A 57671-nucleotide genomic window follows, 5' to 3' on the forward strand; every position below is an offset into this window, starting at 1 on the left:
AGATTCGACGGCGCCGGCTCGACCCGAAGGCGCAAAGCAGCACTGCTCGCTTCCTCCGCGCCGGCTTGACGGATGAGGAAAAGCGGACGGCGGGCGGCACGCGCCCTGAGGCTAAGCCGACGGCTTTCGGTCAGACCGAAATGCAGAGGATTGCCACGCACCTCCATGACGACGGCACAGAAGGCTGCGCTTTCAACGGCAGCTTCCGCAAGCCAGAGCGCATCCTCCAGCTTGCGCGGTGCGGCATGGAAAAATCGCTCCGGCTTCAATCCGAAATCCTTAAGCCCCGGGGCATAAGGCCGGCCTGCTTCCAGCACGCCAACCGCATCGCCGATCCAGAGCAGCGGCAGAAACCTCCCGGCATCTTCCTCTTGTTTCTGCATCCACGTCACAACAGCCAGAGCCAGGCCGCTTGCCGCCCCAGCATCGCGGGAACTTGCAGCGCGAAATTCAATGATCGCGTCGAGCGGCAGGCCGCCTTCCATTGCCTCGTCGAGCGGTGACACGCCAATTGGCAGGCGAAGCCCGAGGTCGTTCCGTTCCTGAATCTCTCCGGTCTTTTCCGAAGCCATGGCTTCCCGCTCCGCTGCCGCAAGCGCCGGCGCAGGCTTTCCTTCTAGCTTGGCGATGGTTTCGCGGAGCGCAAAAAGCCGCTCGCGCGCCAGGGCGTTCTGCGCCATGGCGTTCACTCCGTCCGTCTTGTTCCTGTTATGTTCTTATGGATTCCAGAGAGCTGAAGAAGAGTCAACAATCATTTTTTATGAATTTATTCCTGCCTTTGATTCCGCACTCGAAAATCGGCGACAAAGGTTCTATATGGGCCCGCAAAGGAAGGAATATTCATGGCCCGCGTAGACCAGAGCGATGATTGGCAGGACCGCCATGCGCCGACGATCAGCACCTTCGAGTCGCTGGCCATGGAGGCTTACAGCCATCTACCGGATGAATTCCGCCAGCTGACGACCAATCTCACCATCGAGATCGAGGATTTCCCCGATGACGACGTTTTCGAGGATATGGCGCTGGAAACGCCTTTCGACCTGCTCGGCCTTTTCGAAGGCAGGGGAATTTCGGAGCGTTTCACCGTGGAAACCGGCGAAATGCCGAACCGCATTCGCCTCTACCGTCGCCCCATCCTCGACTATTGGGCCGAGAACGACGAGACGCTCGGCGATATCATCACTCACGTCCTGATCCACGAGATCGGCCACCATTTCGGGCTGAGCGATGAGGATATGGAGCGGATCGAGGCCAGCGCCGAGGAAGCCGCCGAGCGCTGAAACCGTGCGTTCGGCAGAACGCGCTATTGCTCGGAGAGCTTCATCTCCGGATCGTAATCCTTGCCTTCGACAGTCTTGACGACGGCCTGGCCGCATTGCATCGCGCCGGTTGCGGCATTGAAGGCATAGGTCGGCGAGCCCTCCAGAGACCAGCCCTTGTTGAGGGCGGCGGTGACCTTGTGGCAGAAGGAAGCGTCGTCGGGACCGGTCAGGAAGCGGTAGAGTTTCATCAGGCGGGCTTTCTTGCAGAAATCAGGCGGGCTTTATGAACCAGAGCTTCGGCCTGGACAAGATGCAGCCGCTCAATCATCCGGCCGTTCGCATTGATGACGTTGAGGCCTTGGGCGGCCGGATCGGCAAAGGCTGATATGATTGCCTGCGCTTCGGCAATCTCTTCCGCGCTCGGACCGAAATGCCGGTTGGCGGCCGCAATCTGCGCGGGATGGATCAGCATCTTGCCGGAAAAACCCATAGCGCGACCCTGCCCGCATTCGACGTCGAAACCTTCGCCATCCCGGAAATCGTTGAAAACGCTGTCGAGCGCATCAAGCCCATAAGCCTTGACCGCGAGAATGACCTGCATCAGCCAGGGCACGAGAAAGCTTCGCCCCGGCTGCGGCAGGACGCCGATTTCCTTGCGCAGGTCATTGAGGCCGACGACGAGGCAATCGAGCCGCGCCCCGAGCATGTGGCCGGTTTCGGCGATCGCCCCGACGTTCAGCACGCCGCGCGGCGTTTCGATCATTGCCCAGATGCGCAGCTCCTCTGGCACCTGTGCATCGGCCAGCAGATCGCCAATATCGATGACATCCTGGGGTCCATCCACTTTCGGCAGGAGAACGGCGTCGGGCAAAAGCGCCTTGACCAGATCGAGATCCGCCGCCCCGAATCCGGATGACAAAGAATTAATACGAATGATCCTTTCCTTGCCCTCGAGCGGCGGTCCGGCAAAAAAAGCATGCAGATTTTCCCGCGCCTGGCCCTTGCTCTCGGGCGCGACGGAGTCTTCCAGGTCGAAAATAACCGCATCACAATCAAGGGAACGGCTCTTTTCGAGCGCCCGCAGATTGATGGCCGGCACGCTCAGCACCGAGCGGCGCAGACTTGAGGAACGCAGAGGTGTGGTTTGCTTCATCAGCCATTAGTGCCAAGCTTCGCAAAGCCCGGCAAGACAACAAAAAGCCATGCTTGCCTTGCAGAGAGGAAAAGGAAGGACCACATTCCTTTCTGTAGAAAGGTTTCAAACCCATGCAGAACATTCGCTCCATCTTCTTCATGCTGGCCGGCGCCACCTTCTTTGTCGCCATGCTGCTTCTCACCTTCTCGGTGACGCTTGCCGTCGGCGGCATCCTGACCGTGTTCATGGTCGGGCGCGCGCTTTCGATGAAGATGAAGCCCGCTCCGGTGCGCGTCAAGGCAAACAACGGCAAGCCGGAGATGCGCGTCTGGAACGACGGCCGCGGCACGATCATCGATCTCTGAGGTCCTGCTTTCAAAAATATTGGCCGCCACTGTCGGATCATGCTTCCATGATACGTCTTTGAAGCAGCCGGGCATTCAGCCGGCGCTCAAAAACGATGGAGGACGAGCATGGATACGATGGAAGACAAACCGGCCAAGCTGCCGCCGGTGAAGAATGGCCTGCTGCCCTACCTGACCGTCGATGGTGCGGTGAAGGCCGCGGAATTCTACAAGAAGGCCTTCGGCGCCGAAGAGGCCCACAGGGTGCCGGTCGATGAAAGCGGCCGGACGATGCATATTCATCTCTATATCAATGGCAGCTCCCTCATGCTGGCGGATGCCTATCCCGAATACGGCCATCCCTTCAAAGGCCATGAAGGTTTTGCCATCCAGCTTGTTATCGATGATATCGATTTCTGGTGGGATCGTGCCGTGGCCGCCGGCGCCGAAGTCGTCATGCCGGTCGAACTGATGTTCTGGGGTGACCGCTACGGCCAGCTTCGCGATCCGTTCGGCGTCCTCTGGGGCTTGAACGCGCCTGCCAAGTAACAGGCCTCGCACCGCCCCCAGGCCACGCGAACGTCGCGTGGCCGCCATTTTAGAAAGATTCTCCTTCATTTCGGCGAAAAACTGGACTAGATGCACATTCAGGAAAGTACGTTTTGCTGAAATGGAGCATAGGTCATGGATAAATTCGTGAAGCTCACGGGCGTTGCAGCGCCCCTGCCGGTCGTCAACATCGACACCGACATGATCATCCCGAAGGACTATCTGAAGACCATTAAGCGCACCGGTCTCGGCAAGGGCCTTTTCGCCGAAGCCCGCTACAATGAAGACGGCTCCGAAAATCCCGATTTCGTGCTGAACAAGCCGGCCTATCGCGATGCCAAGATCCTAGTCGCCGGCGACAATTTCGGCTGCGGTTCCTCGCGCGAGCACGCTCCCTGGGCACTGCTCGATTTCGGCATTCGCTGCGTGATCTCCACCAGCTTTGCCGATATTTTCTACAACAACTGCTTCAAGAACGGCATCCTGCCGATCAAAGTCAGCCAGGAAGACCTCGACAAGCTGATGGACGACGCCTCGCGCGGCTCCAACGCCATCCTGACAGTCGACCTCGAAAACCTCGAGATCACCGGACCCGATGGCGGCTCCATCAAGTTCGATCTCGACGAGTTCAAGCGCCATTGCCTGCTGAACGGCCTCGACGATATCGGTCTGACCCTGGAAAAGGGCAAGGCGATTGACGAATTCGAAAAGAAGAACGCCGCGTCGCATCCCTGGGCGGCTTGACCCCTGACGGGTTGTCTGCCGATCAGGCCGGGTTTTCGCGCGGCTTAGCTTGCTGACAAACTCGCTACTTCGTCTCGACCCGGACTCCGCTCGCGGCAAGAGGGCTCGCAATGCCGAGAGCGGGCGAGGAACGGAGATGGCGCGGCATTTCCTCTTCTCCCCAGCGGGGAGAAGGTGCCGGCAGGCGGATGAGGGGGCCACACGGCATCACCCCTCCCGTCAGAACATATCTGCCACGTCTGACGGCAGCGCCTTGCCTCTAGATATTGCCGAGATAGGCCAATACGGCCGAAACCGGCATGAGCGCTATGGAAAGGCCGGTTCCGCCGGCCCCCTCATCCGCCCTACGGGCACCTGCTCCCCGAGGGGAGAAGAGGGAATCGAGAGGCCACAGCTCAGAGAAACTTCTCCTTCCAAAGCCTCAGCTTTTCGAGCGACACGCCGATGCCACCGCAGACTTCGATCAGCGGATTGTCAAAGCGCTGAAGCAGCCCGGCATGCACATCGGCAATGGCAAGGGCGGCACCGCAGGCCGGCTCCACGAGGATGCGATGCGCATCGGCAAATTTCAGGCAGGCGGCGACGGCATCGGCGTCGCTGACGACAACGCTTTCGATCGGATGCTGCTTCGGTAGATCGAAGACATGCTGCGCCACCTGCCTTGCACCGAGCGACGTGGCAATCGAGGTGATGGCGGGAAGGGTAACGCGCTCGTTTGCCTTGAGGCTTGCGTGAAGTGACGCCGCCCCTTCGGTTTCAACTGCGATGACGGGGACACCGGAAAGGCCGTTCCGCTTCAGCCCTTCGACAATGCCGGCCAGCAGCCCGCCGCCGCCGACGCTGGTGACGACGCAATCGAATGTCGCACCCTTCGCAACGACCTCATCGATCAGCGTGGCATGACCATCCCACAGAAGCGGATGGTCAAAAGGGTGCACATAGGTCGCCTTGCGGCTGCGGGCGAGTTCGACCGCGTGGGCATTGGCTTCGTCGAAAACGCCTCCGTGGACGAGGACACTCGCGCCGATTGCGGCAATCGACTGCCGAACATCGGCCGCCGTCGTCTCCGGCACGACGATCGTGACCGGCACGCCGAGCGCCCGGCCGGCATAGGCCGCGGCAATGCCGGCATTGCCGCCGGAGGCGCAGAAGATCTCGCGCGCACCATCTTTCACCTCCTGCTGGCACAGCCGGCCGACGCCGCGCAGCTTGAAGCTGCCGGAAGGCTGCAGCGCATCGAGCTTCAGCCAGAGCGGTTTGCCGCTGGCGCTATAGCCGGGGGATGTCCCAACCAGGGGCGTGTCGAGATGGAGGGGTGCTGAAGCCATGCAAACATCCAAGAAATAAGTGAGACGACGGTTCTAATCCGTTTGCCGGCACAGGAGCAACCTTCCTGACCTACAGGCCCGCGCTTTCAGACGCGCAAGGGACGCTGTTATACTTTCAATCTCTGAACCGGCCGAAAAATCGGGCCGACGCAGAGATTGAAGCGTACCGATTCAACCCTTCTCTCGCTTGAAATGCCTATTTCCGGGGTCTAAGAAGCCGCAACTTGTTTTTCCAGGAGGGTTTCATGACTGCGCGCAATCTTTTCCTGCTGCCGGGTGACGGCATCGGTCCCGAGGCGATGGGCGAGGTCCGCAAGATTATCGCCTATATGAACGAGGCGATGAATGCCGGTTTCGTCACCGACGAAGGCCTTGTCGGCGGTTGCGCTTACGATGCCCATGGCGCGGCGATCTCGGAAGCCGACATGCAGAAGGCGCTTGCCGCCGACGCCGTTCTCTTCGGCGCGGTCGGTGGTCCCAAATGGGATAGCGTACCTTACGAAGTGCGCCCGGAAGCCGGCCTGCTCCGCCTGCGCAAGGACCTGCAGCTCTTCGCCAACCTGCGTCCCGCCATCTGCTATCCGGCGCTTGCCTCGGCCTCGTCGCTGAAGCCGGAACTGGTCGAAGGCCTCGACATCCTGATCATCCGCGAGCTGACGGGCGGCGTCTATTTCGGCGAACCGAAGGAGATCATTGACCTCGGCAACGGCCAGAAGCGTGGCATCGACACGCAGGTCTACGATACCTACGAGATCGAGCGCATCGCCGGCGTCGCCTTCGAAATGGCCCGCACAAGGCAGAACCGCGTCTGCTCCATGGAAAAGCGCAACGTCATGAAGTCGGGCGTGCTCTGGAACCAGGTGGTGACCGAAACGCATAAGGCGAAATATTCCGACGTCGAGCTCGAACATATGCTGGCCGATGCCGGCGGCATGCAGCTGGTGCGTCAGCCCAAGCAGTTCGACGTCATCGTCACCGACAATCTCTTCGGCGACATGCTTTCAGACGTCGCCGCCATGCTGACCGGTTCCCTCGGCATGCTGCCCTCGGCCTCGCTCGGCGCGCCGGACGGTAAGACCGGCAAGCGCAAGGCGCTCTATGAACCGGTGCACGGCTCGGCCCCCGACATCGCCGGCAAGGGCATTGCCAACCCGATTGCCATGATCGCCTCCTTCGCCATGTGCCTGCGTTATTCCTTCAATATGGTCAAGGAAGCCGATGACCTGGAAAAGGCGATCGCCAACGTGCTCGACAAGGGCATCCGCACCGGCGACATCATGGCCGACGGCTGCCAGCAGGTCGGCACGGTCGAGATGGGCGATGCAATCCTCGCCGAATTCAAGGCGCTTTCGGCCTGATATATTTCACGTGAAACAGTTCCCGCCCTTCGCATCACGCATGCGGGGGGCTTTTCAGAGATAGACAAAACCCGCCGGACTCGATTGAATTAACCGAAACGGACTATCCTCGGCCACAATCTCGTGTATTTTTGCGCCGGATTTCACCTCCGCATATTTTGGAAGTTGGAAACGATTTCCGGTCTATGCGCCAGTTCAAAGTGAAAGAGCGCCTGCCGCACGCGCGGCGCTCGAAGGCTAATTCGAACGGACGACGGCATGCGGGCATTTTGGGCTTCCCTGGACAGGCGCTGGCGCCGGAGCGACGCTGCGATGCCGCCTTTGCGCTGGCAGGCTTGTCTCTTCATCACGATCAACGCCGTCATCCTTTCCATGCTGCTCTTCGACGCGCCGATCGGCGCCAGCGAGCCTCCTGCAGCTGTAAAGCACCTCGGCGAACTGCTGACGGGCTTCGGCGATTCCGCCTGGCTGATCTACACCAGCGTCCTTCTGTTCTTCCAGGGCAGGGCGGGATACAAGCTCCTGAAATCGGCGCGCTCCAGGGCACAGGCGCTTTATGTCAGCTGGATCGGCGCCTACCTTTTCACTACGGTCGTCTGCTCCGGGCTTCTCGCCAACCTCCTGAAACGGGCGATTGGAAGGGCGCGTCCCGACCACTTCCACGATTACGGCATGTTTTCTTTCACGCCTTTTTCAGGTCATGCCGCTTTCGAAAGTTTTCCCTCCGGCCATTCCACCACGGTCGGCGCCTTCTTTGCCGCTTTTGCGCTTCTGTTTCCGCGTTACCGCATTCTCTTCATCGCCTTCGCCATCTGGCTTGCCATGACGCGCGTCATGGTCGGTGCGCACTATCCGAGCGACGTTATCGCCGGTCTTGCTTTCGGCGGCTGGTTCTCACTGCTGACGGCGATCGTCTATGCCCGTTGTGGCCTGCTCTTCAAACTGGCGCCGGACGGCTGGCCGCTCGCCAAGCGCCTGTTCCCCGACGCGAAAAAGCCCGGCGCCTTGTGAGCGCCGGGCTGTTTTTCGAGCATGTCAGACGCGGACGCGTCATCAATCCATGGCGTGGATATCCCTGTTCTTCGTTTCCGGCAGGAAGATCAGGCCGATCACCAGCGTGATCGCCGCAAAGACGATCGGGTACCAGAGACCGTAATAGATATCACCCGCGGCAGCGCTCATCGCGAAGGCCGTCGCTGGCAGCAGGCCGCCGAACCAGCCGTTGCCGATATGATAGGGCAGCGACATGCCGGTGTAGCGGATGCGGGTCGGGAAGAGTTCGACCAGAAGGGCCGCGATCGGGCCATAGACCATCGTCACATAGATGACGAGGACGAAGAGGATGGCGATCGTGCCGACCCAGTTGACGCGGGTCGGATCGGCAACCATGGCATAGCTGCCGCCATTGGCGATGTTGTAGACCGCCATGTCGGTGACGCCATTGGCCTCGTCCGCCGTCAGCAGCTTGCCTTCGACCAGCTTGGCTGCCGGCATGGTTTCCTTGTCGCCGGCGCGCACCGCATCGGCAGTGAGCGCCAGTTCAGGATTGGCGGCGATGAAGGCGTCGAGCTTGCTATCCGGCACCTTGGCGGCGGCCCGCTTCAGCGGATAGCCGGCATCATGGAGCGCAATGTTGACGCCTTTTTCGAAGGCGGCGGTCATGCCCTTCGCCTTGTCGCCGGCAGCAACGACGTCGAAGCTGGTAATCGTACCGTTACCGACCTTCACCGTCGCCGGTTGTCCGGCGGGACCCGGCACGACGTCATATGGCACCGAGTTCTTCGTCAGAAATGCTGTCGCCACGTCGCATGAGCTGGTGAATTTCGACGTACCCGTCGGGTTGAACTGGAATTTGCAATCCGCCGGATCGGCCGTGACCGTTGCGCGGATCGACGCCTGCGCTTCGGCCAGCGCGGGATTCGCCATCCAGGTCATTGCCTTGAACAGCGGCTGATAGGTCACTGCTGCAAGTAGGAGGCCTGCCATGATGATCGGCTTGCGGCCGATCTTGTCGGAAAGACCGCCGAAAATGACGAAGAATGGCGTGCCGAGGAAGAGCGCAATAGCGACCATGACATTGGCCGAAAACAGATCGACCTTCAGCACGTTCTGCAAGAAGAACAGCGCATAGAACTGGCCACCGTACCAGACGACTGCCTGGCCCATGGTGGCGCCGAGAAGGGCGATGAGCGCGATCTTGGCATTCTTCCATTGCCCGAAGGCTTCGGTCAGCGGCGCTTTGGAGCCCTTGCCTTCTGCCTTCATGCGCTGGAACGCCGGCGATTCATTCATCTTCAGACGGATCCAGACGGAAATGCCGAGCAGCACGACCGAGACCAGGAACGGGATGCGCCAGCCCCAGGCTGCGAATTGAACCGGACCCATCAGCGACTGGACCAGGATGATGACGATCAGCGACAGGAACAGGCCGAGCGTCGCCGTCGTCTGGATCCATGAGGTGAAGTAGCCGCGCCGTCCGTTCGGCGCATGTTCGGCGACATAGGTTGCAGCACCACCATATTCACCGCCGAGCGCCAAACCCTGGAGCAGGCGAAGACCGATCAGAATGATCGGGGCTGCGATGCCGATGCTGGCCGCACCCGGCAGGATACCGACGAGGAAGGTCGACATGCCCATGATCAGGATCGTCACCAGGAAGGTGTATTTTCGGCCGACGAGATCACCGAGACGGCCGAAAACCAGCGCGCCGAACGGACGTACCAGGAAGCCGGCGGCAAAGGCGAGCAGCGTAAAGATATTGCGCGTCGCCTCGGGATATTGGGTGAAGTAGGTCGCACCGATATAGGTAGCGAGCGAACCGTAAAGATAGAAATCATACCATTCGAAAACGGTGCCGAGCGAAGAAGCGAAGATGACCTTCTTCTCCTCGCCCGTCATCGGACCGGCCTTCGCGCCGTCGATGCTTGTGACATTTGCCATTGTCTGTCCTCCACAGAGTGATGAGCAACGGGCGCGGCCGACTCTCCTCAAAGCATACCCCGGGCCGCGACACGCCTGACGAGAGTGTGCCAGAAAAGACAGGCCGCAAAGAGAGATGCTTTGGGATTATGACTTTAGTCTAACGAAGTCGCGTTCCGTCACTCGCATCGGAGCGTTGCTCCGCACCGGCGATGACATTGGCGGCGGGACGGTTCAGCCGGTTTGCGAAGGGACCTGCTACGCCCTCAGCGCCTGCGCCGGCGATTGCCGGTAGGCAAGCACCGCCGGCAATGCGGCGAGAATACCGGCAAAGGCGAGCAACACCCCCGTAAGCTCGGCATCTTCCCGGGCGAAGCCAACCGGCATGGCGATGCCGCTGGTCTGCGAGAGCATGCCGGACAAGGTCAGCGCCGCGGCGAAACCGAGCGCAAATCCAAGTGCTATGCCGACTGCCACCAGAAAGAAGAATTCCAGGAAGACGATGCCGAAGATCGCGCCGCGCGGGGCGCCGAAGGCTCTGAGCGCGCCGATCTGGCGGCGGCGCTGGCCGATATGAATGACCGTGACCAGGACCAGTGAGGCCGCGACAAGAGCCTGTGCGCCGGAAGCGATCACAACAAGGATCTGCTTGGCGTCGCCCAGCGTTGCGTAAAGATTTGTCAGCACCTCGCCGGGGAAGACGGCGATGGTATTGCCGTTGCGATAATCCCGTCGAAGCTTATAGGCATCGGCGATCGTTTTCGGCTTGACGAGGATGGCCGGAAGGCCTGGAGCATCTGTGGCCCAGGTCTCCTTCAGCACGGCTTCCGGATCGAGCTTTCCATGATGATCGTGCGCGTCACGATCGGCGCCTGCATGATCATGATCGTGTCCGTCCTCTTCGGCGTCTCCCGCATGCTCCTCCGCCTCCAGCCCGTGAATGTGCCAGACCGCCTGAATAGGAACGAGAATCGCCCGGTCCCAGGCAGTATCCGTCGGCCGCAGGCGACCGACGACATGATAAGCGAGTTCGGTGTGGGTCTCGCCCCCTTCTTCCGCCGAACCGTGCATCGGCTTGATTTCATCGCCGAGCGAAAGCCTGACCGCGGAGCCGATCACTGCCTCTCCTTCGTGGGTGAAAGCCTTGCCTTCGGCGAGATCGCCGGACAGCTTGTTCGACATCTTTGTTGTCGTACCGACGATCGGGTAGCTGGAGAAGAAATCGCCGAAGCCGATCGGCGCCGCCCAGTCGACCCGGGGGTCGGCGGCAAGTTTTGCCAGCACCTCGCCCGGCATCAGCGGCAGGGGCGAGAGCTGCAGGAAGACGGAGGAGAGCACGAGTTGTGTCTCGCTGCCGCCGGCGCCGATGACGAGGTCGAACTTGTCGGCGGCGCGCGCGCTGCCGAGGCGAAGCGCCCGCTCCTGCAGCACCACGGAGACGCCGAGCGCGGTCGCAAGCGCCACCAGGAGCACGACAACCAGTGATCCCGCCCACAGGCGGCGAAGATCGGCACAAATGAAGCGGATCATGCAGCCTCCCCCGCAGCGGCAATGGAATCCTCGCTGATCCGGCCGGAACTGAGCGTGATACGCCGGTCGAGACGGCCGGCGAGCCGCTGGTCGTGGGAAACGACGATCAGCGTGCTGCCTTCGGCATTGGCAAGATCGAGGAGGAGATCGCCGACGGCCTCACCGCTTTCTGCGTCAAGACTCGCGGTCGGCTCATCGGCAATGATGACACCGGGCTTGCGCAACAGCGCGCGGGCGATCGCCACGCGCTGCATCTCGCCGCGCGACATGCTCTCGATCTTCTGGCCGGGCCGGGACAGGTTGACCGTGCTCAAAAGTACATGCGCCCGCTCGATGACGGCGGCCGTCGCGGCGCCGGCAAGCCGGGCAGGCAGAAGCACGTTTTCGAGTGCCGACAGGCCGGGGAAAAGGTGGAATTCCTGCATGACCAAGCCGATATTGACGGCGCGGAACCGGTCTCGCCGGCTTTCCGAAAAAGCGGCGATATCCTCACCGTTCCAGCGGATATGGCCCTGCCGCGACCGCTCAAGGCCGGTGACGACATTGACGAAGGTGCTCTTGCCGGAGCCTGATGCCCCCGTGATGGCGACCCTGCTGCCGGCCTCGATCGACAGGCGGCCGATTGCCAGCGCCGGCGAACTGAGGCCCGGAAAGGTGACATCAAGGTTTTCGATATCGAGTGCGAGCATGTCGGTTTAAACAGCAAAATATTCGGCTTGGCGGATCCGCAATAGGCTGACGAAGCCGGTTTCCGGATCGGTCCAGGAGCCGTATTCCAGCGTGCCGCGCACTTCGATTGTCTGGCGCGGCTGCACGAAGGTCTGCTTTTCCGAGAGATAAACCACGACGATATTGTCGGGCCAGTCCGCATCCGAAGAGCAGAAGGGGCAGAGCGACATCGGCACTTCGGTGAGTACGAAGAACTGCGCCTCTGCCTTCAGTGGCGGCGCCATGAAACCCTTCATGTTGATTTCCTGCCCGGCAAGGCGCTTCACCTTGTCCGAGAATTCGAGACCGAGCACGCCGAACTTGCCATAGAGCTCGTCGAACGAAAGCGAAGCGCCGGCCGCGCGCGCAGCACAAGCAGCAAAGGGAAACGCAATGGCAGCGCCGATCAGCCGGCGGCGGCTGAGATGCAGCGAAGAGAATATGTCCATGGCGACCTCCAAGAAGTAGATCCCGGCCTCTGGCATCGGCCCGAAATCGAAACGATTTTCGGAAAGCACGATGCCAGCTTCAAAGTGTTACAGCGTCCTTTTGCGCGTCCGGAAGACGCGCGGCGCTGTAATCGGCCGGGACCATGATCGACAAAAGAGGCAAGGCCGGCAAGCGGCCCTGCAAGATCGACTTTCGATCAATTCGTCTGCTTGGCGCCGAGAGCGAAGGTGTCGGCGAGCACGCGATAGACGTCGCTCTGTTCCATGTAACCATGGAAGCCTTCGGCACCAGGACCGGCCGACTGCAGCACGACATCGTCGACGGCGTGAACGCCGCTCTCGCTGCTCTTCGGAAGATTGCCCTGTACGAAGACGGCGCCGGGAACATCCTTATACTGTTCGTTGGCGACATATTCCTTCTTCTCGTTCTGGACGGCCGGAACGAAAGGACCATCGAGCTTCGGACGAAAGGTCTCATAATGATCGGGGCCGTTGTTGGCACTGAGGAACAGGCGGCGGCTGACGTCGACCTGGTCGGGATAACCGTCGCCATTTTCGTCCTTGTAGTTCGGGAAGCCGGCTTCGGCGTAGGTGCCGACCTTTTCGCGCATTTCCGTGCCGGGCTTCTCGTCGTCGACTGTGCCGATGATCGATACGCCATGCGTGTGGTCGCCGGTGACGACGATCAGAGTGTCCGGATGGGCCTTCTGGAATTCGCGGGCAACGCCGATCGCCTTGTCGAATTCGATAGTGTCGATAACCGCACGATCCCAATCCAGCGGATGGGACATCTTGTCGATCGAGGAGCCTTCGACCATCAGGAAGAAGCCGTCAGCATTCTTCGAGAGGCGGTCGAGCGCAACCTTGGTCATCTCGACGAGACCCGGCTGGTTCGGGAACTTGTCGACGGTGCCCTTCTTCAGGAACTCGCGATCGAGCGTCACGTCCATATTGCCGGTGTGGAAGAGGCCGAGCAGCTTGCCGTCAGCCGATGCATTGGCGGCGAGCTCGTTCTTGTCGATTGCGAGCTTGTAGCCGGCGTCCTGGAACAGCTTGATGTAATCCTGATTGTCCTTGCGCTTGGAACCGGCGACTTCCTTGCCGAGGAAATAGGCCGAGCCGCCGCCAAGGATGACTTCCGGCTTCACTTCGAGCAGCATGCCGACGATGTCGGCCTTTTCGCTGCGGCTGCGGGTATGGGAAACGACCGCAGCTGGCGTCGCATCCTCGATTTCGGACGTCGCGACAATGCCGATCGACTTCTTCGTCGTGCGGCGAACAGCCTCGCCAAAGGTTTCGACGCGCGGGTCGTCGAGCGGAGCCGGCGTCCGGTCCGCATAGACGCCGAGCGCGTTGACGGCCGTCTTGTGCCCCGTCATGAAGGCCGACATGGTGTTGGCCGAATCCGTGGCGACGGCATTCGTCGCTGACGTACCGATGAAGGCCATATGATCGAGATCGTCCATGTTCAGGCGGCCGTTCGCTTTGCCCTCGGTCATGCCCTTGGACATGATACGGGCGGCGGTGCGATGCGCAACGGAAAGGCCGTCGCCGAGCAGGAAGATGATGTTCTTGGCCTTCGGCTGAGCGGCTGTTTCATAAACGTCCCAGGTGACCGACTTCGTCTCATCGCCGGCGGAGACCTCGATCTTGTAGGCGCCGGGTGCGGAGATCTTCAGGCCGCGGAGCAGAAGAGCGGAACCGAGTGCCTTGTCTTCCTTGCCTTTTTCCAGCTCGATGAACTGCGCTTCGCCCCCGAGAACGGTCTTGTAATCCTGACCGTTGACCGTGATCTTCACATCTTCCGGCTTGACCTGCTTGTTGATCTCGACCTTGAAATCGAACGGCGAACCGGCAAGAATCGTGGCGCGATCGAGCGGATAGACCGTGGTCGCCTGGGCGGCGCCCGCAAGGATGGTGGTGGCCGTAAAGGCGGCAAGAAGCGTACGCATGGAAAACCCCCGTTTTCGTTGCAGACATTGACAACCGGGCCGGGATACCTCCCGAGGATGACAGCGGCATGACAACGTCGCACCATGATGGCTGCCGCTTTCGCCCTCCGCCTCCGAGCGCAAAAACCTTGACTCCTGTGGAAAACCTTCTAAGAGCAACAGCGGAAAAGGAATCTCCATGGTTCGCGACGAACACGCCATTGCCGCATGCAATGACCGGGCACGGGTTGCCGGGGTGGATATTGCCGTTCCGGTTTCTTCCAAAACCAAGGCCAAAACGACGACGAAAACCGTCTGACGTCTCTGGCCTGCCGCTCTCTCCCCGGCTCGGCTGGGGACAGGAAGACGCGATTATTCGCGCCTTTCCCCTCACCGGACAGAGGAGAGAAGAGAAAGAGAGCTTGAGAAATGGGTTTCAAAGTAGCAGTTGCGGGAGCGACCGGAAATGTCGGCCGGGAGATGCTCAACATCCTCTCCGAACGCGGCTTCCCCGCCGATGAGGTCGTGGCGCTCGCCTCGGCGCGTTCGCAGGGCACCGAAGTGTCCTACGGCGACCGGACGCTGAAGGTTTCCAATCTGGAGAATTACGATTTCTCCGATACCGACATCTGCCTGATGTCGGCCGGCGGCGAGGTCTCCAAGAAGTTCTCCCCCAAGATCGGCCAGCAGGGTTGCGTGGTCATCGACAATTCCTCGGCCTGGCGCTATGACGCCGACGTGCCGCTGATCGTGCCGGAAGTGAACCCGGACGCCGTCACGCAGTTCACCAAGCGCAACATCATTGCCAATCCGAACTGCTCGACTGCGCAGCTGGTGGTGGCGCTGAAGCCGCTGCACGACTTCGCCAAGATCAAGCGCGTCGTCGTCTCCACTTATCAGTCGGTCTCCGGCGCCGGCAAGGACGGCATGGACGAGCTGTTCAATCAGACGCGCGCCGTCTTCGTTGCCGATCCGATCGAGAACAAAAAGTTCACCAAGCGCATCGCCTTCAACGTCATTCCCCACATCGATAGCTTCATGGAAGACGGCTACACCAAGGAAGAATGGAAGGTGCTGGCCGAGACGAAGAAGATGCTCGATCCAAAGATCAAGGTGACCTGCACGGCAGTGCGTGTGCCCGTCTTCATCGGCCATTCGGAATCGGTAAACATCGAGTTCGAGAACGAGATCACCGCCGACCAGGCCCGCGATATCCTGCGCGATGCCCCGGGCTGCCTCGTCATCGACAAGCGCGAGAACGGCGGCTACATCACGCCTTATGAATCCGCCGGCGAGGATGCAACCTATATCTCACGCATCCGCGAGGACGCGACTGTTGAAAACGGCCTCAATATGTGGGTGGTCTCCGACAACCTGCGCAAGGGCGCGGCGCTGAACGCCATCCAAATCGCCGAGCTGCTCGTCAATCGCGGCCTGGTCAAGCCGCGGAAGCAGGCAGCCTGATACCATTTGTAAACCATAAGATGTTAAAGCCCTGCTCGTTCAGCGGGGCTTTTTCCGGGGCAAATACGACTGTATAAGCGCTCGCCAAACGATGATCGTGACAAAATCGCGAGTGGCTGGCATTCTCTTGCCCGCTTAAAAACTATGCAGATCGAGAGCGGGGTTTCTCAATGCGCATGACAAAGTTGTTTCTGGCGGCCGCTGCGGCACTGGGCGTCCTCAACGCGGTACCGGCGTTCGCGCAAGGACTTCAATGTGGCAATACCAGCGCCGGCTTCGACGCCTGGGTCGCCGATTTCAAGCAGACGGCAGCGGCTAATGGCGTCAGCCAATCCGTGCTCAGCCGTGCCTTCGCTAACGTCAACTACAACAAGCCGACGATCGCCGCCGATCGCGGCCAGAAAAGCTTCAAACTCTCCTTCGACGCCTTCATGCAGAAGCGCGGCGGTGCCGCCGTCATTTCCCGCGGCCGTTCGATGAAAGCGGCTAACCAGGCCCTTTTTGCCTCGATCGAACGCCGCTTCGGCGTTCCCGCCGGTCCGCTGATCGCAATCTGGGGCATGGAGACCGGTTTTGGCAGCTATATGGGCAACCAGCATACGCTATCGGCTGTGTCGACCCTTGCTTATGACTGCCGTCGTTCGGAATATTTCACCGACCAGCTCTATGCGGCACTCCAGCTCGTCTCCGAGGGTTATCTGAGCCCGCAGGCCAAGGGTGCCGCCCATGGTGAAATCGGCCAGACGCAGTTCCTGCCGCGCAACGTCGTGCGCTTTGGCGCCGACGGCGACGGCGACGGCCGGGTCGACATGGTTGGTTCTCGCGCCGATGCGCTGGCCTCGACCGCAAATTTCCTCAAGGGCCACGGCTGGCGTGCCGGCGCCGGCTATCAGCCGGGAGAGCCGAATTTCGCTGCCATCCAGGGCTGGAACGCCGCCAGCGTCTATCAGCAGGCGATCGCCTATATCGGCCAGCAGATCGACGGCGGCAGATAAGCGTTCATCGACAATGGATCTGAAAAATGCCGCTGTGAATGCGGCGTTTTTCATATGCGGGAAGCAAAACCGCCGCTCGATGCCGTCTTGCGTCGCTCCTCTTGCGGAGGAGTCGGCACAACTGGCCCCGACACCACGCAATTGCGGCCCGAAGCCTTGGCGGCGTAAAGCGCCAGATCGGCGCGTTTGACCAGATCCTCGAAGTTCCGGTTGGCGGCGGCATTTGCCCGGCCGGCGCATCCGAAGCTCGCCGTGACTCTGAGCAGTTCGCCGCTCTGCAAAGGAACCTCAGCCGCCTCGATCGCCATGCGCACACGCTCGGCGACGATTGCGGCGTCATCAGGTGTCGAATCCGGCAAAAGTGCCAGGAATTCCTCGCCGCCATGGCGCACCAGAAGATCGAATGAACGGAAATTCTGACGCGCGACGCTCGCGACGTGCCGAAGGACGGCATCGCCGGCATCATGGCCGTGAACATCGTTGACCTTCTTGAAATGATCGAGATCGAAGAGAACGACGGAAACCCAGCGTGACCCGTGCTCGGCCTGGGTGAGGAGCGCCGAGGCGGCGACCTCGAAGCCACGCCGGTTGTACAGTCCCGTCAGAAGGTCGGTTTGAGCAGCGTTGCGCAACTCGCCCACCAGCGTCTCGCGGTCGCCGATCAGCCGGTCTATCAGCCGAAGGCCTCTTGCCGCCAGCAACATCACCAGCGTTGCGAGAATCAATAGGCCCGCACATAGCGCCAGTATCCGCGTCAGGTGTATGTGCGAGAGCGTCGAAAACTGTTCACCGGTCTCGTGAATATCGCTCGCGGCCTCCACCATCTTCTGCTGGAGGAAAACCATGCGTTCGCGCTGTGTGGCCGCCCAGGCGTCGCCCATTGCGCGAGATGGCCGCGACCGGGCGAGAATGGCATCGGTGATCGCATCCGCCCTCACCTGATCGCTGCGACCGAGATAGGCAACGATGTCACGCACGATCGGCGCGGTGGAATGGAAGACCATGTGATCCATGCCGGCACCGAGCATGGTCTTGCCCTGAATGAAGAGTTCAATCGGAAATCTGGCGGAAAGGTCTTGATTGAGGTAACGGGTGCCGATCCCGGTGATCAGCCTTTCGCCGTAGTAGGTCAGCAGGATGCCCATCAGCTGGTTGGATTTCTCAAGCAGCACCGGGTCGCTGATCAGTGGTGAAAGTGCGTCGACGACCGCAAGCTGCTTCAGAGCCGCATACCAGTAGACGGAGCCGGGATTGCTGCCCGAATAACGGCCCTGGTCGACAGCGCTCCGCGCCGCGACGATGCGGCTGTAGGCAAGGCTGAGAGCCGACAATTCACCTGCAAGTCCCTGATCGAGCGTATCTCGGGGCGGCAGGCTGGCCTGGAAGGCGCGGCGTTCGCGATCGAGCGTCAGTCGGCTTCGCTGCATGTCGACTGCAGTCTCGCTGCTGGGATGCGCGAGATAGCGGCGAGTGGCATCGATTTCACTGAGGATTTCAGTCGCCGCGATCGACCCGCCACGCGCCAGCACATCGGCGAACTGCCGGTCTTTCTCAAGATCCCTGTAATGCTGGATGGAAGTTCGGAGAACGAAGGCGCCTTCAATCAGCATGAAGGCGAAGGGCAGCAGAATGGCGGCCAGCATAACCTTTTTTATGGTTTCGAACTTCATCGCCAATCGCCACGTGATCAAATGCCGGTCGCGCAACCAATTGATGCAAGTTTAACAGCAATCCTTAAAAAACTGATAAACCCGCTAGTCCCTAGATCTCGGGACGAATGAAGTCACGCGTGTCCGCGTCCATCACCCAGAGCTCACCTGTCGAGATGTCGAACCAAGCGCCGTGAAGATGAAGATTCCCGGCATCTTCCAGCGCCTTGATATTGGGAAAGCTTCTGAGATTGTCGATCGAGTTGCGGATGGAGACACGCTCGAGCGCAGTTTGCCGCTCGGCCGCGGTCATCACGTCATTGCTCTGGATCTGCTCGGCTGCGGGTCTGACCAGCGACATCCACCGGCCGATGAAATCGCCGGGCGATAGTGGCTCGGCATTCGGATCGAGTGCCGCCCGAATCCCGCCGCAGCGGCCATGGCCCATCACGACGATGTCCGAAACCTTCAGCGCCTGCACGGCAAATTCAAGAGCGGCCGATGTCGAATGGAAATGGCCGTCCGGCTCGTAGGGCGGCACCATGTTGGCAACGTTGCGGATGACGAAAAGCTCGCCCGGGCCGGCATCGAAGATCAGCTCGGGAGCCGCACGCGAGTCCGAACAGGCAATGACAAGCGTACTCGGACTCTGGCCGTTTTCGGCAAGTTGCCGATACCTGTCGCGGGCGTCGGCATAACGCCCGTTCATAAAGTTGCGATAACCGTTCAGAAGGGTGTTTGGAAAACGCTGCATGCCTCTGGATTAGCGCGCGCGGAGGACAAGATCAACTGCTGCACCGCAAAATGCGCACATTGGCAAATGCGTCATTTTTTCCGACGCTGCGCCGGGTGTACGAGCCGGCGCATCTGCACCATCGCCATCGGCGTCGAAAGGCTGGACGCATCGCTGGCCAGCATCAGCTCGTTGCTGCCGCGCTTGACCGCACGCGCAAGCACTTCGAACACGCTGGCGGTGGCAAGCTGCAACGCCTTTTCGTCCTCGAGGCCGGACAGCAGGCGCGACAGGAAAACGGCGGCGAGCAGGTCGCCGAGACCATTCGGCGGGTTCTCGACGACGCGGTGCTCGGCAAGGAGCGCGTGACGGCCGGAAAGGTAGAGATTGCCGGTACCGCCCGCCATCATCGGCACCGCCGAGGTGACGAGCATGCGTGACGGCCCGAGCGCCAGCGCCGCCTCCATGATTGCTCCGTTGTCGTCGAGCGCTGCTCCCGACAGCCAGGCGAGCTCGTACCGGTTCGGCGTGGCGACCGAGGCGAGCGGAATGAGATGGTCACGAATGGCCTCGGCCGTCGCTTCCAGCACGTAGAGGCCGCCGAGATCGCCCATTACCGGATCGCAGACATAAAGTAGTTCGGGATTGTTTTGCCGGAGCGCAGCGATCAGCCGGGCCACCGAGCGTGCCTGGGCGGCATTGCCGAAATAGCCCGAAAGCACAGCCCTGACTTCACCGATCCAGGGCGCGCAAATCAGATCGTCGATCGCCGCGTCGAAATCCGCTTCGGCAAATGTCAGCCGCGTCGAACGGCCATGGCCGGGATGCCAGGGCAGAACGATGGTCGGCAGCGCCCAGACCGGATGGCCGAGCGTCTCCAGCGCAAACACCGCCGCCCGATTGCCAACCGAGCCACGCACGACGTGGCTGGAAATAACGATGACTGTGCCCGCTGCATTTTCCGACATGAAACCGAGGTCCGAATGATGATGGCGTTTGATGATCTTTTTGACGGCGAGCTGTCAACCATTCTTCACGTGAGCATGGAAATGTGCCGCGAAAGCAAACCAGGAAGAGAGGCCTTACCAACGCGTTTCGGTCTCAAAAGCAAAAAAACTCTGCCAATTTCTCATTTCCGCCGGCAAAAAAGCATCAAAACGGTCCCCGACAGCGCTATTTTAGGGATTCTTTCGACAAATCTTCTGCTAGCTTGCGAAAAAATCAGTCCAATGCGGGGAGGCGTTCCATGGCTGCCAGAAACAATCCGAAACGGGAGAAGCAGATCGAGACTGCGCGCAAGATCGCCAAGGCGATGAGCGAGGCGCATCTCGATCCGGAAATTCTCTTTGGCCGGGCCAGCAATGACGATCTGGAACTCTATACGCCCGACATGCTGGCGCGGTCTGCCGTGCATTCGGCGAAGGAACTTGCCGCCTGGAACGGCAAGACGCCCCGCGTCAGCATCGACACACTTGCCGAGGTGACACCCGGCGGCACCGTCGTCTCGGTGCTGTCGGTGACCGACCGGAACATGCCTTTCCTCTATGAATCGGTCATGGGTGAAGTGACGAGCACCTACCGCGATCTGTTCATGGCCGTGCATCCAATCCTCGTCATGGAAAAGGGCAGAGCTCCCACGCTCTATTCCGCCGACCACCCGAGCGATCCCGCGGCACGCGTCAGTCATATCCAGCTTCATATCGCCCCATTGAATTCCACCCAGGCTGCCGACCTCGTCAAACGCGTCCAGACCGTGCTCGAACAGGTCCGTCTGTCGGTCTCGGACTGGAAGCCGATGCTTGCCAAGCTCGATGGCGTAATCGCCGAGCTGTCGGCCAACGGTGCTGGCCGCAGGAAGGCCGAACATGCCGAGGCGGTGGCCTTTCTGACCTGGCTGCGCGACGAGAATTTCACTTTCCTCGGCATGCGTGAGTATATTTATTCCGGCAAGGGCGCCGACGCCAAGGTCGAGCGCGACAAGGGCGCCGGCCTCGGCATCCTCTCCAACCCGGACGTTCTCGTACTGCGTACCGGCAAGGACGCCGTGACCACCACGCCGGAGATCCTCGCCTTCCTCGACGGCCCCGACTTCCTCATCGTCACCAAGGCGAATGTGAAATCGATCGTCCATCGCCGCGCCTATATGGATTATGTCGGCGTCAAACGTTTCGATGCCGAGGGCAACGTCACCGGGGAACTCCGCATCGTCGGCCTCTTCACCTCGACGGCCTATACCTCGCTCGCCTCCGAAATCCCGCTGCTGCGGTCGAAGATCGAAAAGGTGAAGGAGCATTTCGGCTTCGACCCGATGAGCCATTCCGGCCGCATGCTCGACAACACGCTGGAATCCTATCCGCGCGACGACCTTTTCCAGATTGACACGACGCTGCTTGCGAGCTTTGCCGAGCAGATCAACGATCTCGCCGACCGGCCGCGCGTGCGCGTCCTGCCGCGCATCGACCATTTCGACCGCTTCGTCTCGGTCATCGTCTATGTGCCGCGTGAGGAATATGATTCGATCGTGCGCGAGCGCATCGGCACCTATCTGAAGACCGTCTATGACGGCCGTGTCTCCGCCTATTATCCGGCTTTTCCCGAAGGCGGCGTCGCCCGGGTGCATTTCATCATCGGCCGTTCCGGCGGCAAGACGCCGCGCATACCGCAGGCAAGGCTCGAGCAGACGATCCGCGAAATCACTGCCCGCTGGGACGACCGTTTCGAAGCGCTTGCCGGACCAAAGTCGCCGAAACTATCGGTCGATCAAGCTTTCCAGGATTCCTTTACCCCTGAAGAAACCGTCGCCGACCTTGCCGATATCGGCGCCTGCGCCGCCGGCGAGCCGCTGCGAATCCAGTTTTATCACCGCCAGGAAGAACAGGGCCGCATCCTCTCGCTGAAGATCTTCCACGCCGGCGGCCAGCTGGCCTTGTCACGCCGCGTGCCGCTCCTCGAGAACCTCGGCTTCAATGTCGTCAGCGAACGCACCTTCGACATCGGGGTACAGGTCGGCGATGGCGCAACCCAACTCGTCGTGCTGCACGATATGGAGCTCGAGACCCGCAACGGCAGCGACATCGACCTCCATCGGTATGGCGCTGCGCTCGAGGAAGCCTTCGTCGCCGCCTTTGCCGGCACGATCGACAATGACAGTTTCAACCGGCTGATCCTTTCGGCCGGGCTCTCAGCCCGCGAAACCAATGTATTGCGCGCCTATGCCCGATACCTCCGCCAGGCCGGCATCGCCTATTCGCAGGATTACATCGCAACGACGCTCGATAAATATCCTGGTGTAGCCGCCGCCATCTTCCGCCTGTTCCACGACACGCTCGACCCCAAGCTTTCCGACAAAGCCCGCCTCAAGAAGATCGCCGACCTGCACCAGGCGATCGAGGCCGATCTTGCCGACGTGCCGAACCTGGATGACGATCGCATTCTGCGCCGCTACGTCAACATCGTCGACGCGACTCTGCGCACCAATTATTTCCAGAAGAACCCCGATGGATCGCCGAAAGCCATGCTGGCCTTCAAGCTCGATCCGCACCTGGTCGATGGGCTGCCGCAACCGAAACCCTTCCGCGAGATGTTCGTCTACGGCGTCGAAGTCGAAGGCGTCCACCTGCGCTTCGGCAAGGTGGCGCGCGGCGGCCTGCGCTGGTCTGATCGTGCCGAGGATTACCGCACCGAGGTGCTCGGCCTCGTCAAAGCGCAGCAGGTGAAGAACGCCGTCATCGTGCCGGTCGGCGCCAAAGGCGGCTTTTACCCGAAGAAGCTGCCGGTGGGCGGCAGCCGCGACGAAATCTTCAATGCCGGCCGCGAGGCGTACAAGACCTATATCCGCACGCTGCTCTCGATCACCGACAATATTTCCGGCGCCGAGGTCGTGCCGCCGGCCGATACGATCAGGCTTGACGGCGACGATCCCTACTTCGTCGTCGCCGCCGACAAGGGCACAGCAACCTTCTCCGACACCGCCAATGCCTTGGCGCAGGAGGCTGGCTTCTGGCTGGACGACGCCTTTGCCTCCGGCGGCTCGGCCGGTTACGATCACAAGAAGATGGGCATCACCGCCCGCGGCGCATGGGAAACCGTAAAACGCCATTTTCGCGAGATGGACATCGACATTCAGACCACGCCCTTCACCGTCGCCGGCGTCGGCGACATGTCGGGCGACGTCTTCGGCAACGGCATGCTGCTCTCTCCCAAGATCAGGCTCATTGCCGCCTTCGATCACCGCGACATCATCATCGATCCCGATCCTAACATGGAAAAAACGCTGGCCGAGCGCCAACGGCTCTTCAACCTGCCGCGCTCGAGCTGGCAGGACTTCGATAAGACCGTGCTTTCGAAAGGCGCGATGATCATTTCACGTTCGGCGAAATCTGTGACGCTGACGCCGGAAGCGGTTGCCGCGATTGGCATCGACAAAGGGGTGGCGACCCCATTCGAGATCATGACGGCGATCCTGAAGAGTCCGGTCGACCTGCTGTGGTTCGGCGGCATCGGCACTTATGTGAAGGCTCCCTCCGAAACCGATACCGAAGTCGGCGATCGCGCCAACGATCCGATCCGCGTCACCGCGACTGAGGTGCGCGCCAAGGTGATCGGCGAGGGCGCCAACCTCGGCGTCACCCAGAAGGGCCGCATCGCTTACTGCCTTAGCGGCGGGCGCTGCAATTCCGACGCCATCGACAACTCGGCCGGCGTCAACACCTCGGACGTCGAGGTCAACATCAAGATCGCGCTGGCGGCCGCTATGCATGACGGGCGGCTGACGCGGCCAAAACGCGACCAGCTTCTTTCGTCGATGACCGGTGAGGTGGCGGCGCTGGTCCTGCGCAATAATTACCTCCAGTCGTTGGCGATCTCGCTCGTCGAACGCAAGGGCACGGCAAACGGCCTCGAACTCGCCCGCTTCATGAGCGTGCTCGAGACCACCGGCCAGCTGAACCGCAAGGTCGAGACCTTGCCGGATGACCAGACGCTGGCCGAACGTTACACGGCCGGCAAGCCGCTGACGCGGCCGGAAATCGGCGTGCTGCTGTCCTATGCCAAGATCGTGCTCTTCGATGCGCTCGCCGCGAGCGACCTGCCCGACGACCCCTATTTTGCCGCGACACTGTCGAATTACTTCCCCGTCAAAATGCAGAAGTCGAACGCCGGCGACATATCAAGCCATCGCCTACGGCGCGAAATCATCGCGACCGTGTTGGCCAATGAAGCGATCAACCGCGGCGGGCCGAGCTTCGTCGTCGGAATGATGGACGCGACGGCGGCTTCGGCGCCGGAGGTGGTGCGTGCCGCAATCGTCGCCCGCGACGGTTTCGACCTCAACCGGCTCTGGGCCGAGACGGATGCGCTCGACGGCAAGATATCGGGCGGGGTGCAGAACCGCATTTACGAGGAAATCAGCCACAGCTTTATCGTGCTCACGCGCCTGCTGTTGAAAACCGCAATGACCAAAGCCGATATGGCCGAGGTAATTAGCCGGCTGCAGGCTGCCCTGAAGAAGTTGAGGCCTGCTTTCGCCGAACAGGCCGCCGGCGATGCTGCCGCACGCCAGGTGGAATATGCCGAAGCCGGCGTGCCCGAAAAGCTGGCGGCCGAAATCGCCAATCTCCAGAGCTTCGCGCTTGTGCCGGAGATCATGCAGATCGCTGAGCGTACCGGCGAGCCGCTGCTGCGCGCCGCCGAAAATTATTTTGCCGTGTCAAAGACTTTCCGGATCGCGCGGTTGCTGGCGGCCGGCGGCCGGATTCTCACCTCCGATCATTACGAAAATCTGGCGCTTGCCCGCAGCATCGATCAGATCGCCAGCGCCCGGCGCGACATCGTCATCTCGGCGCTTTCCGATCACGGCAAGGAGAAGCTGCCCGTCCAGGCCTGGCATGCGCAGGATCGCATCCGCATCAACCGCATCGTTGAAGAGCTTTCGAGCCTCAGTGACAGCGGCGATCCCAATCTTGCGCGCATTACCGTGGCGGCAGGCATCCTGACCGATCTTGCGCGCGACCGGGCGAGGTGAGACAGTCCGCGAAAAAGGAGCGGATGTTGAATCGCATAGACTGGACAGGAACGCAGCCGCCGAAAGCCACGGAGAAGGGCATCTGGGGGTGGATGTTCTTCGACTGGGCGGCGCAGCCTTTCTTCACCGTGGTCACCACCTTCATTTTCGGGCCCTATTTCGTTTCGCGCCTGACCGATGATCCGGTGTCGGCCCAGACGACGTGGAGCAACATGGCGACGATCTCCTCAGTGATCATCGCAGTGCTGTCGCCCGTTCTCGGCTCGATCGCCGACCAGTCCGGCGCCCGCAAACCGTGGATCGGGTTCTTCGCCATCATCAAGATCGTCAGCCTCTTCTGCCTGTGGTTTGCAGCCCCGGGTTCGCCTGTCCTCTACCCCGTGATCTTCATGATCCTCGCCTCGATTTCGGCCGAGTTTTCCATTGTCTTCAATGATTCGATGATGCCGCGGCTGGTCGCCAAGCACGAGGTGGGCAAGCTCTCCAACACCGCCTGGGGGCTTGGCTATCTCGGCGGGATGATCGTGCTGATTGCCGTCGTCACGCTATTTGCGGCCGACCCGGAAAGCGGCAAGACCATTCTCGGCCTCGATCCACTTTTCGGCCTCGACCCCAGGACCGGCGAGGACGCGCGCATCACCGGGCCGATCTCGGCCGTCTGGTACCTGATTTTCATCCTGCCGATGTTCTTGTTCACACCCGATGTCGGCAGAGGCCTGCCCTTCGGCACCGCCATCCGCGCCGGCCTGCGGGAACTGAGAAACACGCTCGGTGAACTCGGGGAACGCCGCGGCATCCTGAAATTCCTCATCGCCCGCATGATCTACCAGGACGGCGTCAACGGCCTGTTGATCCTCGGCGGCGTTTTCGCCGCCGGCATGTTCGGCTGGGCGACGATCGAGATCGGCCTCTACGGCATCATCCTCAACGTCGTTGCGATCTTCGGCTGCCTGATCGCCGGACGGATCGACAAGGGCGTCGGCTCCAAGATTACCGTCGTCATCAGCCTCACCATGCTGCTTCTCGCCACCATCGGCATCATCTCGACCGGGCCCGGTTACACCCTGTTCGGCCTGATGCCGCTGCCGACGGCCGATTCCGGCGGCCTCTTCGGCACCGCCGCGGAAAAGGCCTATATCCTTTACGGCCTGCTGATCGGGCTCGCCTTCGGGCCGGTGCAGGCCTCGTCGCGCTCTTATCTCGCCCGCAGCGTCAGCCTCGAGGAAGCCGGACGCTACTTCGGCATCTACGCGCTTTCGGGGCGCGCCACGAGCTTCATGGCGACGCTGCTCTTCTCGCTGGTGACCTATCTGAGCGGATCGGCGCGGCTCGGAATAGCAACGCTGATCCTGTTTCTCGCCGGCGGGCTAGTGCTGCTGATCCGCACGCCCTATCCGGCCGATCGCGCCTGACAATATTCCGGCGCGCCTCAGTGCCGGAAATGGCGCATGCCGGTGAAGACCATCGCCACGCCGTGTTCGTTAGCGGCGTCGATGACCTCCTGGTCTCGCATCGAACCGCCCGGCTGGATAACGGCTGTCGCCCCTGCGGCGATCATCGACAGAAGACCATCGGCAAATGGCAGGAAGGCTTCGGAAGCAACCGCCGAGCCGTGCGTCATCGGCGCCGAGAGACCGAGCGCCTTGGCGGCCTCTTCGGCCTTAAGCGCGGCAATGCGGGCGGAATCTACCCGGCTCATCTGGCCGGCCCCGATTCCGGCCGTCTGGCCGTTCTTGGCATAGACGACGGCGTTCGATTTGACATGCTTGCCGACCTTGAAGGCGAACTTCATATCATCGAGCTCCTGCGCCGTCGGTGCGCGGCGGGTGACGACCTTGAGCTCCAGATCCTCGACCATGCCGTTGTCGCGGCTCTGGACGAGCAGACCGCCCGAAACGGTTTTCGCCGTCAGTCCTGGGGCGCGCGGATCGGGCAGGCCACCGGCCGACAGCAGCCGCAGGTTCGGCTTGCGAGCGACGATCGCCTTCGCCTCCTCGGTGACATCAGGGGCGATGATAACTTCCGTGAAGAGCTTGACGATTTCCTCGGCCGTTTCGGCGTCCAATATCCGGTTGAGCGCGATAATGCCGCCGAAGGCAGAAACGGAATCGCAGGCGAGCGCCCGCTGATAGGCTTCGACCAGGCTCGCACCGGTGGCGACGCCGCAGGGATTGGCATGTTTGATGATCGCGCAGGCGGGCGCCTTTTCCGGCAGGAACTCGGCGACGAGTTCATAGGCGGCATCGGTGTCGTTGATATTGTTATAGGAGAGCTGCTTGCCCTGCAGCAGGAGAGCCGTCGAAACACCCGGGCGCTTCTCGCCGGTGACGTAGAAGGCAGCCTTCTGGTGCGGATTTTCGCCGTACCGCATCTCTTCCTTCAGCGCGCCGCCGATGACGCGGTGGCGGGGCGTGTCGATCGCCAGCGCCTCGGCGAACCAGTTGGAAATCATGGCATCATAGGCCGCGGTACGGGCATAGGCCTTGGCGGCCATGCGCTGGCGGAAGGCATAGGCGGTCTTGCCGTCATCCGCCGAAAGCTGCTCCTTGAACTCGGCATAATCATCTGGATCGGTGAGGATGGTTACATAGGCATGGTTCTTGGCCGATGCACGGATCATCGCCGGACCGCCGATGTCAATATTTTCGACGGTCGTCGGATAGTCGCCGCCGGCCGCCCGCACCTCTTCGAAAGGGTAGAGGTTGATGACGGCAAGATCGATGCCCTCGATGCCGTGCTTCTTCATCGCTTCCTGGTGTTCGCCGTCGTCACGGATCGCCAGCAGGCCGCCATGCACGATCGGATGCAGCGTCTTGACGCGCCCATCCATGATCTCTGGAAAGCCGGTGACCTCGGAGACGTCGGTGACATCAAGACCGGCAGCGGCGATCGCCTTGTAGGTGCCGCCGGTCGACAGCAGGCGCACGCCTCTTTCGGACAATGCCTGGGCGAGCTCGACGATGCCGGTCTTGTCGAAGACGGAGAGGAGCGCGGTCTTGATTTCGACCTTGTCCGGGGCGGGGATCTTTTTGGAAATGACGGCCATGAACCTTCTCCGTTCGGGCTTCGGGAGATATCCGCTAGAGCATGAGGCCGAAAAGTGTGAGCGGCTTTCGGACGAGATCCTGCCTTAGGGACGTTTTCTTGCTGTCGCCGCGTTAGCACAGCTTTGACGCCGCGCAAACAGCGCTGATGCTCTGCCTTTCGATTTAGTCCCGGATTTGAATTTTGGCCAGTTGGCCGTCCCGTCTAAGCTTTACGGGAGAGGAACCAGCGGATCTCCGTCTTCTCGGCCAGATCGAAATCGATCTCGATCTGGTCAGAGCCGCAAATGCCGGAGCTGTCGGCAAAGAAGATGTCCTCGGAAATCAGCACTTCGTTGCCGGGCGCGGTAAACAGCCAGCTCTCGCCGTCCGGCGCCGTCAGCAGCACGGACTCTCCATCACTCTGCTGCAGAACGATGGACGGATGAATATGAAAACGGGCGACGGCCTTCAGGGGCTCGTCACTTTCATATCCTTCACGCCGGATGAGCCGGTCGTGGCCTGTCACCATCGAACCTGCGGCATTGAGCGTCAGCTCACGCTCGTGCAGCACGCCGAATATCTTCAGATAACCGTCATGGCTGAGCTTGATACTGTCGCGCCCATCCTCCGTTTCCAGACGTTCGACGGTGACGGTTTTCACCGGTTCGGTGATCGCGTGATTGAGGAAAGGCGAGTGCGAAAAACGGCTGGATGAGGTGTCGTTGAGGATGACGGTCGAATGCGCCGCGGTCGTGCGCGCCATCTGCACGTAGCGGTGCCCGGCAAATTTCGGCGAGCCGGAATTGACGATGAAGCGATGGCGGCCGGACGACATTTCGAAGGAGAGGCTGCCGGCATGCGCAGTGCGCAGAGCGCCGCCGGAAGGCGGCGTGCCGGTATCGGCGATGATGACCGTCTTGCCGCCTGAAAGCCGCTGGTAGCGCGACTGCGGCAAAGCCTTGAACGGCTGGCCGGCGGTCTCGTCATATCTGAGCACCGACATCAGCTCATTGGCGAGCGTCGAGGTTGCGCCATTGAAAAGCGCCAGGTCCCCGTCCTGATGCCGGAAAAACCGCAAAGCCGGATACATGCGGTCGATGCCTGAAATCAGCTTCTGCGGCAGCTCATGGCCGAGATTGACGTAAGTCTGCCGCAATGGCAGCAGGTCGAGCAGCAGTTCCAGGCCGATGCGCGGGTTGCGCGAGATATGGCCGCCATCGGGAAGAATCTGGCTATCGAACTGGCGGTCGAGCGCCTGCGCCGCTCTTCGAAGCGTGGAGGCGCGGGCCGGCATGGCGACGGAGGCCATGGCGAGCGCGATACGCAGCCGGAACAGCTCCAGACCGCCGAGCGTATAGGGCGCCATGCGATGCAGGAACCTGACCTGGAAAGCCAGCGACTTCATGAAACGGCGATAAAAGCCACGATCGGCGTTCTGCAGCACAACAGGCGAATGCGACAGCCAGGCGATGACGCGCTGGGCGGTGACGTCGGTCTCCCAGGCAATTCCTTCCATACGGCCGGCATGGATGGAAAGCCAGCTGTCGACGATGGCGCGGGCAGCCGCCGCGCCGCGTTCAGTCTTGTGCGCCCGCATGTGCCGCAGCCAGCCGAAGCTATGCAGGCGGGTCGCGAAAGGCCGCGAGGGCAGGGTGAAGGTGAAGGGCGATTTGCCGTTCGTTTCCAGCATGCGCCCAGCCAGGAGGAAACGTCCGTTGAGAATTTCGTCGGCCACATGTGAATCGATGCCGCGAAGATCGGTCGGGGCGACGATCAGGCGCTCGGGCGGCTTGATCGAATGGCGAATGAGCTTCAGGCGCAGCAACGCGACGCGGCGCAAGGCGCGCCGCCAAGCTTCCCGAACATACATGCTCGCAAAACGCCGACCGGACTGCATATTCTATTGTCTATTGACCCTCGTGGTTAAGAATAGGTGAAAAGCAGCCGATTTCATCGTCCACAATGAATTAATTCGTGACAACGTTCGAATATGCGAAAATTAGTGCATGTCATTCGAGGACATTCCGCGGTTTCGCAAAGAATGACGGACGCGCTGCGAGGATGTAGTGACGGGGATTCGGACGACGTTTGTGGGTTTCAGTCAGGTCGTTCGCCGCAGCACCGCCGCGTAAAAGCCATCGAGGCCGGAGGCGATGCCCTCCGGCATTTTCAGCATGGTCGGAAGCGTGCGGAATTCGCCGAGCGGCGTGATCGCCGCTTCGAGGCCGGGCCAGTCGCCCGCGTTGATCGGAACGCGCTCGATCGCCTGCGTATCGGCAAGAATGCGGGCGACGACCTCCTCGCCCTCGGCTGGATCGAGCGAGCAGTTCGAAAACACCAGCGTACCGCCGGGCTTCAGCAAGGTCAGCGCATGACGCAGCAGCCGCTCCTGCAGCGCCGCCAGCCTCGCGATATCATCCGGCCCCTTGGTCCACAGCACGTCGGGGTGCCGGCGCGTCGTGCCGGTGGAAGAGCAGGGGGCGTCGAGCAGGATCGCATCGAAGCCCTCCGTCGGCTTGAATGTCGTCAGGTCTGTCGCAACCGTTTCTGCCTTCAGGCCAAGCCGGTCGAGATTCGACCGCAGCCGTTTTAGCCGGCTTTCCGACTGATCGAGTGCGGTGACCGCACCGCCGGCAAGGATAAGCTGCGCCGTCTTGCCGCCGGGCGCAGCACAAAGATCGGCGACACGTTTGCCCGAGAGATCGCCGAAAAGCCTGGCCGGGATGCTTGCCGCCGAATCCTGCACCCACCACGCACCGTCATCGAAGCCCTCGAGTGAAGGAATTCCGCCGTCGAAGGCAGCAAGCCGCACGCCGCCCGTCGGCAGGGCAACACCGTTCAGCCTTTTCGCCCAGGCTTCGGCGTCGGATTTGACGGTCAAATCGATCGCCGCAGGCTCGAGCTGCGATTGCGAGATCGCCAGCGCCGCGTCGCGGCCATAGGCCTTTTCCAGCCGTGTGAGGAACCAGCCCGGCATCAGCGGCACCTTGGCGATCTCCTCCAGCACCTCGTCCTTTTCACGGCCGAGCCGGCGCAACACCGCGTTGACCAGCTTCGCAAAGCGGCGATTACGCGGATCCTGGTTGGCCTGCTCGACGGCAAGATCGACGGCCGAATGATCCGGCACGTCGAGATAGAGGATCTGAGCAGCCGCGATTGCCAGAACATGGTGCAAGGCGCGCGCGCCCTCCGGTAGCGGCGATTCCAGCAGCGAGGCAATTGCAGCGTCGATGCGCGGCAGATGGCGCAGCGTCGTATTCAGAATGGCGCGGACAAGGGCGCGATCGCTCTCGCCAAGCGCCTTATAGGCCGGATTGCCATGTTCATGGTCGAGAGCGCCATCGAGCGGCAGCTTGCGGTCGACGACGGCAGCCAAGATTTTTGCTGCCGTCGCCCGGGCCTGCAGGCCCGGCTTGGTTGGCGCCGATCGGTCAGCGAAAGGTTTCTGTTTCCGGAATGGCTTTTTCGTGCCGTCTGAATTCAAGACCACGGACCTTTTGGCGGTTGCGAACCACCGCGACCCGTATTCGGAACAGAGCGCGATTTGCGCGACGGATTAGCAGCACGCACCGGTCCCGTCGAGACATTCATGCCGCTTTGCGACATCTCCTGCAGCGCGGCAATACGGTTTTCCGTGTTCGGGTGGGTGGAAAACAGATTGTCCATGCGTTCGCCGGAGAGCGGATTGATGATGAACATATGGGCCGTCGCCGGATTGCGCTCGGCATCCTCATTCGGCACATGGGCCGCGCCGCGGGCGATCTTTCCAAGTGCGGAAGCGAGCCAGAGCGGATTGCCGCAGATTTCGGCGCCGCGGCGATCGGCCGAATATTCGCGCGTGCGGCTGATTGCCATCTGCACCAGCATGGCGGCGAGCGGTGCCACGATCATTGCGACGAGGACGCCGATGAAACCGAGCGGATTATTGTTGTTGTCGCGGTTGCCGCCGAAGAAGAAGGCGAAGTTGCCGAGCATCGAGATCGCGCCGGCAAGCGTTGCCGTGATCGTCATCGTCAGCGTGTCGCGGTTCTGGATATGGGCGAGCTCATGCGCCATCACGCCTGCGACCTCCTCGGGAGATAAGGCAGCAAGCAGGCCGGTCGAGGCGGCGACGGCGGCATTTTCGGGATTGCGGCCGGTGGCGAAGGCATTCGGTTGCGGGCTGTCGTAGAGATAGACCTTCGGCATCGGCAGGCCGGCATTACGGGCGAGATCGCGCACGATAGCAAAGAATTCCGGTGCGTTCCGTTCATCGATCTCCTGCGCGCGATAAGCCGCAAGCACCATGCGGTCGGAGTTCCAATAGGAGAAAAAATTCATGCCGGCGGCAATGAGAAAGGCGATCACCATGCCGCCCCGACCGCCGATCAGAAAGCCGACGAACATGAAAAGCGCCGTCATGAAGGCAAGCAACATGGCAGTGCGAACGAGGTTCATTGCGAATCTCCAACTCCGATTTCGGCGTCGCAAGCTTTCAATCCCGGCGACCGCGCATTATGATTTGGTTATCCACCCGCCATTTTCAATATTTCCGGCAGGAGAAGGCCATGCAGGAAGCCGATAACGACAATAGCCAAACGCCGACGGCCGAGGGATCGGAGCCGCCGCGCAAGGTGCTGTCCCCGGCGGCCCAACGTGCGCTTGCCGAGGCTGAAGAACGACGGAAGAACCGGAAGCCGTTGGAGCTGCCACCTGAGATCGGCGGCCGCGGCGGCGCCGAGCCTGCGCGCTTCGGCGATTACGAGATCAACGGCCGGGCGATCGATTTTTGAGATCGGGCCTGAATCCCGGCCTCGTGCAGGCCGTCCAAATTCGCCAGCCAAGTAAAGTGAGCCGCCCCGACTCGGATGGAGCGGCTCTTTATATATCAGGCGGTCGCCTTGTTCTGCCGGTTGGCGATCAGATCGTCGACGACGGCGGGATCGGCAAGCGTCGAAGTGTCGCCGAGGGCACCGAAATCGTCCTCGGCGATCTTGCGCAGGATGCGGCGCATGATCTTGCCGGAGCGGGTCTTCGGCAGGCCGGGCGCGAATTGGATCTTGTCGGGCGCGGCGATCGGGCCGATTTCGGCGCGCACATGTTTCACCAGTTCCTGGCGAAGAGTGTCCGAACCATCGTGACCGGCCATTAGCGTCACATAGCAATAGATGCCCTGGCCCTTGATCGCATGGGGATAACCGACGACCGCCGCTTCCGAAACCAGATTGTGCGAGACGAGGGCAGACTCAACCTCCGCCGTTCCGAGCCGGTGGCCGGAGACGTTGAGCACGTCGTCGACGCGGCCGGTGATCCAATAATAGCCGTCCGCATCGCGCCGGCAGCCGTCACCGGTGAAGTACTTGCCCTTGTAGGTGGAGAAATAAGTCTGGATGAAGCGGCCATGGTCGCCATAGACCGTGCGCATCTGGCCCGGCCAGCTGTCGGCGATGCAGAGATTGCCGTCGGCGGGGCCTTCCAGCACCTTTCCCTCATTGTCGACCAACTGCGGCTTGACGCCGAAGAACGGCGTCGTCGCCGAACCCGGCTTCAGGTCGGTCGCGCCCGGCAGCGGCGTGATCATGTGGCCGCCGGTTTCCGTCTGCCACCAGGTATCGATCACCGGGCAGCGCTTGTCGCCGACGACATTGTAATACCATTCCCAGGCTTCCGGATTGATCGGTTCGCCGACCGTGCCGAGCAGGCGCAGCGAAGAGCGGGAGGAGCGCGTGACGAATTCGTCGCCGGCGCCCATCAGCGAGCGGATCGCCGTCGGCGCCGTGTAGAAGATGTTGACCTTGTGCTTGTCGATCACTTCCCAGAAACGGCCCTGATCCGGGAAATTCGGCACGCCCTCGAACATCAGCGTGGTCGCGCAGTTGGCGAGCGGCCCATAGACGATATAGGAGTGACCGGTGACCCAGCCGACATCGGCCGTGCACCAGTAGACATCGCCGTGATGATAGTCGAAGACATATTCATGCGTAATCGATGCATAGACGAGGTAACCGCCGGTCGTGTGCAGCACGCCCTTCGGCTTGCCGGTCGAACCTGAGGTGTAGAGGATGAACAGCGGATCTTCCGCCTTCATCTTCACCGGCGGGCATTCCGGCTTCACCGTAGCGATCTCCTTGTGATACCAGAGGTCGCGACCCGGCGCCCAGCCCGTCTTGCCGCCGGTCCGGCGCACCACCAGCACCTTGCTGACACGAACATGCTGGCGGGCGGCGATATCGATGGCCGTATCGGTATTGTCCTTCAGCGGCACCGGCTTGCCGCCGCGCACGCCTTCGTCGCAGGTGATGACGAAGGTGGATTCACAGTCGACGATACGCCCTGCCAGCGCCTCTGGCGAGAAGCCGCCGAAGACGACGGAATGCACCGCGCCGATGCGGGCGCAGGCGAGCATCGCATAGGCTGCTTCGGGGATCATCGGCATGTAGATGGTGACGCGATCGCCCTTCTTGACACCATGCTTCTTCAACACGTTCGCTGTCCGGCAAACATGCTCGTAGAGTTCGTTATAGGTGACCTTCTTATCGATATAGGGATTGTCCCCTTCCCAGATGATCGCCACCTGGTCGCCATTCGTCTTCAAATGGCGGTCGATACAATTGTAGGAAACGTTCGTCTGGCCGTCTTCGAACCATTTGATCGAGACCTTGCCGGTGAAGGAGGTGTTCTTGACCTTGGTATAAGGTTTGAACCAGTCGATCCGCTTGCCGTGCTTGCCCCAGAACTTGTCTGGATTTTCGATGCTTTCCTCGTACCATTTCAGGTACTTATCCTTATCGATCAGGGCGCGCGCCTTTACCGGCTTCGTGACCGGATAGATCTTCTCCGACATGGTACTCCTCCTCATGGGACATGCGACGGACCGCGAGCTATCTGGGCCCGAACTTCAAATCACGGCGATTCATAGCAGTTCGCATCGCCACGGCAATTAGACAAAGGTCATTTGATTTCGGAAGAATTGCAATTCTGCGACAGTCCGGTTATATAGCGCCATATTTCCCGGACATTGTGGTGACAATCCACGGACCGCGACCGGCGCGGACGATAGAAGGACTATATCCATGGCTCAAACATTGCTCATGCCGAAGGCGACTGCCATCTGGCTTGTCGACAACACGGCGCTGTCTTTCGATCAGATCGCGCAGTTCTGCAAACTGCACCCGCTCGAAGTCAAAGCCATCGCCGACGGCGAAGCCGCGCAGGGCATCAAGGGTCTCGACCCGATCTCGACGGGACAGCTTTCCCGCGATGAGATTGCTCGTGCCGAAGCCAACCCGAACCACAAGCTGAAGCTTTCCGAACCGAAGGTGCGCGTGCCGGAATCCAAGCGCCGCGGCCCGCGTTACACGCCGGTCTCCAAGCGTCAAGACCGCCCGAACGCCATTCTCTGGCTCGTCCGCAACCATCCGGAGCTGAAGGACGCGCAGATTTCGCGCCTCGTCGGCACGACGAAATCGACGATCGAGCAGATCCGCGAGCGCACCCACTGGAACTCCGCCAACCTGGCGCCGATGGATCCGGTCACACTCGGCCTCTGCAGCCAGATCGACCTCGACATGGAAGTGGAAAAGGCCGCCAAGGGTCGTCCCCTGCCGACCGCCGCCGAGCTGGGCGCAACGCTGCAATCGGCGCAGGAGACCGAGCGCCTGACCCCGAGCTACGAGCGCGAAGAGGAAAAGGAAATCGACGCCGACGCCGTTTTCCGCAAGCTGAGCTCGCTGCGCTCGGCCCCGAAGGACGAAGACGAGGACGAGCAGTACTGAGATATCAGCCTTCTCATGCAAAAACCCCGCCGAAAAGGCGGGGTTTTTCATTGGCGTTGCTGTAGAGCATCTCACACAAGGCCGAGCAATATGCTGACCTTCCGGCAGCCTTCCCGCTGATTTCACATCGGCAGGGAGCCAAAACCACGCTTTCGCAGTGCCTCTGCGATCTCTTCCAATATCGCCGGATCATCGATGGTTGCCGGCATTTTCCAGGGTATGCCGTCAGCGATCTTCTGCATGGTTCCGCGCAGGATTTTGCCGGAGCGCGTTTTCGGCAATCGGTTAACGGTGATGGCCGTTTTGAAGGCCGCGACTGGGCCGATCGACTGGCGGATCATCGCCACGACCTCCGATTCGATCGCCGGCGTTTCACGGGAAACATCGCGTTTCAGCACCAGGAAACCACAGGGAACCTGACCCTTCACCGCATCGGTCATACCGATGACCGCGCACTCGGCGACATCGGGATGGCGCGCGCAGACCTCCTCCATCGCCCCGGTGGAAAGCCGGTGACCAGCGCAATTGATGATGTCATCAGTGCGCGACATGACGAAAAGATAACCGTCCTCGTCGACACAGCCGGCATCGGCGGTCTTGTAGTAGCCAGGAAATTCATCGAGGTAAGCCGACCGGAAGCGATCGTCGGCGTTCCAGAGGGTCGGCAGGCAACCCGGCGGCAAGGGCAGCTTTATGACGATATTGCCGAGCGTTCCCGCCTCGACCGGGTGACCGGCATCGTCGAGCACCGCGATGTCATAACCGGGCATCGGCAATGTCGGTGAGCCATGCTTGACGGGGAGGGCGCCAAGACCAAGCGGATTGGCGGCGATCGGCCAGCCGGTCTCCGTCTGCCACCAGTGAATCGATGACCGGCACGCCGAACATGCGCTCCGCCCATTTCAGCGTTTCAGGGTCCGCCCTCTCGCCGGCCAGAAACAGCGCCCGGAAATCCGGCATCGGATATTTGCGCAGCAGTTCGCCCTCACCATCCTCCCGCCGGATGGCGCGGAATGCGGTCGGCGCCGTGAAAAGCGCACGCACCTTGTATTCCGAGACGATCCGCCAGAAGACGCCGGCATCCGGGGTGCCGACCGGCTTTCCCTCATAGATCAGCGTGGTCACGCCCGCGATCAGCGGGGCATAGACGATATAGGAATGGCCGACGACCCAGCCGATATCGGACGCCGTCCAGAACACCTCGCCCGGCTTCAGGCCGTAGACATTCCGCATCGACCAGTTAAGCGCGACCATATGGCCGCCATTGTCGCGGACTACGCCCTTCGGTTGGCCCGTGGTGCCCGAGGTGTAGAGGATATAGAGCGGATCGGTCGCCTTGACGGGAACACAGGCCACCTCTGCGCCGCGATGGGCCGCCACCGCCGCCTCGAAATCCTGGTCGCGGCCACCGGCGAGCTCTGCCGGAAGCTGCGGCCGCTGCAGCACCAGGCAGCGCTCCGGCTTCGTCCGCGCAAGCTCGATGGCTTGATCGACCAGCGGCTTATAGGCGATGACGCGACCGGGCTCGAGGCCGCAGCTTGCGGTGATCACCAGCTTAGCACCGCTGTCGTCGATGCGCGCGGCAAGTTCGCTGGCGGCAAAGCCGCCGAAAACGACGGAATGAACCGCACCGATGCGAGCGCAGGCGAGCATGGAAAACACCGCCTCCGGCACCATCGGCATATAAAGGATCACGCGGTCGCCCTTGCCGATGCCGATCTCGAGCAGTGTTGCTGCGATCGCCTTCACCTCACCAAGCGCCCCATCATAGGTGAAACGGCGCTTCTCGCCGGTCATGGCGCTGTCGAAGAGGATCGCCGTCTCGCCACCGCGTCCAGCTGCGACATGTCGATCCAGGCAATTGTGGCAAGTATTGGTCTCTGCCCCTGAAAACCACCGGCCATAGACGCCATTATCGGGTGAAAAGATCCGCTCCGGAGGCTTGAACCAGTCGATATCGGCGGCGGCTTCGCTCCAGAAGCCTTCGGGATCCTTTTTCCAGGCCGCATAGACCTGATGATAGCCGTTTTGCATCTGCTCCTCCCCAGAACATGCAAGCCTCGATATCAATTTAGGCTCGGCCGAGGAGGACGGAAAGCCCGACGAAAGCAGGTATCAACGCGCGCCGAAAATCGCCGATCCGACGCGCACACTGGTGGCGCCGAAAGCAATCGCCGTCTCGTAATCACCCGACATGCCCATGGAAAGTTTTTCGACGCTGCATTTGGCGGCGAGCTTTGCCAGCAACGCGAAATGCGGCCCGGGATTTTCCTCAGCCGGCGGGATGCACATCAACCCCTCGATGGACAGGCCGAGTTGATCGCGGCAGAGGGCGACGAAATCAGGCGTATCCTGGGGAGGGATGCCGGCCTTCTGCGGTTCCAGCCCGGTATTGACCTGGACGTAGAGCCGCGGCGTCCTGCCCTGACGCTTCATCTCCTCGGCGAGGGCGCGGGCGATCTTTTCGCGGTCCACCGTCTCGATGACATCGAAGAGCGCCACCGCATCCGCCGCCTTATTCGATTGCAGCGGCCCGATCAGATGCAGTTCGATCTCAGGATACTCGGCCTTCAGATCGGGCCATTTGCCTTGGCTTTCCTGTACCCGGTTCTCGCCGAACACCCGCTGCCCGGCGTCGATAGCCGGACGGATCGCATCCGCCTCGAACGTCTTCGATACGGCGATGAGCTGAACGGAACCGGCCGGACGACCTGCCTGGCGTTCCGCCGCCGCGATCCGCGAGCGCACGTCGTTCAACCGCTCTTGAAGTTCCATCGTTCTGCCTCGACATATCAACGTGAAAGGAATTGGCATGAACTAGCCAGCCATTCCGTGCTTGCCAAGACCCGCACCGGCGAAATCGCTTCGGCGGCATGAAGATCGGACGCTTGCAGCGCCCGCAAAACTTGACGCTATCGTGGTTTCATGGTGAAGGTCTCGGCCAACTCCCCTGATTTTCCGGAATTTCGAATACCATGGCCACCGAACGTTATAATCCGCGCGACGCCGAGCCCCGCTGGCAGCAGAAATGGAACGAAGACAAGGTCTTCGAGACCGACAATTCGGATCCGCGCGAAAAATATTATGTCCTCGAAATGTTTCCCTATCCCTCGGGGCGCATTCATATGGGCCATGTCCGCAATTACGCTATGGGCGACGTGGTTGCCCGTTACAAGCGCGCCCGCGGTTATAACGTTCTGCATCCGATGGGCTGGGACGCCTTCGGCATGCCGGCGGAAAACGCCGCCATGGAGCGCGGTGTCCACCCCGCATCCTGGACCTACCAGAACATCGCCTCGATGAAATCGCAGCTGAAGGCGATGGGGCTGTCGCTGGATTGGAGCCGCGAATTCGCCACCTGCGACGTCGACTATTACCAGCACCAGCAGCACCTGTTCCTGGACTTCCTGGAAAAGGGTCTGGTCTACCGCAAGCAGTCGAAGGTAAACTGGGATCCGGTCGACAATACCGTTCTTGCCAACGAACAGGTGATCGACGGCCGCGGCTGGCGCTCCGGTGCGCTGGTCGAACAGCGCGAACTGACGCAATGGTTCTTCAAGATCACCGATTTCAGCCAGGACCTGCTGGACGCGCTGGATACGCTCGACCAGTGGCCGGAAAAAGTGCGCCTGATGCAAAAGAACTGGATCGGCCGTTCCGAGGGTCTGACGGTCCGCTGGGAAATCGTGCCGGAGACCGCGCCTGCCGGTGAGACCGAAATCACGGTCTATACGACACGTCCAGACACGTTGTTCGGCGCCTCCTTCCTGGCGATCTCAGCCGATCATCCGCTGGCCAAGGATGCGGCCGCGAAGAATGTTGAGATCGAAGCCTTCTGTGAGGAGTGCCGCCGCGCCGGCACCTCACTTGCCGCGCTCGAGACCGCCGAAAAGAAGGGCATGGATACCGGCATCCGCGTCAGGCATCCGCTCGATCCCTCCTGGGAACTGCCTGTCTACATCGCCAATTTCGTTCTGATGGATTACGGCACGGGTGCGATCTTCGGCTGCCCGTCGGGGGACCAGCGCGACCTCGACTTTGCCCGGAAATATGGCTTGCCGGTTGTGCCGGTCGTCATGCCAAGGGATGGTGACGCCGCAAGCTTTTCCGTCGGCGACACCGCCTATGACGGCGACGGAGTGATGATCAATTCGCGTTTCCTCGACGGCAAGACGACGGAGGAAGCCTTCAATATCGTTGCCGACCGGCTGTCGGCGGCTTCCCTCGGCAATGCGCCGCAGGGCGAACGGAAGATCAATTTCCGTCTGCGCGACTGGGGCATTTCGCGCCAGCGCTATTGGGGCTGCCCGATCCCGGTCATCCATTGCGACGCCTGCGGCGTTGTGCCGGTGCCGAAGAAGGACCTGCCGGTCAAGCTGCCGGAGGATGTAACCTTCGACCAGCCCGGCAATCCACTCGATCGTCATCCGACCTGGCGGCATGTCGCCTGCCCGAACTGCGGCAAGGACGCACGCCGCGAGACGGATACGATGGACACCTTCGTCGATTCAAGCTGGTATTTCACCCGCTTTACCGCACCTTGGGAAGCCAAGCCGACCGATCCTGAGGCGGCTAGTCGCTGGCTGCCGGTCGATCAATATATCGGCGGCATCGAGCACGCGATTTTGCATCTGCTTTATTCCCGTTTTTTCACCCGCGCCATGCGCGAGACCGGCCATGTCGCCGCCACCGAACCCTTCAAGGGTCTTTTTACCCAGGGCATGGTGGTCCATGAAACCTACAGCCGCGGTTCCGGCGCCGGCCGCGAGTGGGTGGCTCCCGCCGATATCCGCATCGAAGAGATCGACGGTAAACGCCGTGCCTTCTTGCTGGCGTCAGATGAAGAAATCGCCATCGGCTCGATCGAGAAGATGTCGAAATCAAAGAAGAACGTTGTCGATCCCGACGATATTATCGCCTCCTATGGCGCCGATACCGCGCGTTTCTTCGTTCTCTCCGACTCCCCGCCGGAGCGTGACGTCATCTGGTCGGAAGCCGGCGTCGAAGGTGCCCATCGTTTCACTCAGCGCCTATGGCGGCTGATTTCCGAAGCGGCCGGCGGCCTGTCGACCGTTGCCCCCGCACCGGCAAGCGAAGGGGAGGCTCTGGGAATCTCGCAGGCGGCGCACAAGACGCTGAAGGCCGTTCAGAACGACTACGACAAGCTGTGGTTCAACAAGGCCGTAGCCCGCATCTACGAGCTCGTCAATGCCCTCGCCGCGCCGCTGACGAGGGTTGCGGCGGGTGAAGGCGACATCGCCTATCGTGCCGCCGTGCGTGACGCTGCCGAGATCCTGATCCAGCTCGTCGCACCGATGACACCACATCTTGCCGAGGAGTGCTGGGCTACGCTCGGCAATGCCGGGCTGCTCGCCCGCACGGACTGGCCGCGTTACGTGGAAGCGCTGGTCACGGAGAATGACGTCGTTCTGCCCGTGCAGGTCAACGGCAAGAAGCGCGCCGAATTGACAATTTCTCGCGATGCAGATCAGAATGCCGTCACCAACGCCGTGCTGGAACTGGATGCGGTGAAGAACGTGCTGAACGGTCAGGCGCCGAAGAAGATCATCGTGGTTCCCCAAAGGATTGTGAACATTGTCGTCTGATATCATCCGCAATGCCGGCATCGCCATGATCCTTGCCGCCTCGGCATTTCTTTCGGCCTGCCAGGTTCGGCCGCTTTATTCCGAGAGTTCCGGCGTCGTCGAAAAGTTGTCCTCGGTCGGCTTTTCCGATGCATCAGGCCGCGTCGAACAGCAGGTGCGCAATCGCCTGATCTTCTTGGCATCGCGCGGCGCCGGCGAAGCGACAAATCCACAATATCACGTCCAAATGCGCGCTACTTCGAGCGTCGCCGATACGCTGCTGCGTCAATCCGGCGATACATCGCGCGCCGGTCGTGTCACCGTCACCGTTACCTATACGCTGAGTGCTATTGCCGACGGACACGTGATCAAGGCCGGTAGCCGCCAAGCGACTGCCCTGGTGGATTTCTCCGAGCAGGAGTTTGCCAAGCAAAGGGCGATCCGCGATGCCGAGAACCGCGCGGCGGATCAGGCGGCAGAATTCGTAGGAGCCGATCTCGCCGCTGCCCTCAGCCGCTGAGGGCCGGGGAGGTGGCCGAAATCAAGTCCCATGAATTCGAGACTTTCCTGCAGAAATCGGCGGGGAACTACCGAATTTTCGTCATTTACGGGCCGGATCGCGGCCTGGTTTCCGAACGGGCCGGCCAGATCGCCGGCAAGACCGGCGTCGCGCTACACGATCCTTTCTCCCTAACCAAACTCGATATCGGGGATCTGCAGAAGGATCCCGGACGCTTGGTTGACGAGGCTCAGTCTATCGGCTTGTTCGGCGGCGAGAAACTCATCTGGATCCGCGGTGCAGCCAACGAAAAATACCTCGTCGATTCCCTGGCGGTGCTGGCCGAAAAACCGCTCGAAGCCGCCTACCTGATCGTTGAGGCCGGCGATCTGAAAAAAGGATCCCTGCTTCGCAAGACCGCGGAAGCCGCAGGATCCGTCATGACGATCCCCTCCTACGCCGACGACAGCCGCGCTCTGAACGGCTTGATCGATGCTGAACTCGGCGCGCAGAAGCTTGGCATTACCCCGGCGGCCCGTCAGGCGCTGATCTCCCTGATCGGCGGTGATCGCATCGCTTCCCGTAACGAAGTGCGCAAGCTCGCCCTTTATTGCAGCGGACTCAATACGGTTGAGGAACATCACGTTGCCGAAATAATTGGCGACGCCAGCGCGATCTCCGTCGATGACACCGTCGATGCCATCCTCAGCGGTGACCTCAACGGTTTCCTGCATGCCATGCAAAAGATCAGCAGTTCAAAAACCGCTATATTTCTGGTGCTGCAGGCCTGCCTGAAGCAATTCCAGCTTCTGGACATGATGCGCGCTGAAATGGAAGAAAAAAGGGTGCAGGCGCCTCAGGTCATGCAGACGATGGGTCGGCATCTGCATTTTCGCCGCAAGCCGATCATCGAGCAGGCGCTCCGCCACTGGTCGGCGGACAGCATCGCGCGTGAATCCAATCGCCTGCAGGCAGCGATCCTCCAGAGCCGGCGACGGCAGGTGCTGGAAGACAGCGTTGCGATGCAAACACTTCTCTCCACCACTCTACAATCCGGCCGCAAATCCGGCTGATCATCGCCTTTCCAGCAGGCGGCAGATTTCCTCGAGCTGTTCCAGCGACTTATATGATATTTTGATCTGGCCGCCGCCGTTCTTGTGATTGATTGAAACATCAAGACCGAGGGCATCGGAAAGCGTGCGCTCCAGCGCCAGCGTATCGGAATCCTTCTGATCGCGACGCAACGCCGGCTGCTGCGGCTCCGATTGCGCCTTGATATTGTTCTGCGCCAACTTCTCGGCATCACGCACCGACATGCCCTTGGCGACGATGGTGCGGGCAAGGCTTGCCGGATCGGGCGTCGAAACAAGTGCGCGTGCATGGCCGGCGGAAAGACTGCCGGCGGCAAGAAGATCGCGAACCGGATCGGGCAATTTCAGCAAACGCAGCGAGTTGGCGACATGACTGCGGCTTTTACCGATGATCTCGCCAAGATCATTTTGCGTGTAGCCATATTCGGCGATCAGCTGCTCATAGCCCAACGCCTCTTCGAGAGGATTGAGATCCGCTCGCTGCACGTTTTCGACGATCGCAATCTCAAGGGCGGTCTTGTCGTCAACGTCACGAATAATGACCGGGATTTCGATCAGGCCAGCGAGTTGCGCCGCCCGCCAGCGCCGCTCCCCGGCGATGATTTCATATCTGTCTTGTGACATCGTCCGCACCACAATCGGCTGAACGATGCCGTGCTGGCGGATGGAACTCGCAAGATCGTGCAGTTCGGTGTCATCGAAGAAACGACGCGGATTGCGCGGGTTGCGGCCGACGAATTCGATCGGAATCATCCGGTCGGCGCTGACGGTGCGTTCAGCTTCGACCGGAACAGGCTGATCCATTTCACCAATCAGTGCTGCAAGGCCGCGACCCAGTCGTCTTTTCGAGACATCGTCATTCATAATCTACACTCACCTCATTCCGGAAATGATCTTACGCGGCCAGTCTCTGGCGCTCACGCTGAATGACCTCGGAGGCCAGTTGCAGATAGGCCTGGCTACCCGCGCATTTCAGATCATAGAGAATAGCGGGCTTGCCGTAGGACGGCGCCTCGGACACCCGGACGTTACGGGGAATTAACGTATGATAAACCTTTTCCCCGAGATGCGTCCGCACATCATTGACCACCTGCTGGGCCAAATTGTTACGCGCATCGAACATCGTCAAGACGATGCCCTGAATATCCAACCGCGGATTTACTGTCCGACGAACCTGACTGACGGTCTCGAGCAGCTGGCTGAGCCCCTCCAGCGCAAAGAATTCGCATTGCAGCGGCACCAGCACCGAATGGGCGGCCGCCATGGCATTCATCGTCAGCAAATTGAAAGAGGGCGGGCAATCGAGAAGAATATAGGAGAATGCCATAGCCTCGGGAGAGGACAGTGCCTTCCGCAATTTGAAAACCCGATCGCTATGCTGCGAGATTTCCATCTCGATGCCAAGCAGATCCATGGTCGAAGGAACGATGAAGAGGTTGGGAACGGCTGTTTCCAGCGTCACGTCGCGGATCCCGCGGTCACCGACCATCAGGTCATAGGAGGAGAGCTTGCGGTCGCGGCGGTCGATACCGAGGCCGGTGCTAGCATTGCCCTGCGGATCCAGATCGACGATCAGGACACGCTCGCCGATAGCGGCCAGCGCCGTTGCCAGATTGATTGCAGTGGTCGTCTTGCCAACGCCACCTTTCTGATTTGCGATGGTTATTATCCGATGTCGTTCGCCAGCCATTGCTGCAATATCCGATCTGTTAAACCAAGCGCCGGAGGTTCGATACTTCCAAAATCACGGATTCCTGCTCGACGACGCTCTCATGTTCTACCAGATCGAATTCCCACCGACCACGGGCTTCGGCGATTTCCCTCAGGTAATCCCGGCCTTTGTGAAAAAACCCCCGGCAATTTTCCTTGCCAAGCATCCAGGGGGCTGAATAGCCGATCAACCCATCAAGATCGGCCAGGGCTCGCGCCGAGATCGCGTCGCAATCGCCGATCTCCGGATAGGCGTCTTCGATTCGACTGGCGTGAACGCTCCCCCGAGCATTCGTCTCCCGCAGCGCCGTTCGCAAAAACGCCGCCTTTTTATGGTTGCTTTCGACAAGATGCACCCAACCGTCTTGCAGCTCTGCCAGGAAGATGGCGGTAATCACACCAGGAAAGCCGCCACCACTGCCGAGGTCTACCCAGGTGACGGGCTGCGGGTAGATCTGAAAGATCTGACTGCTGTCAGCAATATGGCGGTGCCACAGCGCATCGAGCGTCGATGGCGCCACCAGATTGATCGTTTTTGCCCATTTCTGAAAAAGCGTCGCGAAATGTTGAAGTCGTTCCTGTGTTTCACGTGAAACACGCAAACCGTTCAGTTCCATTCTCAGGACTCTCAAATCTTGTGTCAGGCGCTCTGCCGCGCGATTCCGTGTTGCCGACGCAGGTGCACGAGCAGCAGCGCAATGGCGGCGGGGGTCATACCCTCGACGATCGCCGCCTGGGCAACGTTGAACGGGCGAGCAGCACCGAGCTTCGCCTTGAGCTCATTCGAAAGGCCCGAGAGCGCGTCATAATTAAAATCGGCCGGTATCCGCCGCTCCTCGTCGCGTTGTTGATCGGCGATCGCAGCCGCCTGCCGATCAAGGTAGACCGAGTAGCCTGCCTCGATCTCCAACGCCTCCGCGACCTTTGGCCGGAGCCTACCCAATTCCTCCGGCCAAACCCGTCGAAGTGCGGCGAAATCATAGGCCGGGTAAGACAACAGATCGTAGGCCGTCCGGCGCTGGCCATCGAGGTTAATGTTCAAGCCCGCCCGTCGCGCCTCATTGGGCGTCACCGTCAGCGCCATCAGTTGGGCGCGCCCAGCGTCAATCTCGGCCTGATACCTGTTGAATCGCTCGGCGCGCTCGGCGCTCACACATCCAAGCTCCATAGCCAGCGGTGTCAGCCGCACATCGGCGTTGTCGGCACGCAAAGTCAGGCGGTACTCCGCACGCGACGTAAACATTCGATACGGTTCCGTAACGCCGCGCGACGTGAGGTCGTCGATCATCACGCCAATATAGGAGCTTGTCCGGCTGAAATGGAACGGTTCCGAATCGGAACTGCGTAGGGCGGCATTCAATCCGGCTGCCAGCCCCTGGGCCGCTGCCTCCTCATAACCGGTGGTGCCATTGATCTGGCCCGCGAGGAACAGACCTCTCAATCGCTTGACCTCAAGCGATGGGGTAAGCTCTCTTGGATCGACATGGTCATATTCGATGGCATAACCCGGCTGCAGGATCCTCGCCGATTCGAGGCCTGGAATGGTTTTAATGAACGCAGCTTGAACTTCGGCCGGCAGCGACGTCGAAATGCCGTTCGGATAAACCGTGTCGTCATCCAGTCCCTCGGGTTCAAGAAAGACCTGATGTCCGTCGCGCTCTCCGAATTTCACCAGCTTATCTTCGATGGACGGGCAGTAACGCGGCCCGACGCCTTCGATCTGCCCGGAATACATCGCCGAGCGCTTGATATTGTCGATAATGATGCCGTGTGTCGCCTCGGTCGTCCTGGTAACGCCGCATTCGACCTGCCGGGTGGTGATGGTGTCGGTCATGAAGGAAAAGGGCACAAGCTCCTCGTCCGCACCCTGTCGGCCGACGGATTGCCAGTCGATCGTCCTGCCATCCAGCCGGGCCGGCGTCCCGGTTTTCAACCGTCCCAGCCGCAGCCCCAACCGCGCCAGGGTGGCGGACAGGCCGATCGACGGCGCTTCGCCGACACGACCAGCAGGCGTCTTTTCAGAGCCGATATGAATAAGACCGCGCAGGAAGGTGCCGGTTGTCAAGACCACGGCCGGCGCCTGCAGCCGTCGGCCGTCTTTCATGATGACGCCGGCGACACGGCCATCGAGCACATCGAGATCGAATGCGTCGCCCTCGATAATGTCCAGGCCTGGCATCGCTTCGATTGCGGCGAGCATCGCCAGCCGGTAAAGCTTTCGATCTGCCTGGGTCCGTGGACCCCGCACGGCCGCACCCTTTTTGCGGTTCAGCATTCTGAACTGGATGCCGGCAACATCGGCAACCCGGCCCATCAGGCCATCCATCGCGTCGATCTCACGAACCAGATGTCCCTTTCCGAGCCCGCCGATCGCCGGATTGCAGGACATGACCCCGATCGTGTCTCGTCTGTGGGTAACAAGCGCAGTTTTCGCACCGAGGCGCGCAGCCGCACTGGCCGCCTCGGTCCCTGCATGGCCGCCGCCGATGACGATCACATCATAGCCACTATCGGTCATATCAAAACTCCAAAACAGCAGGGTTTCACGTAAACCTGAGGCGCGCCGCCGGAAAGGTTTCACGTGAATCACTTGCCGATGCAAAACTCCGAGAAGATCACGTCGAGCAGCTGTTCGACGTCCACCCGCCCGGTAATTCTCCCCAGGTATTCAGCCGCAAGCCGAAGCTGTTCGGTGCGCAGTTCAAGATCTGCGTCAATTTCCGAGATTGCCGCATCGAGCGCTGCCAAACATTTCGTCAGCGAATCCTTATGCCGCTGCCGGCTGGGGATGGCCAAAGACAGGCCACTAAAACGCTCGGCGACAATGCGCCCGATCAGCTGACGCAACTCCGACAGACCGTCACCGGTCAGCGTCGAAATCTGCAGGTCATAGCGATCCGAGCCAGTCTCAACGAGATCCTTCTTCGTTCCGACAGTAACATGGGGCAAAGTCTGCTCCAAGTCGCCGGGAATCGTCGGATTGCTCATGTCGACCAACAGCAGCGCAAGATCGGCATCACGAAGCGCAACACGCGCGCGCCGCACGCCCTCCATTTCCACCCGGTCGTCCGCCTGCCGCAGACCGGCGGTGTCATAGAGTTTGACAAGATAGCCGTCAATATCGAGATCGACCTGCAGCACATCGCGGGTGGTTCCGGCAATGTCGGTGACGATCGCAACGTCACGCCGGGCCAAGGCATTCAACAGGCTCGATTTTCCGGCATTCGGAGCGCCCGCGATCACCACTTTAAAGCCGTCCCTGATGATTTCGCCCGCCGAGGCCGATTTGAGATGAAGGCCGATATCGTCGCGAAGCACCTGCATGTCGGCCCACACCATGTCCGAGACGGAGCCTGGAACGTCGTCTTCGTCGGGAAAATCGAGCTCCGCCTCGATCAGGGCCCGAGCCCGGGTTAATCGTTCCGCCCACGAATCGTAAATCGCCGAGACGCCGCCGGCGCTCTGCTCCACGGCAAGACGGCGCTGCATCTCGGTTTCGGCGCCGATCAAATCGGCGAGCCCCTCAACCTCGACAAGATCAAGCTTGCCATTTTCGAAGGCCCGCCGCGAAAACTCGCCTTCATGGGCCATACGAACACCTGGAATACCGCCAAGTTCGGAGAACAATGCCGCCAACACGGCCTTACTGCCGTGGATCTGCAACTCGGCCACATCGTCGCCGGTGAAAGAATGCGGGGCGGGAAAAAACAGCACTAGGCCGTTGTCGATCGGTTCGTTGTTACGAGTCCGAATCGTTCGGTAGGACGCCGCTCGGTCAGCCGGTACGGTTCCAGCCAGCCGGATCAATATATCTCTGGTCAGCGGACCGCTGATGCGGACGACCGAAACACCCGAGGGCGGAGGACCGCTCGAAAGCGCATAGATTGTATCATTCAACATGCCATGCGTCCGGTTTTTCTGTTCGAGTCCGAATCGAGTCCCTTAAACAAAAAGCTGGCGACATCGAGACGATGCGCCAGCTCTCATCAGCAGAATCCGGCTAAGGATCAGGTGTTCATCGAGTCGAAGAAGTCGGAATTATTCTTCGTCTGTTTGAGTTTGTCGATCAGGAATTCGATCGCGTCGGTAGTGCCCATCGGCGCGAGAATACGACGCAAAACGAAGATCTTCTGCAAATCCTGGCGCGGAACAAGAAGGTCTTCCTTACGCGTGCCGGACTTCAGAATATCCATCGCCGGGAAGATGCGCTTGTCGGCAACCTTGCGGTCAAGGACAATTTCGGAGTTGCCGGTACCCTTGAACTCTTCAAAGATGACTTCGTCCATGCGGCTGCCGGTATCGATCAACGCAGTCGCGATGATCGTCAGGGAACCGCCTTCCTCGATATTGCGCGCGGCGCCGAAGAAGCGCTTCGGCCGCTGCAGTGCGTTGGCGTCCACGCCGCCCGTCAGAACCTTGCCGGAGGAGGGAACGACCGTGTTATAGGCGCGGCCAAGGCGTGTAATCGAATCGAGCAGGATGACGACGTCGCGCCCGTGCTCGACCAGACGCTTTGCTTTTTCGATGACCATTTCGGCCACCTGGACGTGACGCACTGCCGGCTCGTCGAAGGTCGAGGAGATAACCTCGCCGCGGACCGAGCGCTGCATGTCGGTCACTTCCTCGGGACGCTCGTCGATCAGAAGAACGATGAGATAACATTCCGGATGGTTGGCCGTGATCGAATGGGCGATGTTCTGGAGAAGCACGGTCTTACCCGTGCGCGGAGGCGCGACGATCAGTCCGCGCTGGCCCTTGCCGAGCGGCGCCACCAAGTCGATCACACGCGGCGACAGATCCTTGGAGGTCGGGATCTCGAGTTCCATCTTGAAGCGCTCATTCGGGTAGAGCGGCGTCAGGTTGTCGAAATGAACCTTATGACGAATCTTTTCCGGATCGTCGAAATTGATGGTGTTGACCTTGAGCAGCGCGAAATAACGCTCGCCTTCCTTTGGCCCGCGGATCGGTCCCTCGACCGTGTCGCCCGTTTTCAACGAGAAACGGCGGATCTGTGACGGCGAGATGTAGATGTCGTCGGGACCGGGCAGGTAGTTTGCATTCGCCGAACGCAGGAAGCCGAAGCCGTCCTGCAACACCTCGACGACCCCTTCGCCGATGATTTCCACATCCTGGCTGGCAAGCATTTTGAGGATCGCAAACATCAGCTCCTGCTTGCGCATCGTGCTTGCATTCTCGACCTCGAGCGATTCGGCGAAAGCCAGAAGATCCGTCGGGGATTTGCTCTTAAGTTCCTGAAGCTTCATTTCAGCCATGAAGTGACCAATACTCTTTTCAATTTCGAAGGGGAAAGGCGATGTTGGGTCGTATTCGGTACTGCGAAAGGGGCTCGCAGACGACTGAAATCTACACACATGCCACGTAGATGAGATGCGCGGAAAATAGCGACTCGTTATCGCCGCCGCAAGGGGGCTGCTTAAAATGAAGCAAATTTAACCTGAGGGAGGATTTCTCGTCAGAATGGCTTCACCACGACGAGGATCACGATCGCGATCATCAGCAAAGTCGGCGCCTCGTTCATGAACCTCCAGTAACGCGCGGAACGGCGATTTTCGTCCCTCTCAAAGGCGCGCACGGCGCTGCTGAAGAACATATGGATCCCGGTCAGCAGCACGACAAGCCCGATTTTTGCATGCAGCCAGCCGCCCTGGAACCCGTAGACCGACCAGGCGAGGTAAAGACCGAAGATCCAGGTCAGCATCATCGCCGGCGTCATGATGATGCGAAGCAGCCGGCGCTCCATCACCTTGAAGGTTTCCGACTGCACCGAGCCAGGTTCGGCGTCGGTATGATAGATGAACAACCGCGGCATATAGAACAGTCCCGCCATCCAAGAGATGACCGCGATGATATGAAGCGCCTTGATCCAGAGATAGAGATTGTCGGGATTCCAGGCGAAAAGCCCAACAGCCACCAGCGCGAAGAAGGCCAGCGCAAAATGCGCGCGGCGCCGGGCGTAAGCGCCGGCTCTGCGGTCCGTCTGTTTTTCCATCGTCACGCCCGGGCCATCCGTGAACCCCGGACGCGTTCAACCAGCAAACGCACATGTTCGGGGTCGGCTTGCGGCGTGATGCCGTGGCCGAGATTGAAGATAAGCGGTCCATTGCCGAGATGATGCAGAATATCGTCGATACCCTCTTCCAGCGCCCGGCCGCCAGCAACGACGCGCATCGGATCCAGATTGCCCTGAACCGGACCATCTTTCTGAAGTTCGGCGGCAAAGGCCAACGGGACGGACCAGTCGAGACCGATCGCATCCGCTCCGGTCTTCTGACGATAGGTTTTTAGCTGGTAGCCTGCACCCTTGGCGAAGGCGATGATGCGCGCCTGCGGCCGCCGCGCCTTGATCGAGGCGATCATCCGTGCAACCGGCTTGACGGCGAAGGCGTCGAACTCTTTCTCGCCGAGAACACCCGCCCAGGAATCGAAGATCTGCACGGCATCGGCGCCGGCGTCGATCTGCGCCACCAGATAATCGGCAGAAACGTCGGCAAGCAGCATCAGCAGATGCTCGAAGGCGCGAGGATGTTTGTAGGCGAAGAGACGGGCAGGGGCCTGATCCGGGGTGCCGTGGCCGGCGATCATATAGGTCGCAACCGTCCAAGGCGCGCCGCAGAAACCGAGCAGAGTCGTTTCTTCAGGTAATTCCTGCCGCAACCGCCGAACCGTTTCCAGAACCGGTCCGAGATAATCGACAACGTCGTCGCCGTTCAATCTGCCGATGCCCGCTTCATCGATCGGATCCATCTCCGGTCCATGGCCTTCAGTGAAACGAACATTCCGCTTCATCGCGTCGGGAATGACGAGAATGTCGGAAAACAGGATCGCTGCATCGAAGCCGTAGCGGCGGATCGGCTGCAACGTCACTTCAACGGCGTGATCGGGCGTGTAGCAGAGATCGAGGAAGCTTCCGGCCTTTGCCCGGGTCTCCCTGTATTCCGGCAGATAGCGTCCTGCCTGTCTCATCAGCCAGAGAGGAGGAGGAAAAACGCTTTCGCCGTCGAGAACCCTCATGATCTTTCGCCGCCTATCGCTCAAGCGCGTCTTCCCTATAAAAAATCAAAGATATTTTAAAAGGTTTCTATTTCTTAGAGTCGGTGTCTATCAAGGATTAAAATCCATCCACTGCCGATGCCATTTGTCGCGCGTTCGACGAGGAACTCGAAAGAATTTCCCCATTCCTGTCAAATTCCGGGAAGAATCCGAATCCGAAAGCGATTCCAAATTCTTGCCAGAGGACGAGTTTTTTCGTGCCTGTGGATAGGCTGTGGGCCGCTGGACGACAAGTCGATTTCATCCCCAGCCTCCACAGGAGCGGCCGAAACCGGTCCGGAAGATTCGAAATGTGGATAAGCAGGCATGTTTTCCCTTGCCCGAGACAGCCTCGCCGCCTTAGCTCTCCATCATCCAGTCTTTTCAACAGGCAGCGGAAAATAACGTGGAGAACAGAACGAACTTCTTTCATCTGCACCTGATTTCTGACTCGACCGGAGAGACTCTCATCTCCGCCGGCCGCGCCGCTTCGGCGCAGTTCAGATCCGCTCAGCCGATCGAACATGTCTATCCCCTGATCCGCAATCGCAAACAGCTGCTGCCGGTTCTGCAGGCGATCGATGACGCGCCGGGGATCGTGCTCTACACGATTGTCGACCGCGATTTGGCGAACCTGATCGACGAACGCTGCGTCGAGATGGGTGTCGCCTCGGTCAATGTGCTGGAGCCGGTCATGAATGCATTCCAGATCTATCTTGGCGCCCCGTCTCGCCGCCGGGTCGGGGCCCAGCATGTGATGAACGCCGGCTACTTCGCCCGCATCGAGGCGTTGAACTTCACCATGGATCATGACGACGGCCAGATGCCGGATGATTACAACGACGCGGATGTTGTCATCATCGGCATCAGCCGGACATCGAAGACGCCGACCAGCATCTATCTCGCCAATCGCGGCATCAAGACGGCGAACATCCCGATCGTCTACGGCGTGCCCCTGCCGGAGAGCCTGCTCGTGGCGACAAAACCGCTGATCGTCTGCCTGATCGCCACCACCGACCGCATTTCCCAGGTCCGGGAAAATCGGGTGCTCGGGACGACGCAAGGGTTCGACCGCGAGCACTACACCGATCGAGCCACGATCTCGGAAGAGCTGAAATATGCCCGCTCCCTCTGCGCCCGGCACGGATGGCCGCTGATCGACGTTACGCGCCGCTCAATCGAGGAAACGGCGGCCGCCATTGTTGCCCTCCGCCCGAAGCTGCGTTAAGCGCTGACAAAAAGCCGGGAGTGGGAGAAACCATGACACCGAAACTCATCCTTGCATCGTCGAGCCCTTTTCGGCGGATGCTGATGGAAAATGCCGGTCTCTCCTTTGAGGCACATCCCGCGGAGATCGACGAAAGGGCGGTTGAGGCGCCGCTCGAAAAAGCCGGTGCGAAGCCGAACACCGTCGCCTGCATCCTGGCAAAGGCTAAAGCCGAAGATGTCAGCGCCCGTTTCCCCGAGGCTCTCGTCATCGGTTCGGATCAGACGATGTCGCTCGGCGACCGCGTTTTTCACAAACCGAAGGACATGGCCGACGCCGCAAACCACCTTCGCGCTCTGTCGGGCACCACCCACCGGCTGAACAGCGCCATCGCGATCGTCCGCGACGGCGCCGTCTTGTGGGAGCATATCGGCCATGCCGAACTGACAATGCGATCCTTGACGGAAGATTTCATCGCCAGGCACCTGGCGCGGGTGGGTAAACGGGCGCTTTCCAGCGTCGGCGCCTATCAGCTGGAAGGTGAGGGCGTTCAACTCTTCGAGAAGATCGAGGGCGACTATTTCACCATACTCGGGCTGCCGATGCTTCCGCTCCTGGGAAAATTGCGAGAATTCGGGGCGATCGATGGATGATTCACGTGAAACACTGGGGCCGAATGCATTTGTCACGGGCTTTCCCATCAAGCATTCGCGCTCACCGCTGATACATGGATACTGGCTGAAGACGCTTGGCCTGCCGGGCAGCTACCGCGCCCACGAGGTAACACCCGATGCCTTTCCCGATTTCATTGCCTCGCTGAAGGACGGCAGCTCCGGCTTTATCGGAGGCAATGTCACCATCCCCCACAAGGAACTTGCCTTCCGGCTCGCCGACAAGCCGGACGATCTGGCGCATGAACTCGGCGCCTCGAATACGCTCTGGTTGGAGGATGGTCTCCTGCATGCCACCAATACCGACGGCCGCGGCTTCACCGCCAATCTCGACGAGCGCCATTCCGGCTGGGACCGTCATGATACGGCCGTGGTCTTCGGTGCCGGCGGCGCGAGTCGGGCGATCATCCAAGCCGTCCGCGACCGTGGCTTCAGGGAAATCCACGTCGTCAACCGCACCGTCGAACGTGCGCGAGAGCTGGCCGATCGCTTCGGTCCGAGAGTTCGAGCCCATCCGGTGGGCGCGCTTGCCGAAGTCATGCATGGCGCTGGCCTCTTCATCAACACGACCTCGCTCGGCATGGATGGCGAAGCGGCGCCGTCGATCGATTTTGCGCCGCTCGCAACGGATGCCGTCGTCACCGATATCGTCTACATCCCCTTGAAGACACCGATCCTGAGACAGGCGGAAGAGCAGGGACTCTCGGTCGTCGACGGTCTCGGCATGCTGCTGCACCAGGCTGTTCCCGGTTTCGAAAAATGGTTCGGCAAGCGTCCGGTCGTCGACGCGGCGCTGCGCGCTTTGATTATTGCCGACATGGAAGTCCATTGATGCTCAAGATCGGACTCACCGGCTCAATCGGAATGGGAAAATCGACGGTCGGCAAACTCTTCGCCGAGGCCGGAATCCCCTTGAATGACTCCGACGCCGTGGTCCATGACCTCTACGCCGGCGAGGCAGCACCGCTTGTGGATGCCGCTTTCCCCGGCACGATGAAGCATGGAGCGGTTGACCGGCAGGAGCTGGGCCGCCAGCTCGCGCTCGATCCCGAAGGCTTCAAGCGCCTCGAAGCGATCGTCCATCCGCTGGTGCGCAAACGGGAAACGGAATTTCTGGAGCGACAGCAGGCAGCCGGCGCCGAAATGGTCCTGCTCGATATTCCGCTGCTCTTCGAAACCGGCGCCTGGGAGAGAGTGGACGTCATCGTTGTCGTCAGCACCGATCCACAGATTCAGCGTCAGAGGGTGCTTGCGCGCGATGACATGACGGAAGAAAAATTCGATATGATTCTCTCTCGCCAGACGCCTGATGCGGAAAAACGGCGCCGCGCCGATTATCTGGTCGACACCAGCCACAGCATTGCGGAGACCAGGGCGCGGGTATTTGAGATCGTCGCCGAGCTGAAAATGCGGATTGCCAATGGAGATTTCCGGAATGCGTGAGATCATCTTCGATACGGAAACCACCGGCCTCGACAACCGCGCCGACCGTATCATCGAAATCGGCGGCATCGAGCTCTTCAACCATTTTCCGACCGGCAACACGCTGCATATCTACATCAATCCGGGAGACCAGAAGGTTCATCCGGATGCACTTGCGGTGCACGGCATCACCGATGAATTCCTGAAGGACAAGAAGCCTTTCGCCGAGGTGGCCGAGGAAATCCTCGCCTTCTTCGGCGACGGCAAATGGATCGCGCATAACGCCACTTTCGATATGGGCTTCATCAACGCTGAATTCGCGCGGCTCGGTTTGCCGCCGATCTTGCCCGACAAAGTGGTCGATACGCTGTCGATGGCGCGGCGCAAGCACCCGATGGGACCGAATTCGCTCGACGCGCTCTGCCGGCGTTACGGCATCGACAACTCGCACCGTACCAAACACGGCGCGCTGCTCGACTCCGAACTATTGGCCGAAGTCTATATCGAGATGATCGGCGGCAGACAGGCTGCGTTCGGCCTGAGCATATCGGGTCAACCCGGCCAGGCGGCCCGCGGTGAAATGGCGATGGAAGATGATATGGCGTTTGCCGCGGCGCTCGAACGCCCTCGTCCGCTTGGCTCCCGGCTCAGCCAGTCCGAAGCGCAGGCGCATGAGGCGCTGGTCGCCAAGCTCGGCGAAAAGGGCATCTGGGCGAAATACGCCCGCCCGAATTGAAAATGCCCGGGACCGGCCCGGGCATCCGCATGTCAGAATCCAAAGATTCGATCAGTTCGGAACGGCCTGAACCTTGGCGCGGGCCTGTTCTTCGGCAACGCGCTGAGCGAACATCTGCGTGAAGTCGATCGGATCGATCATCAGCGGCGGGAAACCGCCGTTACGGGTCACGTCGGCGATGATCTGCCGGGCGAAGGGGAAGAGCATGCGCGGGCACTCGATGAAGAGCACCGGCAGCATGTGCTCCTGCGGGAAACCGGCAACGCGGAAGACGCCACCATAGACGAGTTCCGTATGGAACACCGTCTTGTCGCCATCCTTGGCTTCGGCATTCAGCGACAGCACGACATCGAAATCCGTGTCGGAAAGCGGATTGGCGTTGACGTTCACATTGATGTTGATCGTTGGCGCCTTGTCGCGGGCCTGCAGCGAACGCGGCGCACCCGGATTTTCGAAGGAGAGGTCCTTGGTATATTGCGCAAGGATCGAAAGGGTCGGGTTGGTCGCACCGTTGCTGTTGTTATCGTCTGCCATTGGCTTTTCCTCGAAGGGCATGGGAATGGTGCCGCCATCTAACATTTCGGGGAGGGGCTTACAACCCTGGGCGCAAGCCGCAGCCGATCACCGGCAAAGCCTCAGTCCCCGAGATGTTTGCCGGACCATGGCGAGTTGCGATCCGGCTCCCTATGATAGTCCTCCTCGTCGAGATCGACCACCTTCGAATTTGAATTGCGATCGCGGAAGTCGGGTTTCGCGCCATTGGAAAAGCCGCTTGCGGCGTTGACGACGAAGCGTTTGGCGATCGACCGCCAGAGGAGATCGCGCACCGGCGGAATGAGAATGAGGATGGCGATGATATCCGTGAGGAAACCGGGAATGATCAGCAGCAGCGCGGCAATCACCGTCATTGCCGGCTTCAGCAGATCACGTCCGGGCATCACGCCGTTCCGCCCTTCGCTCGACATCCGGCGCAGGATGCCGATCCCCTGCCGGCGCAGCAGGACCACGCCGAAGATGAAGCTCGCCATGACGAGCGCAAGCGTCAGCGCCAGCCCGATTGCGCGACCGACAATGACGAAGCCGGCAATTTCGCCAAGCGGCAGCAACAGAATGAAAGCCGGCAGAATTGAAAAACGCATGGTCGTCATGTCCCGGCTTTTGCCGGTCTCCTCGTGGCGCCGGCGAAGATGCCAGCCATCATTTGAATCATCTGTATAGGCGGACTATATGGGAGTACAAATCAGAGATGTTAACGGCGGTTGCGACAGGATATGAGTTCGAACGACTTCATCACATTATTCTTCCTGGTGGCGGCGGTGCTGATCTTCTTTCAGCTCCGCTCCGTGCTCGGGCGCCGCACAGGAAATGAGAAGCCGCCCCGCGATCTCTATAGGCCAAGGGATGCTGCTCCGGCTGAGGCTGCCGACGCCGGCAAGGTCGTGACGCTGCCGCGCCGTGATGCGACGGCCGAGGACGACGAGCGCTTCTCTGCCATCGACGCCTTTGCCGCGCCGGGGACCCCGCTCAACGAATCGCTGCGCGCCCTGAATAAGGCCGATTCCTCCTTCAGCCCGAAGGAGTTTCTGAACGGCGCCCGCATGGCCTACGAAATGATCGTCATGGCCTATGCCGATGGCGACCGCAAAACCCTCAAGAACCTTTTGTCCCGTGAGGTTTATGACGGATTCGAGGCGGCGATTGCCGAGCGCGAAGCCCGCGGCGAAAAGGTCAAGTCCACCTTCGTCGGCATCGACAAGGCCGAAATCACCCATGCCGAGACGAAGGGCAGCGAAGCGCAGA

General features: G+C 60.6%; 50 protein-coding genes and 1 pseudogene (2 of these 51 cut by a window edge). 22 read left to right on the forward strand and 29 right to left on the reverse strand.

Annotation, left to right across the window (positions count from 1 at the left end; all coding sequences use genetic code 11):
• Window positions 1-680, reverse strand: the 5' portion of a protein-coding gene (locus PH551_RS12680; protein ID WP_285193255.1) for an ImuA family protein. Its footprint begins 274 nt before the window's first position; 680 of the gene's 954 nt are visible here — the first part of the coding sequence; it begins with the start codon at window positions 678-680; the stop codon falls past the left edge of the window.
• Window positions 681-842: 162 nt separating this feature from the next.
• Between PH551_RS12680 and PH551_RS12685 the strand changes: the two genes are divergently transcribed.
• On the forward strand, window positions 843-1280 hold the full coding sequence (locus PH551_RS12685; RefSeq protein ID WP_085779871.1) for a metallopeptidase family protein: 438 nt from the start codon (window positions 843-845) through the stop codon (window positions 1278-1280).
• Between the two features lie 23 nt (window positions 1281-1303).
• On the opposite strand, the gene PH551_RS12690 is transcribed toward PH551_RS12685, so the two are convergent.
• Both PH551_RS12690 and PH551_RS12695 read right to left on the reverse strand, forming a co-directional pair.
• On the reverse strand, window positions 1304-1510 hold the full coding sequence (locus tag PH551_RS12690) for a DUF1737 domain-containing protein (RefSeq protein WP_009996762.1): 207 nt from the start codon (window positions 1508-1510) through the stop codon (window positions 1304-1306).
• The gene (locus PH551_RS12695) at window positions 1510-2415 is read right to left on the reverse strand and encodes an HpcH/HpaI aldolase/citrate lyase family protein (protein WP_285193256.1); all 906 of its coding nucleotides are present in this window, start codon (window positions 2413-2415) and stop codon (window positions 1510-1512) included. Before PH551_RS12695 ends, PH551_RS12690 begins: the two co-directional genes overlap by 1 nt.
• Before the next feature lie 113 nt (window positions 2416-2528).
• On the opposite strand from PH551_RS12695, the gene PH551_RS12700 reads away from it, so the two are divergent.
• From PH551_RS12700 to leuD, 3 genes are all read left to right on the forward strand, one after another.
• Window positions 2529-2762, forward strand: a complete 234-nt coding sequence (locus tag PH551_RS12700; RefSeq protein WP_285193257.1) for a hypothetical protein — start codon at window positions 2529-2531, stop codon at window positions 2760-2762.
• Window positions 2763-2870: 108 nt separating this feature from the next.
• Entirely contained in the window at window positions 2871-3290 is a 420-nt protein-coding gene (locus tag PH551_RS12705; RefSeq protein WP_285193258.1) for a VOC family protein, read from the forward strand.
• A 135-nt stretch (window positions 3291-3425) separates the two neighbouring features.
• Window positions 3426-4034 (forward strand): 3-isopropylmalate dehydratase small subunit, encoded by a 609-nt coding sequence (gene leuD / locus PH551_RS12710; protein ID WP_064708129.1) that lies wholly within the window; start codon window positions 3426-3428, stop codon window positions 4032-4034.
• Between the two features lie 395 nt (window positions 4035-4429).
• Here the strand turns inward: leuD and PH551_RS12715 are convergent, their stop codons facing one another.
• Window positions 4430-5362: a pyridoxal-phosphate dependent enzyme gene (locus PH551_RS12715; RefSeq protein WP_285193259.1), complete on the reverse strand. Its 933-nt coding sequence runs from the start codon at window positions 5360-5362 to the stop codon at window positions 4430-4432.
• 245 nt (window positions 5363-5607) lie between these two features.
• Between PH551_RS12715 and leuB the strand changes: the two genes are divergently transcribed.
• Window positions 5608-6720 (forward strand): 3-isopropylmalate dehydrogenase, encoded by a 1113-nt coding sequence (gene leuB / locus PH551_RS12720; RefSeq protein WP_285193260.1) that lies wholly within the window; start codon window positions 5608-5610, stop codon window positions 6718-6720.
• A 258-nt stretch (window positions 6721-6978) separates the two neighbouring features.
• A complete protein-coding gene (lpxE, locus tag PH551_RS12725) occupies window positions 6979-7731 on the forward strand; it encodes a lipid A 1-phosphatase LpxE (protein WP_285193261.1) in 753 nt (250 codons plus the stop codon).
• Between the two features lie 42 nt (window positions 7732-7773).
• Here the strand turns inward: lpxE and PH551_RS12730 are convergent, their stop codons facing one another.
• From PH551_RS12730 to PH551_RS12750, 5 genes are all read right to left on the reverse strand, one after another.
• Entirely contained in the window at window positions 7774-9660 is a 1887-nt protein-coding gene (locus PH551_RS12730) for an MFS transporter (protein WP_097598307.1), read from the reverse strand.
• A gap of 237 nt (window positions 9661-9897) precedes the next feature.
• Complete coding sequence (locus PH551_RS12735) at window positions 9898-11169, reverse strand: ABC transporter permease (protein WP_285193262.1); 1272 nt, start codon at window positions 11167-11169, stop codon at window positions 9898-9900.
• A complete protein-coding gene (locus PH551_RS12740; RefSeq protein ID WP_285193263.1) occupies window positions 11166-11858 on the reverse strand; it encodes an ABC transporter ATP-binding protein in 693 nt (230 codons plus the stop codon). The genes PH551_RS12735 and PH551_RS12740 overlap by 4 nt, the downstream gene beginning before the upstream one ends.
• 6 nt (window positions 11859-11864) lie before the next feature.
• Entirely contained in the window at window positions 11865-12326 is a 462-nt protein-coding gene (locus PH551_RS12745; RefSeq protein WP_221114766.1) for a hypothetical protein, read from the reverse strand.
• A gap of 197 nt (window positions 12327-12523) precedes the next feature.
• A complete protein-coding gene (locus tag PH551_RS12750; protein WP_285193264.1) occupies window positions 12524-14278 on the reverse strand; it encodes an alkaline phosphatase in 1755 nt (584 codons plus the stop codon).
• Between the two features lie 91 nt (window positions 14279-14369).
• Between PH551_RS12750 and PH551_RS32905 the strand changes: the two genes are divergently transcribed.
• The 3 genes from PH551_RS32905 to PH551_RS12760 all read left to right on the forward strand — a co-directional run bounded on the left by PH551_RS32905 (window position 14370) and on the right by PH551_RS12760 (window position 16716).
• A complete protein-coding gene (locus PH551_RS32905; RefSeq protein WP_085779883.1) occupies window positions 14370-14576 on the forward strand; it encodes a hypothetical protein in 207 nt (68 codons plus the stop codon).
• Between the two features lie 110 nt (window positions 14577-14686).
• Window positions 14687-15721 carry an aspartate-semialdehyde dehydrogenase gene (locus tag PH551_RS12755; protein ID WP_020922622.1) on the forward strand — a complete coding sequence of 345 codons (1035 nt, stop codon included), beginning with the start codon at window positions 14687-14689 and terminating at the stop codon, window positions 15719-15721.
• Window positions 15722-15891: 170 nt separating this feature from the next.
• Window positions 15892-16716: a lytic murein transglycosylase gene (locus PH551_RS12760; RefSeq protein ID WP_285193265.1), complete on the forward strand. Its 825-nt coding sequence runs from the start codon at window positions 15892-15894 to the stop codon at window positions 16714-16716.
• 50 nt (window positions 16717-16766) lie between these two features.
• Here the strand turns inward: PH551_RS12760 and PH551_RS12765 are convergent, their stop codons facing one another.
• The 3 genes from PH551_RS12765 to pdxY form a co-directional block, all read right to left on the reverse strand.
• The gene (locus PH551_RS12765) at window positions 16767-18386 is read right to left on the reverse strand and encodes a GGDEF domain-containing protein (RefSeq protein WP_285193266.1); all 1620 of its coding nucleotides are present in this window, start codon (window positions 18384-18386) and stop codon (window positions 16767-16769) included.
• A 91-nt stretch (window positions 18387-18477) separates the two neighbouring features.
• Entirely contained in the window at window positions 18478-19119 is a 642-nt protein-coding gene (locus tag PH551_RS12770) for a carbonic anhydrase (RefSeq protein WP_285193267.1), read from the reverse strand.
• A gap of 71 nt (window positions 19120-19190) precedes the next feature.
• Window positions 19191-20066 (reverse strand): pyridoxal kinase PdxY, encoded by an 876-nt coding sequence (gene pdxY / locus PH551_RS12775; protein WP_285193268.1) that lies wholly within the window; start codon window positions 20064-20066, stop codon window positions 19191-19193.
• A gap of 278 nt (window positions 20067-20344) precedes the next feature.
• On the opposite strand from pdxY, the gene PH551_RS12780 reads away from it, so the two are divergent.
• Entirely contained in the window at window positions 20345-25120 is a 4776-nt protein-coding gene (locus PH551_RS12780) for an NAD-glutamate dehydrogenase (RefSeq protein ID WP_285193269.1), read from the forward strand.
• 23 nt (window positions 25121-25143) lie between these two features.
• The gene (locus tag PH551_RS12785) at window positions 25144-26532 is read left to right on the forward strand and encodes an MFS transporter (RefSeq protein ID WP_285193270.1); all 1389 of its coding nucleotides are present in this window, start codon (window positions 25144-25146) and stop codon (window positions 26530-26532) included.
• Window positions 26533-26549: 17 nt separating this feature from the next.
• On the opposite strand, the gene purH is transcribed toward PH551_RS12785, so the two are convergent.
• The 4 genes from purH to htpX form a co-directional block, all read right to left on the reverse strand.
• Window positions 26550-28166, reverse strand: coding sequence for a bifunctional phosphoribosylaminoimidazolecarboxamide formyltransferase/IMP cyclohydrolase (purH, locus tag PH551_RS12790; protein WP_285193271.1), 1617 nt, complete (start codon window positions 28164-28166; stop codon window positions 26550-26552).
• A gap of 203 nt (window positions 28167-28369) precedes the next feature.
• Window positions 28370-30043 carry a heparinase II/III family protein gene (locus PH551_RS12795; RefSeq protein WP_285193272.1) on the reverse strand — a complete coding sequence of 558 codons (1674 nt, stop codon included), beginning with the start codon at window positions 30041-30043 and terminating at the stop codon, window positions 28370-28372.
• Between the two features lie 204 nt (window positions 30044-30247).
• A complete protein-coding gene (locus PH551_RS12800; RefSeq protein WP_285193273.1) occupies window positions 30248-31636 on the reverse strand; it encodes an RsmB/NOP family class I SAM-dependent RNA methyltransferase in 1389 nt (462 codons plus the stop codon).
• Window positions 31627-32583 carry a zinc metalloprotease HtpX gene (htpX, locus tag PH551_RS12805; protein ID WP_285193274.1) on the reverse strand — a complete coding sequence of 319 codons (957 nt, stop codon included), beginning with the start codon at window positions 32581-32583 and terminating at the stop codon, window positions 31627-31629. Before htpX ends, PH551_RS12800 begins: the two co-directional genes overlap by 10 nt.
• A gap of 110 nt (window positions 32584-32693) precedes the next feature.
• Here htpX and PH551_RS12810 point away from each other — a divergent pair, with 110 nt between their 5' ends.
• Window positions 32694-32918, forward strand: coding sequence for a DUF1674 domain-containing protein (locus PH551_RS12810; RefSeq protein ID WP_085779893.1), 225 nt, complete (start codon window positions 32694-32696; stop codon window positions 32916-32918).
• A gap of 95 nt (window positions 32919-33013) precedes the next feature.
• Here PH551_RS12810 and acs read toward each other — a convergent pair whose 3' ends face one another.
• Window positions 33014-34969: an acetate--CoA ligase gene (gene acs / locus PH551_RS12815; RefSeq protein ID WP_285193275.1), complete on the reverse strand. Its 1956-nt coding sequence runs from the start codon at window positions 34967-34969 to the stop codon at window positions 33014-33016.
• A 229-nt stretch (window positions 34970-35198) separates the two neighbouring features.
• On the opposite strand from acs, the gene PH551_RS12820 reads away from it, so the two are divergent.
• Window positions 35199-35900 carry a DUF1013 domain-containing protein gene (locus PH551_RS12820; RefSeq protein ID WP_097601297.1) on the forward strand — a complete coding sequence of 234 codons (702 nt, stop codon included), beginning with the start codon at window positions 35199-35201 and terminating at the stop codon, window positions 35898-35900.
• Between the two features lie 122 nt (window positions 35901-36022).
• Here PH551_RS12820 and PH551_RS12825 read toward each other — a convergent pair.
• Together PH551_RS12825 and PH551_RS12830 are read right to left on the reverse strand one after the other, a co-directional pair.
• A pseudogene (locus PH551_RS12825) lies at window positions 36023-37934 on the reverse strand (propionyl-CoA synthetase).
• A gap of 81 nt (window positions 37935-38015) precedes the next feature.
• The gene (locus tag PH551_RS12830; RefSeq protein ID WP_285193276.1) at window positions 38016-38675 is read right to left on the reverse strand and encodes a YggS family pyridoxal phosphate-dependent enzyme; all 660 of its coding nucleotides are present in this window, start codon (window positions 38673-38675) and stop codon (window positions 38016-38018) included.
• 200 nt (window positions 38676-38875) lie between these two features.
• On the opposite strand from PH551_RS12830, the gene leuS reads away from it, so the two are divergent.
• Genes leuS through holA form a run of 3 tightly spaced genes read left to right on the forward strand, consistent with a single transcriptional unit; the run spans window position 38876 to window position 43057 of the window.
• A complete protein-coding gene (leuS, locus tag PH551_RS12835; RefSeq protein WP_285193278.1) occupies window positions 38876-41506 on the forward strand; it encodes a leucine--tRNA ligase in 2631 nt (876 codons plus the stop codon).
• On the forward strand, window positions 41496-42005 hold the full coding sequence (gene lptE / locus PH551_RS12840; protein ID WP_085779899.1) for an LPS assembly lipoprotein LptE: 510 nt from the start codon (window positions 41496-41498) through the stop codon (window positions 42003-42005). Before leuS ends, lptE begins: the two co-directional genes overlap by 11 nt.
• A gap of 11 nt (window positions 42006-42016) precedes the next feature.
• Complete coding sequence (gene holA, locus PH551_RS12845; protein WP_285193279.1) at window positions 42017-43057, forward strand: DNA polymerase III subunit delta; 1041 nt, start codon at window positions 42017-42019, stop codon at window positions 43055-43057.
• Here the strand turns inward: holA and PH551_RS12850 are convergent, their stop codons facing one another.
• The 8 genes from PH551_RS12850 to hemE all read right to left on the reverse strand — a co-directional run bounded on the left by PH551_RS12850 (window position 43058) and on the right by hemE (window position 51841).
• On the reverse strand, window positions 43058-43939 hold the full coding sequence (locus PH551_RS12850; RefSeq protein ID WP_285193280.1) for a ParB/RepB/Spo0J family partition protein: 882 nt from the start codon (window positions 43937-43939) through the stop codon (window positions 43058-43060). It abuts the gene before it with no gap.
• 31 nt (window positions 43940-43970) lie between these two features.
• On the reverse strand, window positions 43971-44765 hold the full coding sequence (locus PH551_RS12855; protein ID WP_285193281.1) for a ParA family protein: 795 nt from the start codon (window positions 44763-44765) through the stop codon (window positions 43971-43973).
• Window positions 44766-44784: 19 nt separating this feature from the next.
• Window positions 44785-45402: a 16S rRNA (guanine(527)-N(7))-methyltransferase RsmG gene (gene rsmG, locus PH551_RS12860; RefSeq protein ID WP_285193282.1), complete on the reverse strand. Its 618-nt coding sequence runs from the start codon at window positions 45400-45402 to the stop codon at window positions 44785-44787.
• A 23-nt stretch (window positions 45403-45425) separates the two neighbouring features.
• Window positions 45426-47303 carry a tRNA uridine-5-carboxymethylaminomethyl(34) synthesis enzyme MnmG gene (gene mnmG / locus PH551_RS12865; protein ID WP_285193283.1) on the reverse strand — a complete coding sequence of 626 codons (1878 nt, stop codon included), beginning with the start codon at window positions 47301-47303 and terminating at the stop codon, window positions 45426-45428.
• Window positions 47304-47371: 68 nt separating this feature from the next.
• Entirely contained in the window at window positions 47372-48685 is a 1314-nt protein-coding gene (gene mnmE / locus PH551_RS12870) for a tRNA uridine-5-carboxymethylaminomethyl(34) synthesis GTPase MnmE (RefSeq protein ID WP_285193284.1), read from the reverse strand.
• A 107-nt stretch (window positions 48686-48792) separates the two neighbouring features.
• On the reverse strand, window positions 48793-50058 hold the full coding sequence (rho, locus tag PH551_RS12875) for a transcription termination factor Rho (protein ID WP_003589536.1): 1266 nt from the start codon (window positions 50056-50058) through the stop codon (window positions 48793-48795).
• Window positions 50059-50258: 200 nt separating this feature from the next.
• Complete coding sequence (gene hemJ / locus PH551_RS12880; protein ID WP_285193285.1) at window positions 50259-50795, reverse strand: protoporphyrinogen oxidase HemJ; 537 nt, start codon at window positions 50793-50795, stop codon at window positions 50259-50261.
• 2 nt (window positions 50796-50797) lie between these two features.
• Complete coding sequence (gene hemE / locus PH551_RS12885; RefSeq protein WP_285193286.1) at window positions 50798-51841, reverse strand: uroporphyrinogen decarboxylase; 1044 nt, start codon at window positions 51839-51841, stop codon at window positions 50798-50800.
• Window positions 51842-52241: 400 nt separating this feature from the next.
• Here hemE and PH551_RS12890 point away from each other — a divergent pair, with 400 nt between their 5' ends.
• From PH551_RS12890 to dnaQ, 5 genes are read left to right on the forward strand one after another with little or no spacing between them, the layout of a single operon-like run.
• The gene (locus tag PH551_RS12890) at window positions 52242-53063 is read left to right on the forward strand and encodes a pyruvate, water dikinase regulatory protein (protein WP_085776422.1); all 822 of its coding nucleotides are present in this window, start codon (window positions 52242-52244) and stop codon (window positions 53061-53063) included.
• A gap of 32 nt (window positions 53064-53095) precedes the next feature.
• Window positions 53096-53695, forward strand: a complete 600-nt coding sequence (locus PH551_RS12895; protein WP_285193288.1) for a Maf-like protein — start codon at window positions 53096-53098, stop codon at window positions 53693-53695.
• Entirely contained in the window at window positions 53688-54545 is an 858-nt protein-coding gene (locus tag PH551_RS12900) for a shikimate dehydrogenase (RefSeq protein WP_183705833.1), read from the forward strand. The genes PH551_RS12895 and PH551_RS12900 overlap by 8 nt, the downstream gene beginning before the upstream one ends.
• Window positions 54545-55156, forward strand: a complete 612-nt coding sequence (gene coaE / locus PH551_RS12905; RefSeq protein WP_285193289.1) for a dephospho-CoA kinase — start codon at window positions 54545-54547, stop codon at window positions 55154-55156. Before PH551_RS12900 ends, coaE begins: the two co-directional genes overlap by 1 nt.
• Window positions 55149-55871 carry a DNA polymerase III subunit epsilon gene (gene dnaQ, locus PH551_RS12910; RefSeq protein WP_085776426.1) on the forward strand — a complete coding sequence of 241 codons (723 nt, stop codon included), beginning with the start codon at window positions 55149-55151 and terminating at the stop codon, window positions 55869-55871. Before coaE ends, dnaQ begins: the two co-directional genes overlap by 8 nt.
• Before the next feature lie 51 nt (window positions 55872-55922).
• Here the strand turns inward: dnaQ and secB are convergent, their stop codons facing one another.
• Window positions 55923-56405, reverse strand: a complete 483-nt coding sequence (gene secB, locus PH551_RS12915; RefSeq protein ID WP_011423412.1) for a protein-export chaperone SecB — start codon at window positions 56403-56405, stop codon at window positions 55923-55925.
• 101 nt (window positions 56406-56506) lie between these two features.
• The gene (locus PH551_RS12920) at window positions 56507-57010 is read right to left on the reverse strand and encodes an FxsA family protein (protein WP_285193290.1); all 504 of its coding nucleotides are present in this window, start codon (window positions 57008-57010) and stop codon (window positions 56507-56509) included.
• Between the two features lie 132 nt (window positions 57011-57142).
• On the opposite strand from PH551_RS12920, the gene PH551_RS12925 reads away from it, so the two are divergent.
• Window positions 57143-57671: the 5' portion of a Tim44/TimA family putative adaptor protein gene (locus tag PH551_RS12925; RefSeq protein ID WP_085776427.1), read on the forward strand. It continues 176 nt past the right edge of the window; the window shows 529 of its 705 coding nt (coding positions 1-529); it begins with the start codon at window positions 57143-57145; its stop codon lies beyond the right edge, outside the window.

This window comes from Rhizobium atlanticum (assembly GCF_030182485.1).
GTDB lineage: Bacteria > Pseudomonadota > Alphaproteobacteria > Rhizobiales > Rhizobiaceae > Rhizobium.

Excerpts from the sequence above, each read along its gene's own strand:
- PH551_RS12685 (WP_085779871.1), top strand. The coding sequence starts at position 843 with ATGGCCCGCGTAGACCAGAGCGATGATTGGCAGGACCGCCATGCGCCG.
- PH551_RS12690 (WP_009996762.1), bottom strand. The coding sequence starts at position 1,510 with ATGAAACTCTACCGCTTCCTGACCGGTCCCGACGACGCTTCCTTCTGC.
- PH551_RS12695 (WP_285193256.1), bottom strand. The coding sequence starts at position 2,415 with ATGAAGCAAACCACACCTCTGCGTTCCTCAAGTCTGCGCCGCTCGGTG.
- PH551_RS12700 (WP_285193257.1), top strand. The coding sequence starts at position 2,529 with ATGCAGAACATTCGCTCCATCTTCTTCATGCTGGCCGGCGCCACCTTC.
- PH551_RS12705 (WP_285193258.1), top strand. The coding sequence starts at position 2,871 with ATGGATACGATGGAAGACAAACCGGCCAAGCTGCCGCCGGTGAAGAAT.
- leuD (WP_064708129.1), top strand. The coding sequence starts at position 3,426 with ATGGATAAATTCGTGAAGCTCACGGGCGTTGCAGCGCCCCTGCCGGTC.
- PH551_RS12715 (WP_285193259.1), bottom strand. The coding sequence starts at position 5,362 with ATGGCTTCAGCACCCCTCCATCTCGACACGCCCCTGGTTGGGACATCC.
- leuB (WP_285193260.1), top strand. The coding sequence starts at position 5,608 with ATGACTGCGCGCAATCTTTTCCTGCTGCCGGGTGACGGCATCGGTCCC.
- lpxE (WP_285193261.1), top strand. The coding sequence starts at position 6,979 with ATGCGGGCATTTTGGGCTTCCCTGGACAGGCGCTGGCGCCGGAGCGAC.
- PH551_RS12730 (WP_097598307.1), bottom strand. The coding sequence starts at position 9,660 with ATGGCAAATGTCACAAGCATCGACGGCGCGAAGGCCGGTCCGATGACG.
- PH551_RS12735 (WP_285193262.1), bottom strand. The coding sequence starts at position 11,169 with ATGATCCGCTTCATTTGTGCCGATCTTCGCCGCCTGTGGGCGGGATCA.
- PH551_RS12740 (WP_285193263.1), bottom strand. The coding sequence starts at position 11,858 with ATGCTCGCACTCGATATCGAAAACCTTGATGTCACCTTTCCGGGCCTC.
- PH551_RS12745 (WP_221114766.1), bottom strand. The coding sequence starts at position 12,326 with ATGGACATATTCTCTTCGCTGCATCTCAGCCGCCGCCGGCTGATCGGC.
- PH551_RS12750 (WP_285193264.1), bottom strand. The coding sequence starts at position 14,278 with ATGCGTACGCTTCTTGCCGCCTTTACGGCCACCACCATCCTTGCGGGC.
- PH551_RS12755 (WP_020922622.1), top strand. The coding sequence starts at position 14,687 with ATGGGTTTCAAAGTAGCAGTTGCGGGAGCGACCGGAAATGTCGGCCGG.
- PH551_RS12760 (WP_285193265.1), top strand. The coding sequence starts at position 15,892 with ATGCGCATGACAAAGTTGTTTCTGGCGGCCGCTGCGGCACTGGGCGTC.
- PH551_RS12765 (WP_285193266.1), bottom strand. The coding sequence starts at position 18,386 with ATGAAGTTCGAAACCATAAAAAAGGTTATGCTGGCCGCCATTCTGCTG.
- PH551_RS12770 (WP_285193267.1), bottom strand. The coding sequence starts at position 19,119 with ATGCAGCGTTTTCCAAACACCCTTCTGAACGGTTATCGCAACTTTATG.
- pdxY (WP_285193268.1), bottom strand. The coding sequence starts at position 20,066 with ATGTCGGAAAATGCAGCGGGCACAGTCATCGTTATTTCCAGCCACGTC.
- PH551_RS12780 (WP_285193269.1), top strand. The coding sequence starts at position 20,345 with ATGGCTGCCAGAAACAATCCGAAACGGGAGAAGCAGATCGAGACTGCG.
- PH551_RS12785 (WP_285193270.1), top strand. The coding sequence starts at position 25,144 with ATGTTGAATCGCATAGACTGGACAGGAACGCAGCCGCCGAAAGCCACG.
- purH (WP_285193271.1), bottom strand. The coding sequence starts at position 28,166 with ATGGCCGTCATTTCCAAAAAGATCCCCGCCCCGGACAAGGTCGAAATC.
- PH551_RS12795 (WP_285193272.1), bottom strand. The coding sequence starts at position 30,043 with ATGCAGTCCGGTCGGCGTTTTGCGAGCATGTATGTTCGGGAAGCTTGG.
- htpX (WP_285193274.1), bottom strand. The coding sequence starts at position 32,583 with ATGAACCTCGTTCGCACTGCCATGTTGCTTGCCTTCATGACGGCGCTT.
- PH551_RS12810 (WP_085779893.1), top strand. The coding sequence starts at position 32,694 with ATGCAGGAAGCCGATAACGACAATAGCCAAACGCCGACGGCCGAGGGA.
- acs (WP_285193275.1), bottom strand. The coding sequence starts at position 34,969 with ATGTCGGAGAAGATCTATCCGGTCACGAAGCCGGTAAAGGCGCGCGCC.
- PH551_RS12820 (WP_097601297.1), top strand. The coding sequence starts at position 35,199 with ATGGCTCAAACATTGCTCATGCCGAAGGCGACTGCCATCTGGCTTGTC.
- PH551_RS12830 (WP_285193276.1), bottom strand. The coding sequence starts at position 38,675 with ATGGAACTTCAAGAGCGGTTGAACGACGTGCGCTCGCGGATCGCGGCG.
- leuS (WP_285193278.1), top strand. The coding sequence starts at position 38,876 with ATGGCCACCGAACGTTATAATCCGCGCGACGCCGAGCCCCGCTGGCAG.
- PH551_RS12850 (WP_285193280.1), bottom strand. The coding sequence starts at position 43,939 with ATGAATGACGATGTCTCGAAAAGACGACTGGGTCGCGGCCTTGCAGCA.
- PH551_RS12855 (WP_285193281.1), bottom strand. The coding sequence starts at position 44,765 with ATGGCTGGCGAACGACATCGGATAATAACCATCGCAAATCAGAAAGGT.
- rsmG (WP_285193282.1), bottom strand. The coding sequence starts at position 45,402 with ATGGAACTGAACGGTTTGCGTGTTTCACGTGAAACACAGGAACGACTT.
- mnmG (WP_285193283.1), bottom strand. The coding sequence starts at position 47,303 with ATGACCGATAGTGGCTATGATGTGATCGTCATCGGCGGCGGCCATGCA.
- mnmE (WP_285193284.1), bottom strand. The coding sequence starts at position 48,685 with ATGTTGAATGATACAATCTATGCGCTTTCGAGCGGTCCTCCGCCCTCG.
- rho (WP_003589536.1), bottom strand. The coding sequence starts at position 50,058 with ATGGCTGAAATGAAGCTTCAGGAACTTAAGAGCAAATCCCCGACGGAT.
- hemJ (WP_285193285.1), bottom strand. The coding sequence starts at position 50,795 with ATGGAAAAACAGACGGACCGCAGAGCCGGCGCTTACGCCCGGCGCCGC.
- PH551_RS12895 (WP_285193288.1), top strand. The coding sequence starts at position 53,096 with ATGACACCGAAACTCATCCTTGCATCGTCGAGCCCTTTTCGGCGGATG.
- PH551_RS12900 (WP_183705833.1), top strand. The coding sequence starts at position 53,688 with ATGGATGATTCACGTGAAACACTGGGGCCGAATGCATTTGTCACGGGC.
- coaE (WP_285193289.1), top strand. The coding sequence starts at position 54,545 with ATGCTCAAGATCGGACTCACCGGCTCAATCGGAATGGGAAAATCGACG.
- dnaQ (WP_085776426.1), top strand. The coding sequence starts at position 55,149 with ATGCGTGAGATCATCTTCGATACGGAAACCACCGGCCTCGACAACCGC.
- secB (WP_011423412.1), bottom strand. The coding sequence starts at position 56,405 with ATGGCAGACGATAACAACAGCAACGGTGCGACCAACCCGACCCTTTCG.
- PH551_RS12920 (WP_285193290.1), bottom strand. The coding sequence starts at position 57,010 with ATGCGTTTTTCAATTCTGCCGGCTTTCATTCTGTTGCTGCCGCTTGGC.